This is a genomic window from Microbulbifer sp. CnH-101-G, from assembly GCF_052466775.1.
The window spans coordinates 1,840,249-1,897,919 of record NZ_CP174292.1 but is presented as its reverse complement, the minus strand read 5'-3'; the positions used below and the strand labels follow the sequence as shown (position 1 = coordinate 1,897,919).

At 52.4% G+C, this 57,671-nt stretch carries 47 protein-coding genes (2 of these 47 only partly in view); 26 read left to right on the top strand and 21 right to left on the bottom strand.

The genetic code is table 11. The annotated features are described in order from the left end of the window. Nucleotides 1–5 carry the 5' portion of a hypothetical protein gene (locus ACJJID_RS08355; protein WP_444922310.1) on the bottom strand. It extends 139 nt beyond the left edge of the window, so 5 of the gene's 144 nt are visible here — the first part of the coding sequence; its start codon is at nt 3–5; the stop codon falls past the left edge of the window. A 114-nt stretch (nt 6–119) separates the two neighbouring features. Between ACJJID_RS08355 and ACJJID_RS08350 the strand changes: the two genes are divergently transcribed. Further along, the gene (locus ACJJID_RS08350; RefSeq protein ID WP_444922309.1) at nt 120–2,237 is read left to right on the top strand and encodes a hypothetical protein; all 2,118 of its coding nucleotides are present in this window, start codon (nt 120–122) and stop codon (nt 2,235–2,237) included. Between the two features lie 428 nt (nt 2,238–2,665). Here ACJJID_RS08350 and ACJJID_RS08345 read toward each other — a convergent pair whose 3' ends face one another. The 4 genes from ACJJID_RS08345 to ACJJID_RS08330 all read right to left on the bottom strand — a co-directional run bounded on the left by ACJJID_RS08345 (nt 2,666) and on the right by ACJJID_RS08330 (nt 8,998). Beyond that, the gene (locus ACJJID_RS08345) at nt 2,666–4,051 is read right to left on the bottom strand and encodes an L-serine ammonia-lyase (RefSeq protein WP_444922308.1); all 1,386 of its coding nucleotides are present in this window, start codon (nt 4,049–4,051) and stop codon (nt 2,666–2,668) included. Nucleotides 4,052–4,238: 187 nt separating this feature from the next. Next, the gene (gene cmoB, locus ACJJID_RS08340) at nt 4,239–5,216 is read right to left on the bottom strand and encodes a tRNA 5-methoxyuridine(34)/uridine 5-oxyacetic acid(34) synthase CmoB (RefSeq protein ID WP_444922307.1); all 978 of its coding nucleotides are present in this window, start codon (nt 5,214–5,216) and stop codon (nt 4,239–4,241) included. 6 nt (nt 5,217–5,222) lie between these two features. After that, nucleotides 5,223–5,966 (bottom strand): carboxy-S-adenosyl-L-methionine synthase CmoA, encoded by a 744-nt coding sequence (gene cmoA, locus ACJJID_RS08335; RefSeq protein ID WP_152453749.1) that lies wholly within the window; start codon nt 5,964–5,966, stop codon nt 5,223–5,225. 122 nt (nt 5,967–6,088) lie between these two features. Further along, on the bottom strand, nt 6,089–8,998 hold the full coding sequence (locus ACJJID_RS08330; RefSeq protein WP_444922306.1) for an insulinase family protein: 2,910 nt from the start codon (nt 8,996–8,998) through the stop codon (nt 6,089–6,091). 175 nt (nt 8,999–9,173) lie between these two features. Between ACJJID_RS08330 and ACJJID_RS08325 the strand changes: the two genes are divergently transcribed. Genes ACJJID_RS08325 through ACJJID_RS08315 form a run of 3 tightly spaced genes read left to right on the top strand, consistent with a single transcriptional unit; the run spans nt 9,174 to nt 11,015 of the window. Continuing rightward, a complete protein-coding gene (locus tag ACJJID_RS08325; protein ID WP_444922305.1) occupies nt 9,174–9,905 on the top strand; it encodes a DUF599 domain-containing protein in 732 nt (243 codons plus the stop codon). Further along, nucleotides 9,892–10,221, top strand: coding sequence for a nucleotide pyrophosphohydrolase (locus ACJJID_RS08320; protein WP_444922304.1), 330 nt, complete (start codon nt 9,892–9,894; stop codon nt 10,219–10,221). The genes ACJJID_RS08325 and ACJJID_RS08320 overlap by 14 nt, the downstream gene beginning before the upstream one ends. Continuing rightward, nucleotides 10,218–11,015 carry a methyltransferase gene (locus ACJJID_RS08315; RefSeq protein ID WP_444922303.1) on the top strand — a complete coding sequence of 266 codons (798 nt, stop codon included), beginning with the start codon at nt 10,218–10,220 and terminating at the stop codon, nt 11,013–11,015. Before ACJJID_RS08320 ends, ACJJID_RS08315 begins: the two co-directional genes overlap by 4 nt. 22 nt (nt 11,016–11,037) lie before the next feature. Here the strand turns inward: ACJJID_RS08315 and ACJJID_RS08310 are convergent, their stop codons facing one another. After that, a complete protein-coding gene (locus tag ACJJID_RS08310; protein WP_444922302.1) occupies nt 11,038–11,565 on the bottom strand; it encodes a molecular chaperone DnaJ in 528 nt (175 codons plus the stop codon). Between the two features lie 174 nt (nt 11,566–11,739). Here ACJJID_RS08310 and msrA point away from each other — a divergent pair, with 174 nt between their 5' ends. After that, on the top strand, nt 11,740–12,363 hold the full coding sequence (gene msrA / locus ACJJID_RS08305) for a peptide-methionine (S)-S-oxide reductase MsrA (RefSeq protein WP_152453744.1): 624 nt from the start codon (nt 11,740–11,742) through the stop codon (nt 12,361–12,363). Nucleotides 12,364–12,435: 72 nt separating this feature from the next. Here msrA and ACJJID_RS08300 read toward each other — a convergent pair whose 3' ends face one another. Genes ACJJID_RS08300 through ACJJID_RS08290 form a run of 3 tightly spaced genes read right to left on the bottom strand, consistent with a single transcriptional unit; the run spans nt 12,436 to nt 15,620 of the window. After that, the gene (locus tag ACJJID_RS08300; RefSeq protein ID WP_444922301.1) at nt 12,436–13,275 is read right to left on the bottom strand and encodes a sulfurtransferase; all 840 of its coding nucleotides are present in this window, start codon (nt 13,273–13,275) and stop codon (nt 12,436–12,438) included. Between the two features lie 35 nt (nt 13,276–13,310). After that, on the bottom strand, nt 13,311–14,951 hold the full coding sequence (locus tag ACJJID_RS08295) for an alpha/beta fold hydrolase (RefSeq protein ID WP_444922300.1): 1,641 nt from the start codon (nt 14,949–14,951) through the stop codon (nt 13,311–13,313). A gap of 51 nt (nt 14,952–15,002) precedes the next feature. Beyond that, nucleotides 15,003–15,620, bottom strand: a complete 618-nt coding sequence (locus ACJJID_RS08290; protein WP_152453742.1) for a trimeric intracellular cation channel family protein — start codon at nt 15,618–15,620, stop codon at nt 15,003–15,005. A 395-nt stretch (nt 15,621–16,015) separates the two neighbouring features. Between ACJJID_RS08290 and ACJJID_RS08285 the strand changes: the two genes are divergently transcribed. Then, on the top strand, nt 16,016–16,897 hold the full coding sequence (locus tag ACJJID_RS08285; RefSeq protein WP_444922299.1) for a DMT family transporter: 882 nt from the start codon (nt 16,016–16,018) through the stop codon (nt 16,895–16,897). 99 nt (nt 16,898–16,996) lie between these two features. Here the strand turns inward: ACJJID_RS08285 and ACJJID_RS08280 are convergent, their stop codons facing one another. Beyond that, nucleotides 16,997–18,181: an acyl-CoA dehydrogenase gene (locus tag ACJJID_RS08280; protein ID WP_444922298.1), complete on the bottom strand. Its 1,185-nt coding sequence runs from the start codon at nt 18,179–18,181 to the stop codon at nt 16,997–16,999. 314 nt (nt 18,182–18,495) lie between these two features. On the opposite strand from ACJJID_RS08280, the gene ACJJID_RS08275 reads away from it, so the two are divergent. Genes ACJJID_RS08275 through ACJJID_RS08265 form a run of 3 tightly spaced genes read left to right on the top strand, consistent with a single transcriptional unit; the run spans nt 18,496 to nt 24,312 of the window. After that, complete coding sequence (locus ACJJID_RS08275) at nt 18,496–19,932, top strand: efflux transporter outer membrane subunit (protein WP_444922297.1); 1,437 nt, start codon at nt 18,496–18,498, stop codon at nt 19,930–19,932. Continuing rightward, entirely contained in the window at nt 19,932–21,170 is a 1,239-nt protein-coding gene (locus ACJJID_RS08270) for an efflux RND transporter periplasmic adaptor subunit (protein ID WP_444922296.1), read from the top strand. Before ACJJID_RS08275 ends, ACJJID_RS08270 begins: the two co-directional genes overlap by 1 nt. Beyond that, nucleotides 21,163–24,312 carry an efflux RND transporter permease subunit gene (locus ACJJID_RS08265; RefSeq protein WP_444922295.1) on the top strand — a complete coding sequence of 1,050 codons (3,150 nt, stop codon included), beginning with the start codon at nt 21,163–21,165 and terminating at the stop codon, nt 24,310–24,312. The genes ACJJID_RS08270 and ACJJID_RS08265 overlap by 8 nt, the downstream gene beginning before the upstream one ends. Here ACJJID_RS08265 and ACJJID_RS08260 read toward each other — a convergent pair. The 3 genes from ACJJID_RS08260 to phhA all read right to left on the bottom strand — a co-directional run bounded on the left by ACJJID_RS08260 (nt 24,309) and on the right by phhA (nt 27,250). After that, a complete protein-coding gene (locus tag ACJJID_RS08260) occupies nt 24,309–25,478 on the bottom strand; it encodes a cation:proton antiporter (RefSeq protein ID WP_444922294.1) in 1,170 nt (389 codons plus the stop codon). The two genes, ACJJID_RS08265 and ACJJID_RS08260, sit on opposite strands and share 4 nt — an antisense overlap. 66 nt (nt 25,479–25,544) lie before the next feature. After that, nucleotides 25,545–26,021 carry an Lrp/AsnC family transcriptional regulator gene (locus ACJJID_RS08255; protein WP_444922293.1) on the bottom strand — a complete coding sequence of 159 codons (477 nt, stop codon included), beginning with the start codon at nt 26,019–26,021 and terminating at the stop codon, nt 25,545–25,547. A gap of 311 nt (nt 26,022–26,332) precedes the next feature. Continuing rightward, nucleotides 26,333–27,250 (bottom strand): phenylalanine 4-monooxygenase, encoded by a 918-nt coding sequence (gene phhA / locus ACJJID_RS08250; protein ID WP_444922292.1) that lies wholly within the window; start codon nt 27,248–27,250, stop codon nt 26,333–26,335. An 84-nt stretch (nt 27,251–27,334) separates the two neighbouring features. Here phhA and ACJJID_RS08245 point away from each other — a divergent pair, with 84 nt between their 5' ends. Beyond that, nucleotides 27,335–28,759, top strand: a complete 1,425-nt coding sequence (locus tag ACJJID_RS08245) for a TyrR/PhhR family helix-turn-helix DNA-binding protein (protein WP_444922291.1) — start codon at nt 27,335–27,337, stop codon at nt 28,757–28,759. Between the two features lie 6 nt (nt 28,760–28,765). On the opposite strand, the gene ACJJID_RS08240 is transcribed toward ACJJID_RS08245, so the two are convergent. Next, entirely contained in the window at nt 28,766–29,083 is a 318-nt protein-coding gene (locus tag ACJJID_RS08240; RefSeq protein WP_226648707.1) for a DUF962 domain-containing protein, read from the bottom strand. A gap of 142 nt (nt 29,084–29,225) precedes the next feature. On the opposite strand from ACJJID_RS08240, the gene ACJJID_RS08235 reads away from it, so the two are divergent. After that, nucleotides 29,226–30,449, top strand: coding sequence for a CaiB/BaiF CoA transferase family protein (locus ACJJID_RS08235; RefSeq protein ID WP_444922290.1), 1,224 nt, complete (start codon nt 29,226–29,228; stop codon nt 30,447–30,449). A gap of 212 nt (nt 30,450–30,661) precedes the next feature. Then, the gene (locus ACJJID_RS08230) at nt 30,662–31,027 is read left to right on the top strand and encodes a VOC family protein (RefSeq protein ID WP_444922289.1); all 366 of its coding nucleotides are present in this window, start codon (nt 30,662–30,664) and stop codon (nt 31,025–31,027) included. 316 nt (nt 31,028–31,343) lie between these two features. Here ACJJID_RS08230 and ACJJID_RS08225 read toward each other — a convergent pair whose 3' ends face one another. Next, nucleotides 31,344–32,171: a hypothetical protein gene (locus ACJJID_RS08225; protein WP_444922288.1), complete on the bottom strand. Its 828-nt coding sequence runs from the start codon at nt 32,169–32,171 to the stop codon at nt 31,344–31,346. Between the two features lie 781 nt (nt 32,172–32,952). Here ACJJID_RS08225 and ACJJID_RS08220 point away from each other — a divergent pair. From ACJJID_RS08220 to ACJJID_RS08195, 6 genes are all read left to right on the top strand, one after another. After that, a complete protein-coding gene (locus tag ACJJID_RS08220) occupies nt 32,953–34,353 on the top strand; it encodes a tryptophanase (RefSeq protein WP_444922287.1) in 1,401 nt (466 codons plus the stop codon). Nucleotides 34,354–34,722: 369 nt separating this feature from the next. After that, nucleotides 34,723–35,397: a TetR/AcrR family transcriptional regulator gene (locus tag ACJJID_RS08215; protein ID WP_444922286.1), complete on the top strand. Its 675-nt coding sequence runs from the start codon at nt 34,723–34,725 to the stop codon at nt 35,395–35,397. Between the two features lie 27 nt (nt 35,398–35,424). Beyond that, nucleotides 35,425–36,783 (top strand): efflux RND transporter periplasmic adaptor subunit, encoded by a 1,359-nt coding sequence (locus tag ACJJID_RS08210; protein WP_444922285.1) that lies wholly within the window; start codon nt 35,425–35,427, stop codon nt 36,781–36,783. After that, the gene (locus ACJJID_RS08205; RefSeq protein ID WP_444922284.1) at nt 36,780–39,902 is read left to right on the top strand and encodes an efflux RND transporter permease subunit; all 3,123 of its coding nucleotides are present in this window, start codon (nt 36,780–36,782) and stop codon (nt 39,900–39,902) included. The genes ACJJID_RS08210 and ACJJID_RS08205 overlap by 4 nt, the downstream gene beginning before the upstream one ends. 981 nt (nt 39,903–40,883) lie before the next feature. Next, complete coding sequence (locus tag ACJJID_RS08200; RefSeq protein WP_444922283.1) at nt 40,884–41,756, top strand: alpha/beta hydrolase; 873 nt, start codon at nt 40,884–40,886, stop codon at nt 41,754–41,756. Between the two features lie 66 nt (nt 41,757–41,822). Further along, nucleotides 41,823–42,560 (top strand): carbon-nitrogen hydrolase family protein, encoded by a 738-nt coding sequence (locus ACJJID_RS08195; protein ID WP_444922282.1) that lies wholly within the window; start codon nt 41,823–41,825, stop codon nt 42,558–42,560. A gap of 120 nt (nt 42,561–42,680) precedes the next feature. Here ACJJID_RS08195 and ACJJID_RS08190 read toward each other — a convergent pair whose 3' ends face one another. The 3 genes from ACJJID_RS08190 to ACJJID_RS08180 all read right to left on the bottom strand — a co-directional run bounded on the left by ACJJID_RS08190 (nt 42,681) and on the right by ACJJID_RS08180 (nt 44,445). Further along, nucleotides 42,681–42,950, bottom strand: coding sequence for a hypothetical protein (locus tag ACJJID_RS08190; RefSeq protein ID WP_444922281.1), 270 nt, complete (start codon nt 42,948–42,950; stop codon nt 42,681–42,683). A gap of 181 nt (nt 42,951–43,131) precedes the next feature. Then, nucleotides 43,132–43,773, bottom strand: coding sequence for a hypothetical protein (locus ACJJID_RS08185; RefSeq protein ID WP_444922280.1), 642 nt, complete (start codon nt 43,771–43,773; stop codon nt 43,132–43,134). Nucleotides 43,774–44,067: 294 nt separating this feature from the next. Further along, a complete protein-coding gene (locus ACJJID_RS08180) occupies nt 44,068–44,445 on the bottom strand; it encodes a hypothetical protein (RefSeq protein WP_444922279.1) in 378 nt (125 codons plus the stop codon). 674 nt (nt 44,446–45,119) lie between these two features. Between ACJJID_RS08180 and ACJJID_RS08175 the strand changes: the two genes are divergently transcribed. Further along, the gene (locus ACJJID_RS08175; RefSeq protein ID WP_444922278.1) at nt 45,120–47,081 is read left to right on the top strand and encodes a GMC family oxidoreductase; all 1,962 of its coding nucleotides are present in this window, start codon (nt 45,120–45,122) and stop codon (nt 47,079–47,081) included. Nucleotides 47,082–47,139: 58 nt separating this feature from the next. Here the strand turns inward: ACJJID_RS08175 and asnS are convergent, their stop codons facing one another. Continuing rightward, on the bottom strand, nt 47,140–48,546 hold the full coding sequence (asnS, locus tag ACJJID_RS08170) for an asparagine--tRNA ligase (RefSeq protein WP_444922277.1): 1,407 nt from the start codon (nt 48,544–48,546) through the stop codon (nt 47,140–47,142). 217 nt (nt 48,547–48,763) lie between these two features. Beyond that, nucleotides 48,764–49,060: a hypothetical protein gene (locus ACJJID_RS08165; RefSeq protein WP_152453716.1), complete on the bottom strand. Its 297-nt coding sequence runs from the start codon at nt 49,058–49,060 to the stop codon at nt 48,764–48,766. Nucleotides 49,061–49,245: 185 nt separating this feature from the next. On the opposite strand from ACJJID_RS08165, the gene ACJJID_RS08160 reads away from it, so the two are divergent. The 6 genes from ACJJID_RS08160 to ACJJID_RS08135 all read left to right on the top strand — a co-directional run bounded on the left by ACJJID_RS08160 (nt 49,246) and on the right by ACJJID_RS08135 (nt 56,405). Next, entirely contained in the window at nt 49,246–50,880 is a 1,635-nt protein-coding gene (locus ACJJID_RS08160; RefSeq protein ID WP_444922276.1) for an alpha/beta hydrolase, read from the top strand. Between the two features lie 84 nt (nt 50,881–50,964). Continuing rightward, complete coding sequence (locus ACJJID_RS08155) at nt 50,965–52,599, top strand: alpha/beta hydrolase (protein WP_444922275.1); 1,635 nt, start codon at nt 50,965–50,967, stop codon at nt 52,597–52,599. A 51-nt stretch (nt 52,600–52,650) separates the two neighbouring features. Further along, nucleotides 52,651–53,892, top strand: coding sequence for a lipoprotein-releasing ABC transporter permease subunit (locus ACJJID_RS08150; RefSeq protein ID WP_444922274.1), 1,242 nt, complete (start codon nt 52,651–52,653; stop codon nt 53,890–53,892). 72 nt (nt 53,893–53,964) lie between these two features. Then, the gene (gene lolD, locus ACJJID_RS08145; protein WP_152453712.1) at nt 53,965–54,717 is read left to right on the top strand and encodes a lipoprotein-releasing ABC transporter ATP-binding protein LolD; all 753 of its coding nucleotides are present in this window, start codon (nt 53,965–53,967) and stop codon (nt 54,715–54,717) included. Beyond that, the gene (locus ACJJID_RS08140) at nt 54,710–55,969 is read left to right on the top strand and encodes a lipoprotein-releasing ABC transporter permease subunit (RefSeq protein WP_444922273.1); all 1,260 of its coding nucleotides are present in this window, start codon (nt 54,710–54,712) and stop codon (nt 55,967–55,969) included. The genes lolD and ACJJID_RS08140 overlap by 8 nt, the downstream gene beginning before the upstream one ends. 31 nt (nt 55,970–56,000) lie before the next feature. Continuing rightward, a complete protein-coding gene (locus ACJJID_RS08135; RefSeq protein WP_444922272.1) occupies nt 56,001–56,405 on the top strand; it encodes a hypothetical protein in 405 nt (134 codons plus the stop codon). On the opposite strand, the gene ACJJID_RS08130 is transcribed toward ACJJID_RS08135, so the two are convergent. Next, the gene (locus tag ACJJID_RS08130; RefSeq protein ID WP_152453710.1) at nt 56,395–56,922 is read right to left on the bottom strand and encodes a DUF2062 domain-containing protein; all 528 of its coding nucleotides are present in this window, start codon (nt 56,920–56,922) and stop codon (nt 56,395–56,397) included. The genes ACJJID_RS08135 and ACJJID_RS08130 overlap by 11 nt on opposite strands. Nucleotides 56,923–57,228: 306 nt before the next feature. Between ACJJID_RS08130 and ACJJID_RS08125 the strand changes: the two genes are divergently transcribed. Further along, nucleotides 57,229–57,671 carry the 5' portion of a GntR family transcriptional regulator gene (locus ACJJID_RS08125; protein ID WP_444922271.1) on the top strand. It continues 238 nt past the right edge of the window, so only the first 443 of its 681 coding nucleotides appear in the window; its start codon is at nt 57,229–57,231; its stop codon lies off the right edge, out of view.

The following is a 57,671-nucleotide window of genomic DNA, read 5'->3' as shown; positions in this document are numbered from 1 at the left end:
CTCATGCTGAATAATATCCCCCATTTTTAGTAAAGCTATATGGTGGTAGAGAGCACTTCTAACGCATTTTGTATATAGGTGACAAATATCGTCAGAAAGGCAGCGATATAGGCAGGCTTTTGTTTCTTCATTTTTTTAAATGCGACACAGAAAATTATTCACGAAAAAATAAAATTATTTTCGTATTTTCATTTCGCGACTTACTGGAACTTAACTCTCAATCCTTACCTAACACACAAATCAAAAAAATAATATTTCAGGCGTTTATGGACAAGTTATTTAGCAAGAATTTACTGGTTTTGGCATTAACTGCAGCTTTGGCTGCGTGCAGCGGCGGAGGGGGCGGTTCTTCAGACTCCGAACCTGAGACACCAGCTGTGAGCGATGGTGGTAGTAATAATGGTGGTGATCAGGGTGGCGACAACCAAGGAGATGATAGTGGTTCCGGTGATACTGGGAGCGATACGCCCCTTCCCGACAATGATCCCTCAACGGTAACGGTTGGAGGTGTTTCAAGCTCCGATCTGGGCTTTGCTACAATAACGGCCACCGATATTACCCTGCCTGATGCAATGGTAAATGCACAGGAAGTGTATCAGCTTGCACACTATATTGGCCGAACAGATAGTGAGCAAGATGAAGATAATATCGATATCCCCATTCGTAGTTACACTGCGACCTGCGCAACTGATACAGATAAGCCTCGGATGTTTGTATCCACGACCTTATCTGAAGGACAAAGTGCCTCAAATCCGACCTATGGCTCAGTCTATGAACTCCAATATAACCCTGAAACTTCAAGTTTTGATCAAACTGGAAATACCACGATTCTGAAACAGTGTTATGAGTCTCACGGTATAACAGCTAGCGCAGACTGCTCTAGGGTTGCTGTTTTGTGTAACACAGAATATAAGGCCAGTGAGCGCTACGACATTACGAAAGACATAGTGGAAGAGCATGGCACTAGCAAAATGAAGATTAACGAAGACAATCTTGCTAGTGTTGCCGGTACTGATAATCAGAAAAAGTACAATGATCAGATTTGGTTAATGGAGTGGGATGACAAACCCTTATCTGAAAAACCGGATACTTACGTCGTTAATAAAATGCATGGCGGTACCCACTTAGGCACCCAAGAGCTTATATATGTTGAGAACGACAGCAAAGGGCGTACAAATTATGCTTTTTCAGTCACTGCACGTGTACTCTCAAGTGGCTCTCATTATTCAGCGGGATTAACCGTGATTGATCGGGATGATTGGTCCTTAACAATGACGGGAGATGACCGTAGAGGTTGGGATTGGTTATGTGGACATGGTCATGTACTGAATATCCGGGCTTTCTATAACCCTGGAAATGAAATGTTTGGGGCGCTCTGCACCAGTGATGGAAATAAATATCACCCTTCACCTGGCTTGAATGCAATTGCGATCAAAATGGAAGATGATGGCTCATCTATCCTGGAAGGCACCTACAATCACGTGGTTCCTACAACAAGTGCAATGATTTCGAATGGGGGAGGGCACACAGTCGTTCCGGTTGATGCTAATACCAATTTATCTGTTATCGTCTCACCGAAGTACATCGAAGATGAGGATATGAATAGGTTCTTACAGGATACCCTCGGTATTGATACCAGTGGAGATGGCCCTTTTGATGATCAATGTGCTGCTAAGGCCAATAAAAATTGCTTCTTCTCGTACCTCGAAGAGATCGAATATGATGAGGGTGACTATTCACTGATACCAAGGCAAGCGCTCTATTCTGGCGGCGCCCTGGATAAATCTTCTTTAACTCGCGTAGGTATTGCCAAGGTTGATTGGGAAGGCAATATTGAGGGGGTTGGCATCAAGTGGCTGGCTGAAGATTCCGATTGCCAGATTAGTGATCCGCAGCTGGTAGACTTAAAGAACGGTCGTTACCTGTTTGGTTATGCACAGTTCCAATGTATTTCCGATAACCTTCCATATAATCGCAGTTACAATAAGAAAGGCGAGGCCATGCGTATGCTGGTTCCAAAAGCCTATTATGTGATGGAGATTGACGCAGATCTGAATGTACTTGAGGGGCCGGTAAAACTCACCGATTATGGATGGGGTGGGTTGGATGAGCCAATGTATCTCGGTAACGGCAAAGTGGCCTGGAATTATATTAAGAACCCTACCTTTGAGAATTATATCGGCGGTCAGCAAAATGTGTGGCAAGCGATTGTTTACCATTCTAAAAGTGTGAATTAACCCTTATCGACCGGGGCCTGTTTTTAATGGTCCCGGTCTTTCACTAAGACTGCCTATTGTTGTGTTTACTCTGGGTGCCCAGGTAACTACTGCTAGATTTGCGGCAGAATATTCAAGAAAGCCAATGAGGACTCTTAAAACATGCCTCTGGAGGCTTAAGGGGGCTTTTATACTTCCAAAGAGTGGCCCTAAGATTAAAATCTAATGCCCCTAGATAAAGATCAGGCCATAACAGTAGGCTATAGGTATTTTTCGAGATTGAAATTTGAAAGGACTAAGGCCTTTTGTGGCGAGCCGGACCTAACCTCTATAGCCTTCAAGGTTCACAGAGGTTTTATGGGGCTGTTCAGAGGCTTCTGTGAGAAATTGATTCGCCAGAAATAGCAAAATTACCGAGGCTAAATCCAGCCCCGGCATAAAAAAATCAATTAGCAGTTAACCGCGTTAACCGCCAGCCCACCCAGAGATGTTTCCTTATATTTACTCTGCATATCGATACCAGTCTGGCGCATGGTTTCGATCACGCTATCCAGCGGTACGATATGGGCGCCGTCGCCACGTAGGGCCAGGCGAGCGCCGTTGATGGCTTTTACTGCGCCCATGGTGTTGCGCTCGATACAGGGAACTTGCACCAAGCCACCTATAGGATCGCAGGTGAGGCCCAGGTTGTGTTCCATCCCGATCTCAGCGGCGTTCTCGATTTGCTGGTTGCTGCCGCCTTCCACGGCGGCCAGGCCCGCGGAGGCCATTGAGCAGGCAACGCCGATCTCGCCCTGGCAGCCCACTTCGGCAGCGGAGATAGAGGCATTTTTCTTAAATAGCATGCCGATGGCACCGGCGGTGAGCAGGAATTTCACTACCTGATCCTTGAGTTCGCCGTGTACTTCCGGGTCGTGTACAAATTCCACGTAATAGGCGATAACCGCGGGAATAACACCGGCGGCACCGTTGGTGGGGGCGGTAACAATGCGGCCGCGCGCGGCATTCTCTTCGTTAACGGCGAGGGCAAACAGGCTTACCCAGTCGAGGATGGCGAGGCCGCGATTGCGCTCCTCTGCGGTTTGTTTACTCAACTCGCAGTAGAGCTCGGCGGCACGGCGACGCACTTTCAGGCCGCCGGGCAGAATGCCTTTCTGCTGGCAGCCTCGCTCGATGGAGGCTTCCATCACTTTCCAAATATTCCACAGGCGGTCTTTGACTTCCTGCTCGCTGCGAAATGCTTTCTCATTTTCCATTGCCAATTCGGCGATGGTCCAGCCGTGTCGGTCGCAGATCTTCATCAGCTGTTCGGCGTTGCTGAAATCGTAGGGCAGCAGGGTGGCAATCACCTCCTTGTGGGCGAAGTCTTCTTCTGACAGAACAAAGCCACCGCCGATGGAGAAATAGCTGCGCTCGAACAACAGTTCATCGCCGCAATAGGCCTGGCAGGTCATGCCGTTGGAATGTTGAGGCAGAAACTCTTCCATATGGAAGAGCAGGTCCCGATCGCGAACAAACTCTATTTTGTGGTCACCATTGAGGGTCAACACTTGCTCGTTGTGGATGGCGTCCATCTTTTCGTCGATGCTATCGACGTCGATAGTATCGGGGGCTTGGCCCAGTAGTCCCATCAATACTGCCATATCGGTGCCGTGGCCGACGCCGGTCAGGGCCAGGGAGCCGTATAGGTGTACTTGAACACGGTCGGTTTTTGCGAGCTGGTCGCGGTCGCGCAGGTCCTGAACAAACTGGCGTGCGGCGACCATTGGGCCCACCGTATGGGAGCTTGAGGGGCCGACACCAATTTTGAACAGTTCAAATACGCTAATACTCATATAAATTCTCTGCGCTGGGCCGCACAGGGTTGCGGCCCTCCCTTAAGGATATAGTTGCACCATTTAGGGGCGCACTTTGCCTTACAAGGCGCAACAATCAAGATGGCAGCTGCTATTCCGTACAAAATTCTACTTGTTGCGGGTTTTGCGGAATTTATGAGTTCCCTATCACCGGCTGTGATACAAGCTACGGCACTTCCGCGACCAAAACAGCGCGTTTGGGCGCGGGGTGACCTTCTACGGTTCTGTCCGGCGATTGCGGATCGAGAAAGTCGGCCAGGGATTCAAAATGCATCCAGTCGGTGCGCCGCTGTTCCTCCAGGCTAGTGGTATTCAAGTCTACTGTCCTGGGGTTGTGAAACCCGCATTTGCGCAGCCAACTTTCCAAAGTGGCGCAGCTGGGGAAGAACCACACATTGCGCATTTTGGCGTAACGATCTTCCGGCACCAGGCAATCCCCGAGCCCGCCATCAATCACTAAGGTCTCCAGCACCAGCTGGCCACCGGGGCGCAGGGTCTCACGCAGCTCGCGCAGGTGATCCATTGGAGAGCGGCGGTGGTAGAGCACACCCATGGAGAAGGTGGTATCGAAGGCGCGTAGATTTGCGGGCAGGGCCTCGATGCCGAGTGGCAGTAGGTCCACCGGCTGGTCATCGCCGAGATATTTTTTTAGGGCGTAAAACTGCGCGACGAATTTTGCCGAGGGGTCGATGCCAATCACACGTCGGGCGCCGGCGCCATAGGAGCGCCAGCAGTGATAGCCGTTGCCGCAACCCACATCCAGCACCAACCTGTTTTCCATAGGTGCCAGGTGAGGCAGTACTCGGTCCCATTTCCAGTCGGAGCGCCATTCGGTATCGATTGGCAGGCCGAAAATCTCCCAGGGGCCTTTGCGCCAGGGATGCAGTTTTCTCAGTTCCTGCTCCAGTAGCTGCAACTGTTCCGGCGAGGCGTCACTGGCCTTGCCGATGCGCACACTATTGCTGAGCTCGATGCTGGAAGGGGCGATATCTGGCAGAGCTTCGACAGCGGCGCGCCAGTCGGGCAGGTCGCCCCAGCGATGCGGGCTCAGGTTTTCGGCTACCTGTTGAGGTAGCTGGGCCAGCCAGCCGCGCAGTTCCGGGATATGTTGCAGGCCTTGGTAGAGTTGGGTGTAATCAATCACGGGTACTTACTTATCGGGGGTGCCTTTGATGGCGATCAGGGAGGCAAAGTTAAAACACTGGAACCAGACATCCACGCTGGTAAAGCCGACACTTTTCAGGCGCGTGCGGTGGGTGTCCAGGGTCTCAGGAATCAATACGTTTTCTAACGCCGAACGCTTTTGTGCGATTTCCAGGGCGCTGTAGCCATTGGCGGCCTTAAAAGAGTGATGTAACTCAATCATCAGTTCGTTGTGGTCTTTATCGGCGAAGTCCACTTTCTCGGAAATAATCAGGATGCCGCCGGGGCGCAGTCCCTGCTGGATTTTACGCAGGATTTCCTCGCGCTCCTCAACCGGAATAAATTGCAGCGTGAAGTTCAGCACCACAACGGAGGCGTTTTCAATTGCCACGTTTTGCAGGTTGTCGCAGATGAGTTGCACGGGCACTTCGCCGCTGTCCGCTTCGAGTACCGTGCGCGCCTGGGACACCATCGCCTCGGAATTATCTACGGCAATGATTTCGCAATCTGCCGCGGGAATACGGTGGCGCATGGCCAGGGTGGCGGCACACAGTGAGCTGCCCAGGTCATAGCAACGGCTGCCGGCCTGGGCATAGCGTTCCGCGAGGGTGCCGATCATGGCCACGATGGTGGTGTAGCCGGGTACGGAGCGCTTGATCATGTCCGGGAATACTTGCACCACCTGCCGATCAAATTCAAAACCGGCCACCTGGCCCAGTGGGTTTGCGTAGATATTATCTTGTTTGCTCATCGGGACTTCGCTTAGGGATCACGGCAATGATCCGAGAGAAATGGTTACCGCCGAGTACATTTTGTCTGCAAGCGGGTAAAACCGGCGCCCCGGCAGATATTGCTGCCGGGGGCCTGGCGTAATTACAGTTTTTCTTCTTGCAGGTTCAGCTTCGCTGCCGCTTCGCTGCCTTGAGGGCCAGTGACAATAGCGGTGCTGGCTTTGGACGGTTCCAGGTAAGTGGCACCAACGCGCTGCAGGTCTTGCAAAGTAACTTCTGTCACCCGCTTGCGGAACTGCTGGCGTACTTCATGGGTGCGTCCATATAGGCCGGAGTGGAAATTCTTTTTGGCCTCGCCGGCGGGGGAGCCGGGTTTGTCCAGTCCGCCAATCACGCCGAGGATCGATTCTTCCACTTGCTCCTCCTTGTGCTTGCCTTCGGCCAGCCACTGCAGAGAGGCATCGAAATCCTCTAGGGTTTCTCCCATGCGCGGGTCGCGATAGGAGTAAAAGCGGAATACCCCGATATTGCTGTCGTGTCCGGCACCACCGCCGTAGGCGCCGCCCTGTTCGCGAATCGTGCGGTGCAGGAAGCCGTTGCGCAGGAAACCGCTCAATACAGAAAGCGGTGCGGCATCCGGGTTCGACATGGGCACAGTGGCGTAAGCCTTGGAGCAGAAATTTACCTGGCTGTTGGCTACCCAGAGTTCTTGCACCTGTTTGCGCTCAAAAGGTGCATCCGGGTTGGCCGCAGTTGCGCTGGGCGTAGAGACAAGCGGGGCCAATGCCTGGCTGAAATCTCCCAGTTTCTCCTCTTCCCCAATCAACAGGAATTGGCGTGGGGCGGCGAGGATCTTGTCGTGGATCGCCTGGAAATGCGCGGAAAGTTGCTGCAGGCCGTCTCTTTCATCGAGCCCTTTGACCAGGGCTCTCAAGTTGCGCAGGCCCAGCAGGCCACCGCTGGCGTGGCTCTCCCAGGCTGCGCGATTGTAGCCGGCACTGGCCGCTGCCATGGCGAGGGCGTGGCCGTTGCCAACAACACCTTGCTCTCGGCGCGCCAGGGTTTGTTGCAGCAGTTCTTTAATGCGGGCATGCTCATCGAAGCGCACTTGCGCCATGGTGGCCTGCATCAGTTCGGTGAGTTCGCCCTGGTTTCGAGAGAGCGCCTTGCCGGAAAGAATAAAGTGGCCGGACAGGTGATCGAGGTTGTCGATGGCGGTGCGGCTGCTGGTAAAGCCATGCAGGGCACCGGCGACACGGGTCTGCCATTGCTGAACTTCCAGGTAGTCTTTATCGGCGAGGCCAACCTCGCTCAATACTTGGCAGTAGTAAGGCAGTAGAGCTTTTTCTTCCTCGCTGAATTCCGGCAGGGCGCAAACCATCTGCTGGTAAACCAGACCATTGGTACCGGCGCTGTAGCGGGTGAGTTTTTGCTCGCCGATTTCAGTGGTTTCACCCTCGACATCGGGCATTTCCGCGGGAATATCCTCTACACCCACTTTGGGCAGGATGGAGGCATCGTCCTCGCGATTTTGGCGATCCGCTAGGGCCTTGGCGGTTTCGACAATCTGCGCTTTTTCCTTCTCGCTGAGGTGCGCCTTAATCTGCGCTAGCTGTTCCTTCTCTGCCTGCTCTTTGCGCTCGGCCAGTTTGTCGTCCGGGCTCATCACTAGGCGCACGCGGTGTTGGTTTTCCAATAATAGTTTGCGGGCTTTATTGGCGATAAACATCGGATCTTTGATCTGTTCGCGCAATTTTTCCAGGGTGGCGTCGATATTCAGCAGGCCAACCGCATCGCCACGGTGGGTGGCGCCAGTAAGCGCGGTAAGGATCAGCTGCAGGCCGAAGGGGTAGCCGTCACCACCGATTTCGCGCTGTTGCAGTTCCAGCTGGTGTAAACTGGCGGCTACCTGCTCGTAGGGAATGCCTTTCTCGGCGACTTCTTCCAATACGGCGAGTACTTGTTTTTCCAGCTCGTCGGCACGCTCGCGCTCGCTGCCTTCAATACCGCACACAAACACCAGTTCCCGCTGGGAATCGTCCAGCCCGATAAGTGGGGAAGGGGAGGTGCCGAGGTCGGTGGTCTCTAACAGTTTCATCAGCGGGGAGGCACTGTTATCCAGCAGTACACCGGCGAGCAGGTGTGCGGTGAGGGCCTCTTCCAGATCGGTTACGTCGCCGAGTAACCAGCTCAAAACAATATGGGTTTTTCCTTCCAGAGGCTCGCCGGTAAGCGGGTAGTGCTCTTCCACCTTGAGTGGAGCGTAGTAGCGATCTTCGCGGCCCACCTCGATTGTCTTGTCCAGCTTCTCAAATTTGTGCAGCGCTTTTTCTTCAAAAGCAGCCTGGTGTTCTGCGGCGGGAATATCGCCGAAGGTCATAAAGATGGCGTTGCTGGGGTGGTAGTGACTGCGGTAGAAATCCACTAACTCTTGGTAGCTGAGTTTGGGAATATCTGTGGGTTCGCCACCGGAGTTGAAGTGGTAAGTCGTGGTGGGGAACAGGTATTTGCTCAGGGTGTGCCAAAGCTGCGAGCTGACCGAGCTCATGGCGCCCTTCATCTCATTGAACACCACGCCTTTGTATACCAGCTCACTGCTGGTATTTTCGGTTTCGGCAAATTCCAGGCGGTGTCCTTCCTGGGCAAAATCCAGCGGGTCCAATGTGGCGAAAAATACCGCATCCAGGTAAACATCGAGAAGGTTATTGAAATCCTTGCGGTTCTGGCTGGCAAAGGGGTAGGCGGTCCAGTCCGAACTGGTGAAGGCATTCATAAAGGTGTTGAGTGAACGCCGAATCATCATAAAGAAAGGGTCGCGCACCGGGTATTTGTTACTGCCGCACAGTGCGGTGTGCTCAAGAATATGGGCCACACCGGTGGAATCGTGGGGCACAGTGCGCAATGCCACCAGGAAAACATTTTCCGCGTTGTCTGCGGCAATGTGCAGGTGTTGGGCACCGGTGGTGGTGTGGCGGTATTCCTCGACGCGCACGCCGAGGGAATCGATTTCTGCGCTGGTAACCAGTTCAAATGCAGGATGTGAGTTGTTCAAAAGACAGCTCCCTGGAGTTATAGAAAATTTTCTGGCCGGCCTCTGCCGCCGGCGAAAGGGCGCTATTCTACCGCTTGCACACACCGGAAAGACAGTGTTGACAAGGATGTCAGCAAGGCGAAGACTTCACCTACTGAAGCCCCGGCATAAATGTAGACGAATAGGGAGATAGAGGTTGTCCTGGTTGGATATTGCCAGCGTCACTGGCTTTTTTATCACATGGGTGGGTTACACCGTATTTGCACGTAAGAAAGCCAAAGAGACTTGGTGTCTCACATCTTCATTGCAATGGTATCGAGTGGAGTGGATGCTGCGCATGCTCGACCGGGATATGCGCATGGCGGATACCGCTATCCTCAGTAACCTGGAGCGGGTGATTGGTTTTTTTGCCTCCACCAGTATCCTGATTCTGGCGGGCTTGGTGACGGCCCTAACGGCGAACAAGGCCGCCATTGAAGTACTCACCAGCCTGCCCTTTGCCGAGCCCACCACGGTTGAGCAGTTTGAGCTTAAGGTGATGTTGCTTATCCTGATTTTTATTTTCGCCTTTTTCAATTTCACCTGGTCCCTGCGCCAGTACTCCTTTGCCAATGTGCTGATCGGCGCTGCGCCTCCGCCAGAAGCGGGGGAGTTGTCCGAGGCCGAGCGCCGCCGTTTTGCCATCAGCACCGCCAAAGTAATCGACCATGCCGGGCACAGTTACAACTACGGTTTGCGCTCCTATTACTTTTCCATGTCGGTACTGGGTTGGTTTATCCACCCTCTGCTGTTTATTGCCGGTTACGTTTTTGTGGTTTGTGTATTGTACCGGCGCGAGTTTATGTCCCGCGCGCTCAATTCGATTTTGGCGGCGCGGGAGGGTGGCCTCGAGCGTCAGCAGAGGAAGAAGTTCAGTGGAGAATCGTGAAATTGTGGCGGCCTTTGACAAGGTGGCAAAACTGCGGGGCTGGCAGCAGCTGCATACCGCAAAGAACCTGGCGATGGCGCTCTCGGTAGAAGTGGCCGAATTGAATCGGCATTTTCAGTGGCGTGATAACGGTGACATCCACGCACTGATGCAGAGTGAGAATGCTGAAGAGGTTGCCGCAGAGCTGGCAGATATCCAAATGTACCTGTGTAAGTTGGCGGAGGTGCTCGGAGTGGATATGGATGTGGCGCTGCGCAGTAAAATCGCGGAAAACGAGCGCCGGGCTACTGAAGTTGTGGTTGGTGGGGCCCCATGAGCGATACACGTTACAGCGACAGAAACTTTGACGACCTGGCGCATCGATTTCGCGATCGAATTTACGGTGGTCTCAAGGGTGATATTCGCCTGGCCGTATTGAACCGTGATTTGGCGTCGATTGTCAGCCGGGAATCGCGCACTCTGAAAATTGTGGATGCCGGTGGTGGCCAGGGGCACTTTGCCATGGACTTGGCTGCTGCAGGGCATCGGGTGTACTTGGCAGATATTTCGGCGCAAATGCTGGAGCATGCTGCGGCAGAGGTGCAGGCGAGACATTTACAAAAGCGGGTAACCCTTTTGCATAAACCCTTACAGGCGCTGGCGCAGATGAAAATGCTGCAGGGCGCGGACCTGGTAATCTGCCATGCGGTGCTTGAGTGGCTGGAGGAACCACGGCTGGCCTTGCAGCAACTGCACCGTTTGCTGAAACCGGGTGGCTACTTGTCTCTGACGTTTTACAACCGACGCGCGCTGGAGTTTCGCCTGTTGCAGCGCGGCAGCTTTCGTCAGTTGGAGCGCAATATCGATGAGGATTACTGGGGCGGGCACCCCGGCAGCCTGACACCACAAAACCCGCTGCTAATGGAGAGGGTGAGTGATTGGCTGCAAGAGGCGGGCTTTGAAGTGACTTGTCATAGTGGCATCCGCTGTTTTCACGACTTTATGACGCCAGCTATTCGCGACAAACTGCCCGCCGCGGCAATCGTACAAAAGGAACTGGAGTACTCGCAGACCGACCCCTATCGTCAGCTGGCGCGTTATATCCACCTCCTCTGTCGAGTGCCCGAATAAAGCTCTGATAAAGGGCTGAAGATTAGAGCGTGCGCAGCAGCAGTTCCTTGGCGGCATTTACCCGCGACGCCAGGTAGTCGTTACCACCGCGATCCGGGTGCAATTTTTGGATAAGTTTGCGGTGCGCACCGATAATTTCGTCCCGCCCGGCCTTGGCGCCGACGCCCAAAATCCGCCGCGCTTCATGTTCACTTAATGGCGGCCCCTGATCGGTCTGTGTGGTTTTATGTTCCTGCTGAGTCTCCTGTTCTTGCTGTGGATTCGGGTTTTGCCGCTTGCGTGCGTAACGCTCAAATAGGGGGGCCAGCCAGGGCATCAGGCGCGTGAGTTGATTGAGCAGGCGCCCCAATACCGGCAAAATTAGCAATACTGTGGCGCCGACCCAATGTAGCCGTCCACTAATCGCCAACAGTACGACAACCGCCGCCGCCCCCATTAGCGTGATAAAGAAAATCTGTTTGCGTTTATCGCCCTTTGAACTGGCTTTGATTTTCTGCCAGGCATACCAGACGCCGATAACAATCAGTAGTAGAAGAATTAAACGTGCCAATGGCGGCTCCTTAGATTCTGAACTTGCCAAGTTTGTGTCCAGGGCTTAAATATCTTTCCGATCCCATGGATTGTCAGGTTACCATGGCTCGCCTCAAGCCCTTCCAAACTCTGGGCGGAATGATGGCTTGTAGCTATCCTGTTTGAAGAAAATTTCAGCACTTGAGATAACAGTATGCAATACGACAAATTCCAGATTCCGGATGCGGATCAGATTTTGCCCGGCCGACCACAGCCGATGGAAATCACTGGCGTCCATTATGTCAACGGCAATCCCATTCAGGAGCCATTCCCCGAGGGCATGGAGGTCGCATTATTTGGCATGGGTTGCTTCTGGGGTGCGGAGCGACTGTTCTGGGAAATTAATGGCGTCTATGCCACTGCAGTGGGCTATACGGATGGTGCCACCGAGAACCCAAATTACGATGAAGTGTGTAGTGGCCGCACGGGGCATGCCGAGGTGGTTAAGGTGGTGTTTGACCCGAAGAAGGTCAGCTATGCAGAGTTACTGAAAACTTTTTGGGACATGCATGATCCCACCCAAGGCATGCGCCAGGGCAATGATATCGGCTCCCAGTACCGCTCCTGTATTTTCTGTACCCACGAAGGGCAGAAGAAAGAAGCGGAAGCAAGCAGGGAAGCCATACAAGCGGCCCTTAATGAAAAGCAGCGCGGTGAGGTGACCACCGAAATTAGCATGGCCCAGCCATTTTATTACGCCGAGGAATACCACCAGCAGTATATGGCGAAAAACAAAGAAGCCGTTTGTCCGATACTGCGTAATCCCATGCACGATTAAGGCGCTCGGCTGATCTGTGGGGGCGGAAATCACTGCCCCCTTAATCCCCCTGACTAGATTCTTCCTAGCCTCTTATTTGCTTTGCCGCTGATGTGCGCACCAATCGCTCCAGCTCCCAGGGTAAAGCAGGGAGTCCCGGCGTCCGGCCAGCTGTTGAGCAAAGTAGTTTACACAGGCCGTCACCCCTGAACCGCAGTAATTCAGAATGGGCCGTCCATCTGAGTGGGAATCCCAAATAGCTTGGAGCGCCGCAGGCGACTTCACTTTGCCTTTCTCGTCGGTCATTTCTCGCCAGGGTTGGTTGATGGCGCTGGGGATATGGCCCGCGATGGGATCTATGGGTTCGTGTTTGCCGGCAAAGCGATCTTCATCTCGGGCGTCTACCAGCTGCCAAGGCGCATCGCCCAGAGAGGTTTTAAGGGTCTCGTAGTGCACCAGTAGATTGTCTTTTGGCTTTGCACTGAAATTACCTTTCGGTGCGGCTTCCGGTTCACCGCTCTCTAAAGTCAGACCGGCATCAAGCCATGCTCGCAGGCCTCCATTGAGAACTCGGATATCTGTGTGGCCGAAAAAGAAAAACAGGAACCAGGCACGCGCAGCAAAGCCCAGGCGGTTATCGTCGTAGACAACCACTGGCGTATCGGTGTTGATACCCAACTTGCGGGCGAATTGCTGGAACTGTGCGCTGTTGGGCATGGGATGACGCCCGCCAAACTGGTGTATGGGGGCGGACAGATCCCGGTGCAGGCTGGCGTAGTGGGCTCCGGGAATATGCCCCGCTGCATAGGCTTGGGCTCCGCTTTCCTTGTCGGCGAGATCATAGCGGCAGTCCAGGATGACCACTGTCTCGTCGGCAATCCGTTTTTGGAGATCCTCTACTTCAATGAGCGAAGCGCTGTGCATTCGGTCCATGTTGATTCCTGCTGTCGTCCAATGACGCCAATCGTTTAGGGTTCGCTTTCCGGGGCTGGCACGCCCGTGGAAGGGGCCTCTGTTTCACCGCCTTGGCTCTGTTCCTCTTGCTCCTCCTGGATCTGGTCTGCCAGTTCCTGCTTGCGGCAGTCTTTGGTGGGTTCTGTCTGGTCGTTTTCTGGGTTGTCGAGAAAGCGCGCCGCCGCTTTTTCTGCGCAGCTACTGGCAGAAATAATATCGTGAGCCAATTGAGGGAATAGCAGCCATTGGTGATTGGGCAGCGCTTTGCGCGCTATATCTACATCCTCCGCGGATAAAACCGGATCCAGTCCACCGTGTAACACCATCACTGGAGCGGGAGTGGCAATGGGTTGGGACTCCAGCAGTGGTGCAGCGGGGATCGCCCAGATACGGCATTGCAGTTGCAGCAACTTCAGGTCTGAGCGCACAGCGCCGCCGAGTATGCCGGTGCCCTCGGCGCTCTCGCGGGCTTGGTCGAAATCGACAAAGGGGGCTTCCTCATAACAGAAATGGCTGACCCCGGCGGCGTCGCCAAAGTAGGGGTCCAGTACGATTTCCATAAAGTGTCCAATCGCTTTTTGCGCGGGCTTCAGGCCCTCGTCGCTACTGTTCTCCAGCCCCTCAATTAGCTTTGGCAGTTCACTGTAAAAATTCTCGTTGTACAAAGCCTGGAACAGCACCCTCAGCAGGCGTTGCCCCGTGAGCACAAACGGGTAGGGCTGATTCGAATAGCGGTGCTTGATAGAAACCGTGCGCGGTTTCTCATCGAGGGTTTGCACCAGGTTCTCCAGGCGCCGGCGCAGATCCGGGTAGCGGCTGTTACATTTTTCATCCTCAATACAGTGCTTGAGGCCGCGCTCGTAAGCCGCCAGTGAATCCTGAGCAAGTTGTTGGGTATAGGCGATATTCGGGAAGACCGCGCTGTTGAGCACCAGGGCGCGAGTTGAATCGGGGAAATCCCGCGCATAAGTGAGGGCGTAGCGGGAAGAGTAGGAAACGCCATAGAGGTCGAGCTTGTCGATTTTCAACAGCTTGCGCAGCTCTTCCACATCCCGAGCAATCACAGAACTGTTGTACTGCGCCATATCCGCGCCCTTGCTCAGACGGCTGTAGCAGCGCTCCATACTGAAAGCGAAAACACGCGCTTCCTCTTCTGGGGAGAGGTTGCGCTGGAAAGCCGTCTGCGCGTCCTCGATAAACTCGCTGCAGGTGAGGCGCGGCCGCGCCATGCCGGTGCCGCGCGGATCGATCACGATTAAATCGCGACCGTCTTCAACAGTCATTGCGGCGTAGTTCAACCACAACCAGTCGCTGGCGTTTTCCGGCTCCAACCCCATGCTGGCGCCGGGGCCACCGGCCCCGAGATGTAGCAGCGGTGCCTTATTGGGGGCTGGATGATTGGCGCGAAAGCGAATCACCGGGAAGCGAATTTTTCGCCTGGTGGGGTGGGCGTAATCCTCCGGCACTTCCATCATGTAGCACTGGGTAGCGGGCCAACTGTCATCAGTTTTAAACCAGCAGGACCTGGGGTATAGGTGGGTATAGCTCCTGGGCTTTTTCACCGTGGGGGTTGCCCCCTGCTCAGACCGATCACAGGCGTTCACCAGTAAGCCGATGAATATGATGCAGGCGGTCAGTGGGCGGAGATTTCGCACTAAGTGTCTTCCTGTGGGCAGAAAAGTTCTAGGTTCTATGGGCTGTGCCGCTCAATGGTTACCGAATCGCGCAATGGGTGCGGAGAGGTTCCACTTCAGAGCTGCCAGGCGGATTGCCAAGGTAACCAGCACGGCTATAGCCACCACCAAGTCCCCCGGCAATTTGCCACTGGCATCGAGAGCAACCAGCACGGCGGCGCCGGTGAGAGCCGCAGTGGCATAGATCTCCCGGCGCAGAAGCAGTGGAATATCCCCGGAGAGTACATCGCGAATTACACCGCCGAAAGTACCGGTCATCATTCCCATTACGATGGCAATAGTGGCGGAGTAACCCAGCTCTAAACCCTTCTGTGTGCCGATCACGACAAATACTGCGAGGCCAATGGCGTCCGCTATCATCAGTAGGCGCATGGGCACTTGTAAATAGCGTATCAGGTAAAAACTGACTACACCGGTGGTGACAGCGATCCACAAATAGTAGGTGTCTTGCAGCCAAAACACGGGAATATTGAGGATGATGTCCCGAATGGTTCCCCCTCCCGTGGAGGTGACACAGGCGAGCACTACTGCGCCAAACAAATCCATTTGCTTGTGGCCTGCAGCGAGTACACCACTAAAGGCAAAGACTGCAATACCGATCAAGTCGAACCAATGCAGCAGCTCATCCATATCATTGTTACATCCAGAGATTGGCGGGCAGGGGAGAATAGCACTTCTATTTACGCAAAGGGAGTCGGCTACTTGGCCGCCAGTAAGAAGTGTGAGGCGGTGCAACCGGCAGCCTATTTATGGCTGCTGGCCATAGGAGAAAGTCCCTTTAGCACTCTGTGATTTTGGCAGAGCATGGGGCCAGCTTCTGTCTGATTAACCTTGGCAGGTTTGCCCAGCGAATCTTATACGCGCCGTAAAAAGTAAAAAAAGGATTTTAAGGGATTTGATGGAAAAATTGACCCTGCCGACAGGTGTTATTGAATGCTGCCACATCCAAGGGGTAAAACCCTGGAGGTTGATGGGGGTTGGGGTAGAAACAGTGAGTGATAAATATCTGAAGCCAAGTATCCACTATGCCAATTTATAGCATCCTAAAAGCGCTAGCTTGTGTATTTATCATTGGCATGGCTTACCCAATTGTTAAATTTGCGATCAATGATATCCCCCCATTGTTGCTGACCGCCCTGAGATTTTCGCTGGTGGGTGTGCCACTTATCATTTTTTTCCCGTTTCCGAAAACCTCTGTGATGAATGTATTTTTGACGGGCATTTTTCTTCAGTTCCTCAATACCGGTTTGGTTTATTTTGCTCTGCGTAGCGATGCACAATCTGGGGTTGCCAGTTTGTTGGCACAGTCACAGGTGCTTTTTACTCTACTTTTTAGCGTTTATTTTTTTGGGGATAAAATTAGCCGACAGCAGTTGTTAGGGTTGTTAGTTGCAGCTGTGGGTTTCACGATATTTTTTCTACACGCCGATGAGAATGGAGCGACAACCACAATGGGGCTCGTGCTTCTGATTGCTTCGGGAATGGCCTGGGCTATTGGAAATATGTTGCTGAAGAGCATGAAGGGGGTAAACCTGCTGCATCTGATGATTTGGGCATCACTGGTGCCGCCAATCCCGCTATTCGTATTATCTTATTTTATGGAAACGCAAAGACCACTCAAGGTTTTACTTGAAGCTTCGCCATTGGCATGGGGTGCGGTTCTCTATCAGTGTTTGTTTATCACTCTGCTTGGATTTATGTGGTGGGGGGAATTGATGCGGCGTTATTCAGCTGCTTTTGTTGCACCCTTTGGGCTATTGGTTCCGGTATTTGGCTTGATGGGCTCCTGGGTACTTTTAGGTGAGTCGATGGATACTATCGAGTGGTGGGCATCCCTGTTGGTTTTCGTAGGTATTGCCTTTTGCGTGATCAATGTGCAGGAGATAAAGGCGCAAGCCAAAGGGTAGTAATTTACAAAAAATTTAGGAGGCTCAGGGAAAGCCGCCGGTTTAATGGGGCAGGGCGCATACCCGAGGGTGTTGCCGCGAGTAGCGCCCAATGAGGCGTTAAACGAACGCCTGCAGGCCGGTCTGTGCGCGGCCCAAGATCAGGGCGTGTACGTCATGGGTGCCCTCGTAGGTATTTACCGCTTCCAGGTTCATCACGTGGCGAATCACGTGGAACTCGTCGGAGATGCCGTTGCCGCCGTGCATATCGCGGGAAACGCGGGCGATATCCAGGGCCTTGCCGCAGTTGTTGCGCTTCACCAGGGAGATCATGGTGGGGTCGAACTGCTTGTTCTCATCCATGATGCGGCCAACGCGCAGGGAGGCCTGCAGACCCAGGGTAATTTCGGTTTGCATATCGGCCAGCTTCTTCTGGAACAGCTGGGTTTGTGCCAGTGGGCGGTTGAACTGTTTGCGGTCCAGGCCGTACTGGCGGGCCGCGTGCCAGCAGAATTCACCGGCACCCATGGCGCCCCAGGAAATGCCGTAGCGGGCGCGGTTCAAGCAGCCGAATGGGCCGCGCAGTCCGCCGATTTCCGGGAACTTGTTCTCTTCGGGAACGAAGACATTGTCCATCACGATCTCACCGGTGATGGAGGCACGCAGGGAGAACTTGCCCTCGATCTTCGGTGCGGTCAGGCCTTCCATACCCTTCTCGAGTACGAAGCCGCGAATGATGTCGTCATCGTCTTTGGCCCAAACCACGAAGACATCGGCGATGGGGCTGTTGGTAATCCACATTTTGGCGCCGCTGATGCGGTAGCCGCCGTCCACTTTCTTGGCGCGGGTTTTCATACCGCCAGGATCAGAGCCTGCATCCGGCTCGGTCAGGCCGAAACAGCCAACCCACTCACCGCTGGCCAGCTTGGGAAGGTATTTCTGCTTCTGCTCTTCGCTGCCGTAGGCGTAGATGGGGTGCATCACCAGGCTGGATTGCACGCTCATGGCGGAGCGGTAGCCGGAGTCAACGCGCTCAACTTCACGCGCCACCAGACCGTAGGAAACGTAGTTGAGACCGGCACAGCCATAGCCTTCGATGGTGGAACCCAGCAGGCCCAGCTCACCCATTTCGCTCATGATTTCACGGTCGAAGACCTCGTGGCGGTTGGCCTCCAAGACCCTTGGCATCAGCTTGTTCTGGCAGTATTCGCGCGCGGCATCGCGCACCATGCGCTCTTCGTCTGTCAACTGCTGGTCCAGCAGCAGGATATCGTCCCAGTGGGCGAGTGGCTGATGTTTACTCATGGCTAGTCTCTTCTACTTCTTCCGTTATTAATCGGCACCAAAGTTTGTCGCCAGTCCGGCAAAAAGCTGACGGATTCTGACTGGAGCATTGGCAATTGCCCCGCGGCAAATCCCGGTGACCATTCAGTTTATTGTGGCGCATCATACCTAAGTAGCCGCGCCGGGGCACTCCTATCGACAGCAAAATTTAGGCTATTTGGAGTGTGTCTGTGTAAACAAGGGTAAAACGCCTTGCGAGCTATTTTTGTCGGAAGATAATGGGCGCAATAATTCTCTGTTTTTCCTGTTTTTAAATACTTTTCCGGTGATTTTCCTTGGGCTTTTACCGTGTTTTGGCAATTTGTGTTCCACTGCTGGCCAGCTGTTCCTCTCAGCCGATCGAGACTGCCGAGCCGCAGGATATTTTGTCCCTGCCGCAGGCATTTAGTGACTCGGGCGCAGTGGCAGCCGATATCCGCTGGTGGCGTGGGTTTGAAGACCCCCAGCTCGACCAGCTGGTTGAGCTGGCCCTGCAGGACAATCCGGATCTACAGGCCAGTTACTGGCGTTTGCGCCAGGCCTCAGCAGTAGCCCGCGGGGCGCGCTCGGGTCTGTGGCCTAGATTGACGGCCCAGATTGAAAATACCGAGCAGCGTTACTCCTCCGGGGAATTTACCGACCCTTCCAACGAGGGCAATAGCTGGAGCACTCGGATTGCCGCCAGTTATGAACTGGATCTCTGGGGGCGCGTGCGTGCCGGAGCCAGTGCGGCCGAGGCGGGACTTCAGGCCCAACAACAGAATCTGCAAACTGCCTCCCTGAGTCTCGCCGCGGAGGTATCCTCAACCTGGTTGCAGTTGCGTGAACAGTGGGGCCAGCGCGACTTGCTGCAGGAGCAGCTGGAAACCAACCGCAAATCTCTGCAGGTACTGGAGTCGCGCTTTGCTCGCGGTGTCAGCGTTGCTGCCGATGTGCTGCAGCAACGCCAGCTGGTACAGCGCTCTGAACAGGAGTTGGAGCAAGCCGGTGCAGACATTGAGATTCTCGAGGTGCAACTGGCGACTTTGCTGGGCATCAACCCAGGCCAGCTGGATGGATACATTCACAAAGTTGCGAGTCTACCCATTCTGCCAGCCCTGCCTGATACCGGCATTCCCTCACAACTGTTGCTGCGGCGCCCAGATGTGCGGGAAGTCCAGCGCAAGCTGGTGCAGGACTACCACTTGGCCGATCAAGCTTGGGCGGATCGCTTGCCGGTACTGAGTCTCTCTGCAGTGGCGAGTAACGGTACCAGTTTGATCAGCGATATTACCGAGAATTGGCTGCTCGCTATCGCCACTTCCCTGGAAGGGGTGATCTTCGATGGCGGTGCGCTCAGTTCGGCACGGCAACAGCAGGATGCGGCCCTGCAGGAGCGCTGGGCGCTGTATCGCGAAACGGTGAATCAGGCGCTGTCAGAAGTTGAGCAGGCCCTGATCCGTGAGCGCGCTTTAAGCCTGGAGCTTCAACACCTGCGTGAGCGGGAGCGTTTGTCCGACTTGATCGTCCAGCGGCGCAACCGGGCCTATACCCGCGGTGCCGTCGATTTTCTCAATCTGCTGACGGCCACCACCGAACAGCAGAGCTTGGCTCGTGAGGTGTTGTCCGCCGAGCGTCAGTTGCTGCAGAACCGAGTCACTTTATATCGTGCACTTTCCGGGGGGCTGCCCCTGGAAGATCTGCCTGCACCTGAGCCCGCAGACCTGGAGCTGTACCTGGAGGGAAATAGTTGATGTTGAAGAAGTTCAATCCGCGCTTGCTCATACCAGTAGCCCTGTTGGCTTTGGCCGTTGTGATTGCCGCCTGGATGCTGCGGGAAAAACCCACAGTCTCCCGTGGAGAGCGCAAGGTGCCCCCGCCGGCCGTGGATGTGGCCGTGGCGGAACAGGGAAATTTCCCCATTACCCTGAGTGCCCTGGGGAAAGTGACTGCGCGTGAATTAGCGGAGGTAGAGCCCCTGGTCGATGGGCAGGTGGAGTGGCTCGACTACGACCTGGGGCCCGGTGCAGTTTTGCCCAAGGGCAAGGTGTTGTTACGCATTGATGCCGAACCCTACCAATTGGCTCTGAAGTCTGCCCAGAGCACCCTGGCTGGGCGCCGTGCGGAATTGCAGCAGGAGTTGGGCCAACAGCAGGTGGCCCGGGAAGAATATGAACTGCTCGGTACTGCCCTGGGCGATGCCGATCGTGCACTGGTGTTGCGTGAACCCCAGAAAGCAGCGGCCGAGGCCGCGGTGCAGTCGGCAGAAGCTGAGGTGGCTTTGGCACAGCGCAATCTGCGCCTTACAGAAGTGCGAGCCCCCTTTGATGCTCTCGTAGTGGCGCGCAATGTGGATGTGGGGGATCGCGTCTCCCCCGGCGTCAATCTCTACAGTTTGGCCAGCGCCAGCCGCTTCCAGATAGCCGTAGAGGTTCCCGCTAGCCAGTTACATCGGTTAAACAGCGCTGACGTGGAAGTGCGCATATACGGCAGCCAGTGGCCCGCCGGTAGTTACCGCCAGGGTGAGTTTGTGCGGGTGATACCGGTATTGGAGGAGCAGGGGCGCCTGGCACGGGTGCTGGTCGAGCTGGATGACCCTCTCTCCGTGATGGACCCTTCCCAACCACAGCTTTTGCTCAACGACTTGGCGCGGGTGGAAATCATCTCCCAGGGTAAAGAGGCGCTGGTGCGGATTCCGCTCACCGCCTTACAAGATGACAACCAAGTCTGGGTAGTACGTGACAACCGCACCAGTATCCAGCCTGTTGAAGTCGCTTATACCAGCGGCGACTTCGCCGTGCTCGACAGGGGCCTTAGCGGTGGGGAAACCTTGGTAACGACCCGCCTGATCACCGTCACCGAAGGCATGCCGGTAAGGATTGCCGGAGGGCCCCGCCCGGGTAAAAGCTTGCCCGCCGATGCAGCCGCCTCAGCAAATGAGGGTGCAATGCCTGGACTCCGGCCCCAGGACGCTGGGGGTGCCAATGACTGAACGCAAAAGAGCTGATGCGGACATAGATACCCGCAGAGGTGCCATCGCCTGGATGGCGCGCAACCATGTAACCGCCAACCTGTTGATGCTGGTCCTGATTGTGGGCGGACTCATTTTTTCCCTGGTGGTGAAGAAAGAGGTCTTTCCGGAATTCAGCTTGGATATGGTGACCGTTTCCATCTCTTACCCCGGCGCCAGTCCGGAAGAGGTGGAGCGCGGCGTGCTGGTGGCTGCCGAGCAGGCGGTTCAGGGCATTGTGGGAATCAAGGAAATGCGTGGTGCGGCCAATGAGGGCAGCGCTTCCCTGATTCTGGAGTTGGAGGGCGATGCGGATGCCAATCTGGTCTTTCAAAACATTCAGCAAGCCATCGATTCGGTGACCACCTTCCCCGGTGATATCGAACGTCCGCAGGTAAGTCTGGCCGAGCGCAAGCGCGATGTACTGGATCTTGTTCTGCACGGTAATCTGGACGATCGCAGTTTGCGCGCCCTGGCCATGCAGGTTTACGACAAGCTGGAGGCGCACAGCGGTATCACCCAGCTGGAGGCCCAGGGGGTTCGCGATCTGGAGGTGGCCGTTGAGATACGCCGCGATGATTTGCGGCGTTATGGTCTTACCCTGTCGGAAGTGGCCCAGGTGGTAAAAAATGCGGCGGTGGATATTCCCTCCGGCAGTGTTAAATCCAATGCTGGTGAAATCCTGGTGCGGGTTACCGAGCGGCGTGATTGGGCGCGCGAGTTTGGCAGTGTGGTGGTAACCCGCGGCAGTGGCGGTGGCCCGGTCTATCTGCGTGATATCGCCAATATCAGCGATGCCCTCGAAGACGAGGCGCGCAATATGGTGTTTAACGGGGAGCCCGCCGTCAGCATTAAAATTTATCGCGTGGGCGAGCAGACGCCCATGAGTGTCAGTGAGGCGGCGCGGGAAGTAATCGATGAAGTTAGAACCAGCCTGCCACCGGGGGTGACCCTCACAATTCGAGATGACGACTCGGAAATATTTAAAGAGCGTCTCTCTCTGTTGTTGAAAAACGGATTTATCGGCCTGCTGCTGGTGTTTGTGGTGCTTGGCGCCTTCCTGGAATTGCGCCTGGCATTTTGGGTGACTCTGGGAATTCCCACCAGTTTTCTGGGTTCGCTGCTGTTCCTGCCCGGGTTGGATATCTCTATCAGCATGGTGAGCATGTTCGCCTTTATCATCGCCCTGGGCATAGTGGTGGATGATGCGATTATCGCCGGGGAAAATATTCATGAGTGGCGCCAGAAGGGTTATAGCAATTTAGAGGCCGCTATTGCCGGTGCGCGCCAAGTGGCGGTGCCGCTCACCTTTGCCATCCTCACCAATATCGTCGCCTTTATTCCCCTGATGGAATTGCCCGGCTTTATGGGTAAGATCTTCGGTGTTATTCCTTTTGTAGTGGGTTCGGTATTTATTATTTCCTGGGTCGAGGCGCTGTTTATTTTACCGGCGCACCTGGCTCATTCCCGCCGGGGTTACAAGAGCCGACGGGCCCGCCAATTTGCCGCCCGGCAAAAATTGTTGGCACGTGGCCTGGACCGCTTCGTACAACGACGCTTCCGGCCCTTTTTGGATTTCTGTGTGGCGCACCGCTACAGCACGATTGCCGTCGCCATTGCTGTTTTGCTGGTGATGGGGGGCTATGCGGCCAGTGGGCGCATGGGCTTTACCCTGATGCCGCGAGTGGAGCGGGATTCAGGCCGTTTTGCGGTGACTTTCCCCACCGGTACTCCTCAACAACAGTTGGAGAAAGCCAGGGCGCAGATTATTGATGCGGCCGATAGAGTGCTCGAACAATACGACCGCGATCGGGTTTTCCTCGGCAGTCGAGGGATGATTGGGGACGATGCAATTCAGGTGGATGCCTATTTTGTTGCGGCGGATCAGCGCAGCTTTTCCACCGGAGAGTTTGTGCGTGAGTGGCGAAAAGAGGTTGGGCCTATAGCCGGTTCTCTCAGTGCTATTACGGCGTCTGATCGCGGCGGGCCCGGCGCCGGTTCCTCCTTGACGGTGGAGCTGCGTCATACCGATACGGACACACTGGAGCAGGCCGCGTTGCGCCTGGCCAGTGAGTTGGAGAAATTCCCCAATGTGAGCGATATCGACGCGGGTATTTCGCTCGGCAAAACCCAGCTCGATTTAACCCTCACAGAAACCGCCAAAAGCCTGGGCGTTTCCGCCGAGGACATCGGTCGTCAACTGCGGGCTTCTCTCTACGGTGCCGAAGCGCTGCGCCAACAGCGCGGGCGTGACCAGGTGAAGGTGATGGTGCGCCTGCCGGAGGGTGAGCGAGTGACGATGGACGATGTACACAATATGATGATTCGCGCCGGCAACGGCCAGTGGCTGCCGCTCCTCGACCTTGTTGAGATCGACCAGGGGCGCGCCTATGCCAAGATCAATCGCCGCGAGGGACGCCGAGTGACCACGGTTACCGCAAATGTGGAACCCAGCGATCAGGCCGCCCTGGTGATCAACGAGCTCAATCTCAGTGTGATGCCGCAATTAAAAGCCGAGTTCCCCGGTCTCGGGGTTTCCTATGAAGGGCGTCAGGCGGATGAAAGGGAGGGGCTCGCCTCACTGGGTATGACTTTTATGCTGGCTATGGCGGTGCTCTATCTGCTGCTGGCGATTCCGCTGAAGAGTTATATACAGCCGCTGATCGTGATGATTGCCATTCCCTTCGGCGTGATCGGTGCATTGCTCGGCCACCTGGGTATGGGTTACGGCCTCAGCATGGTCAGCCTGCTGGGCATGGTGGCCCTCGCGGGGGTGGTTATTAACGATACTCTGGTGATGATCGAATACAGTAACCGCTTGCGTAACGAGGGTGTCGACCTGGAGGCTGCGATCAAGCGCGCGGCGGCGCGCCGCTTCCGCCCGATTGTGCTGACCACGGTCACCACTTTCTGTGGCCTGATGCCGATGATTTTTGAAACCTCGGTACAGGCGCGCTTTATGATCCCGATGGCGATTTCCCTCGGCTACGGCATCCTCGCGGCCACGGCTATCTCGCTGTTGTTGGTGCCTTGCCTGTACCTGATGCTTGGCAAAGATATTCCCGATTTGCTGGAGCGGGCGAAAGCTGCGGTGAAATCTCTTCTCAGGCCTGCGCAGGTTTAATCCCTGCGCAGTTCGTCCTTGGTGGCGATGGGGTTGGGGAAATTCATCACCACGATATACGAGGACACCAGGAAGGTCAGAATGGCTGTGGCCTGTATCAGGTGTGAGGCTTCGCTGCCGATGAGATTCTGGCTAAAGGCGAGTAGGGCGATCAGCAGGGAGAATTCACTAATTTGCCCCAGGCGAAAGCCGATATCCCAGGCCAATATCTTGAGTTCGCTGTGGCTACCGAGCAGGTAGCGAAATACCACCGGCTTAGCCAGCAATACTACGGCAGCGGTTACCAGTGCCGGGACCAGGATTTCCGGCAGCATCGATAGTTTGAACTGGGCGCCCAGGCTGAAGAAAAACAAAATCAAAAAGAAATCCCGCAGGGGTTTCAGATTAAGGGCTATGTATTGGGAAATTCGGCTGGCGGCGAGGGTGATACCGGCGATAAAGGCGCCGATCTCCCGCGACAGTCCCAGCGTCTCAGCCAATTCCGCCATACCCATACACCAGCCCAGCGCCATCAAAAACACATATTCGTGGAAGCGATCGAAGCGGCTGAACAACGGCAGCAGCAGGTATTTCACTACTACCCAGGCAAACGCCACTAATAAGGGCAGGGCTCCGAAAGACAGAGCCACTTGCCCCAGGTGCATATCCCCACTGCTGTCACTGAGCAAAATCATCAGGCACACGATGGCGACAAAATCCTGAAACAGCAACAGCCCCACCATCAACTCCCCCAGCTTTTTGTGGTGTAGCACCGTGGTGGGTAACAGCTTGATGCCGATAATGGTACTGGAGAACATCAGGGCCATGCCGATCACCCAGCTTTCCATGGTGGTAAAGCCAAACAGCTGGCCAATGGAAAATCCGATGCCCAGGAATATGGCGCAACTGATAATGCCGACAAAAGTGGCCTTGCGCAGAACCGAGACCAGAGCCTGGGGCTGCATATCGAGCCCTAACAGGAACAGCAGGAAGATGATACCCACGTTGGACATATCGGAGAGCAGGCGCAGGTTGTCGATGACCGCAAACCCGGATGGCCCCAGCAGCACGCCTAGAGCGATATAGGCAACCAATAAGGGTTGGCGGCCGAAGAGCGCCAGAGTGGCGACTATCGCGGCGCCACTAAAAATAAGAAAGAAAGATTGGAAGAGAGAGCTGTCCGCCACAGGTCATCCTTGAAAGTGAGCGAGATCTCATCATTATCCACAGATGGACGGACAGCTAAACCTTTATCACTCCGGGTTCTCTGAGGGGATGGGCAGTTCAGTGGTGCTTTTGATCTGCTCCAGGGCGAAATTCGAAATAATATCGCTAATGCCTACGTGCCTAATCAATTCCTTGTAAAAGCGGTCGTAGGCAGAAATATCGCTCACCACCACCCGTAGCAAGTAGTCGTAGTCCCCGGCCATGCGGTAGCAGTCCACCACTTCCGGCAGCTGTGCCACATGTTTGGAGAAGGCTTCAGCCCATTCTGGGGTGTGCTGATCCGTTTTTACCTGGGCGAAAACCGAAACCGGCAGCCCCAGAATTTCCGCATTGAGCAGGGCGACTTTGCGGCGAATGATGCCGCTTTTTTCCAGCTTCTGCACCCGGCGCCAGCAGGGGGTTTTAGTGAGTCCCACACGCTCCGCCAGCTCCTCAATAGAAAGGCTGACGTCCGATTGCAGAATAGCGAGCAGGTGTCTATCAATCGCGTCAAGTGAGGACATAGTGCTACAGCGCTCCCCGTAACCTAGGGCCTTGTTTCCCTTCGTTGAAATTCATGCCCTCACTGGCTTTGCCCTGGCGGTGGTTGGATGTTCTGGGTGGCTGGAAGGCTGGCAGGTAGTTTGCCTCTTCCTTTTCCACCTGACGTAACGATAGGCTCAGGGGAATTGCGCCGGTAGTGGAATTTTCCCCAAGTGCAACGTCGATGAGAGCAGTTTGTGCAAATGGGTGGGGTCGGGCGGGCGCTCGGCTGGGATTTAAAAGTGGACAGGTGAGAGAGCCGGGTGCTGCGGCAGCACCCGGCAGTTAACGTTTAAGCGGCGTTCTTCGGTGGGAAGCGGGGCTCGAAAAGGCCCAGTTTGATAGCCTCACGTACCTTGGCCATCAGGTCAATTTCGGTGAGCTCCTGCAGCTGCTGCAAATCGCTCAACACATAGTAAATAGGCTGCACGATATCAATTCGATAGGGCGTACGCAGTGCGTCGATGGCGCTGAAGTCGTAGCGCTCAGGTTCATGACTGAGTGCGTAGAGGGTTTCCTTCGGGGAGGAAAGAATACCGCCGCCGTAAATACGCAGGCCGTCCCCGGTATTGAGCAGGCCAAACTCCACGGTGAACCAATAGAGTCTCGCCAAATAAGCGCGCTCTTTAGGGGAGGCTTTTAGGCCCAATTGGCCGTATTTCTCGGTAAAATTGGCGAAGGCCGGGTTGGTCAGCATGGCACAGTGACCAAAAATTTCGTGGAAGATATCCGGCTCCTGCAGGTAATCGAACTCCTCCGGGGTGCGAATAAAGGTGGCAACCGGGAATTTGCGATCGGCGAGCAGGCCAAAAAAGGTTTCAAAGCCGATTAACGCCGGCACTCGCGCCACTTCCCAGCCGGTTTCCTTACGCAGTACCGAGGAGATTTCTTCAAGCTGTGGGATGCGATCGCGGGGCAGGTCTAGCAGCTCGAGGCCATGCATATACTCATCACAGGCACGGCCGGGCAACACGTCCAGCTGGCGCTCAATCAGGCGCTGCCAGGTTTGGTGTTCCAGCTCTGTGTACTCGATAAAGCCCTCAGCATTGGGCTCACGGGCGACGTACTGGGTGCTCTTCTTGGCTGCTTCTTTTTTCATGGTTTTGTCTCCTGCGGCCCGCCAACCCCCCGGTATATCGGAGGCTTTCGGCCCTGCCGCTGAATCCTTGTTGTTATGTGTCTCCCTTATTTTTAGCCAGGGGCCCGCCATTAGGGGAGTCTTAACAGGGAAGTATTGCGTCCTTCGCTACAAACCTCTTACACTTTTTGTAAAGAAAACTTTACAGGTGTGCCGGTGAGAGTCGAGATAACCTGCGCTAATCGTGTCGGCATTCTGCATGAAATTATGCAGATATTCGGCGAATATCGGATTAACGTTACCTCCGGGGAGCTGGGGGGTGACAGCGGGGACAAAGTCTACCTGTTGGCGCCGGGTATGCTCACCGCCCAGTACCAGGCTATTGAGAAGTCACTCTATCGTGTTCCCGGTGTGCAAAGGGTCAGGCGTATCTCCCTGTTACCTTTGGAGCGGAGATATTTTGAATTGGACACCCTGTTGCAGCATGTTACCGACCCGGTGCTCAGTGTGGACCGCGCGGGCCGGGTTATTGCCGCTAATGTCGCCGCCGCGCGCGCCTTTGGGGTCAGTCTGGACCGGGTACCGGGGTTGCAGTTACAGCGTTTCCTGCCCCTGATGCAAGTGGCCGAGTTACTGAGAGATTTTGCGGTGCCGCGTTTTGGGCTTCCAGTTGTGGTGCGAGGGCAAAATTTTCGTGTGGACTGGTCACCCATCGCCCTGGATAACACCGGCGATGTGGACTCTTTGGCCGGTGCCGTGCTGCGAATGCAGCCATCAGAGAAAAGTGAGTTTGCTGCGGGTCTCCCGCGCCCGGTGGCTCTATGGGATTTTGATTTGCGCCGCGAAAGTTGCCTGCAACTGCAGGATCTTTCTGAGTTGGATTCTCCATTGCTTGTTTATGGCGAGGCGGGAACGGGCAAAACGACCTTTGCCTGTGCGGTACATTATTTATCTCCCGCAGCCGCTCGTGCGGACTGCCACCGCTTTGTGCCTCAAGACGGCAGAATGGAATTCCCCAGGCATTTGCGTTCAACCGGAACCCTGATTCTTGAAGATCTGCACCAGTTGGACGATGAAGCCCAGCTGACTCTTGCCCGCCGCTTGCGCAGTCTGCCCCCTTCAATTCGCTTGGTAGCCACCTGCATCGAGCCCCAATCATTGGTGCCGGCCCTAGCCCAGCGCTTTAGTGCGCTCTCCTTAATGTTACCGCCCCTGCGCAATATGCGCCCGGCGCTGCCACGTTTTGCTGAAACACTCTTGCGACAGGAGTTTCACGGTAAAGAAGTTCCCACTTTGGAAGCGGGGGTGCTCGACCTGATTCGAAGGCACGACTGGCCGCATAACTTTAATGGTTTGCGAGACTACCTGACCGCTGCTGCGGGCGGTTGCAAACGCCGAGGAGTCTGCACTATCGCGATTGAGGATCTTCCGGATTTAACCGTGCGGACGAGCTTACCCTGGCGAGAATGGGGCAGGGGGTTGAGCTACAAGGAGATGATGGAGCAGCTGGAGCGATCATTGCTCAGTGAATTGCTGGTGGGAAGATCCTCCACCAGGGAGCTGGCCAAGGAGCTGGGTATTTCCCATACTGCAGTGGCCAACAAGCTGCGAAAATACGGCTTGTCGGCGCATAAAAAATAGACTGACTCAGCGCTCAATGCGGCCCAGTAGCATATCCTTAAACATCACAAAGTCCCCGATAAAGCTATAAAAGGGGTACTTAAAAGTGGCCGGGCGATTGTTCTCAAAAAAGAAATGCCCGATCCAGGCAAAACCATAACCAGCGAGAGGCGTAGCGGCAAACCATAACATATTGCCTGTGCTGATCGCGGCGATCACAGTAGCAAACACCAGGCTGGTACCAATAAAGTGCAGTCGTCGACAGGTGAGGTTGCTGTGTTCTTGCAGATAGAAAGGATAAAAGTCACGGAATGATTCAAATTTTTGGGCTTCTATAGCGGCCATGCTATGCCTCCTTATTTTTATTGCTAACGCAGTTTAAGGCCTATTCGCTGGTCTTCCAAGCTGGGCGTCTCCAGGCAATATCTGTTAGTCTGCCGCAAAAATTTATCGGGGATGCACCCCGTATTAGCGAAACGAGGAAGTTATGGCAGGACCGCTCGCGCATCTCAAGGTACTCGATCTCAGTCGTATTCTCGCAGGCCCCTGGGCCGGACAGGTTTTCGCCGATTTTGGCGCCGAGGTGATCAAAGTGGAGCGCCCTGAGCGGGGCGATGATACCCGCCACTGGGGCCCTCCCTACCTCAAAGACGCCGAGGGTAATGACACCGCCGATGCCGCCTATTACCTGAGTGCCAACCGCGGCAAGAAATCGGTCACCATCGATATCACCACCGAAGCCGGCCAGGACCTGATCAAACAGATGGCTGCCCGCTGCGATATTCTTCTGGAAAACTACAAGGTAGGTGGCCTGAAAAAATACGACCTGGATTATGATTCCATCAAGGCCATCAATCCCGGAGTTATTTATTGCTCTATTACCGGCTTCGGTCAAACCGGCCCCTATAAAAACCGTGCCGGCTACGATGCCATGATCCAGGGTATGGGTGGGTTGATGAGCATCACTGGTGTGCCCGAGGGGCAGCCAGGTGCCGGCCCACAAAAAGTGGGGGTGGCCGTTGCCGACCTGATGACGGGCATGTATGCGGTTTCCTCAGTGCTTGCCGCCGTAGTGCATCGCCAGCAGACGGGAGTGGGGCAGCATATCGATCTGGCACTGCTGGATACCCAGGTGTCCTGGCTTGCCAACCAGGCCCAGAACTACCTCACCTCTGGCAAAAGCCCTGAACGCCAGGGCACAGGCCACCCCAATATCGTGCCTTACCAGGCTGTGCCCTCACAAGACGGCTATTTTATGTTGGCCGTGGGTAATGATGACCAGTTCAAGCGTTTCTGTAAGATCGCGGGTATAGAACAGCTTGCAGACAATCCTGCTTATGTCAGCAATTCCTCACGGGTAATGGCTCGCGAAGAGCTGATTCCTCAAATTGAAAACGCTACCCGTCAGCAGAACTCCGCCTGGTGGCTAGAAAAACTCAGCGAAGCCCATGTCCCCTGTGGACCAATCAATACCCTCGAAGAGGTTTTTGCCGATCCACAGGTGCAAGCGCGAGGCATGGTGGTAGAGCAGGATCACCCACAAGCCGGCAAAGTTAAAACCGTACGCAACCCGGTACTCTTCTCCGAATCCGCCCTCGTCTACCAACAGGCCCCACCGGTATTGGGGGAGCACACTGAAGAAGTCCTGCGCGAGTTACTGGGGAAAGATGGGGAGCAAATTAACCAACTGCGCCGAAGCGGCGTTGTGTAGCCCTATCACGGGCCCGGCAGAATATTTTGCCGGGCTTAGCTCACAATACTGAGCCAGATATTACGGGGGAGAAGCAAAGAGCCTCCACTCTTAGGGCAAGCTGTGAATGCATCACTGTGGGCCCGTAATCGGCTTCATATTTTTTCATACGACCCAAGAAGCAGGATGTTCTTCGCCTATACCTTATAAAGCCAATAACACAGGGAAGCGTTATGCAACTGGATCACTTCAATATCACCGCACCTCAAGATCAACTACTGCGCGTGCGAGATTTCTATATAAAAGTCCTTGGTCTCATCGAAGGCGAGCGACCGAATTTTAAGAACAATGGTTTTTGGCTCTACGGCAACGGCAAACCAATCGTTCACCTGATGGAAGGCGAGGTTTCTGAAAAGCAACCTGCTAAGCCCTACTTAGATCATGTAGCTTTCCATACGGATGATCTTCAGCCGATAAAAGAACAATTGGATTCAATGGGTATTGCCTGCGAGCAGATGGATGTACCTGGCCGTAACCTCAGGCAGCTGGTGTTTTTTGATCCGGTGGGGATTAAGGTTGAGGTGAATGCGCTGGTTTAGCTACTAAAAGTTCTATCAAAGGCCATTAATACTGGGATACATTGCCGGATGGCTCGGAAATTGAATAGCGCTTAAATAAATTTTTCATTCGTGGCAATTCATTGCTGCAGATGAAGGTACCGGTGAGCTTTGTTGTGATTTTACCTCTTCAGACAAGGATAATGGGTATTGAGAGGTACCATAGATCTGTTTATTTTTTGTTCCTCCATTTTGGGTAAGGGGTGTAAATGTGGAAGTGACTTTGCAGAAATACTGTAAGATAAATCCAGCAAAGCCACTTTTCCCCACTTTTTAGAGCCGTAGGGTTTTACTAAATTTATTGGTGATTGCGATAAGCTTCTTCGAGCAGGTGTTGCAGCGGAAATTCTGCAGTGGGTAATTCATTGCCATGCTCATCTCTTGCTAAGACATGAATGGAGTGTTCATCCCCTTCGGGGCCAGAATGGGTTGATATATTTAGTTTGTATGGCTCTGCAAATTTGGCTTCATTACTGGACATGGAGATCGGGATATACAATTTTGCTTCCCCGTTTCCAAACCATAATGAATCAATAACAACTGCATTATCATGCCCGCTGTTAGAGTTTGAAGTTATTTTGCTGTTTAGTGATAGTCTGAGTCTGCTTCCATCGATGGTAAGCGTTTTGACATCGGTTACTTTGCTTGGGGTTACATCAACCAGGCGGCCTCCCACATGAAATAACGGCTGCCCTTGGTTTCCTGGTTGCTCTACACCGATAAAGCTGTCAGCTTCAGATACAAAGCCGTCAATATTGATCATTTGATCATTCGAATTTTGAATATCTAGCCCATGTATTTCGATGTTGAGTTGGCGGTATACCCAAGTGTTACCAACAGTGGCCTGATGGAAGCCGCCAAAAGAGTTAAAGTTCCTTACAGATAGCTTGGATGCATAAGGAAAATTCACATCTAGTGAAGTTATTACAGCTGGGGATGAAGAATTTGCTTGATCAACCGTTAAGGTTGCAGAGTTGGCTCCATTTAAGTCGAGGCCCGGGTATTGTAAGCTGGCATTAGATGAATTGATGTCTTGGATTTCGTATTTGAAAGTTTTTGCTTGCGCTTCAAAGGCAATAAAGGCTGCGGAAATGGCTGCTGTTGCTAAGGCGTATTTAGGGAGCATATAAATCTACTGCTTAATAATCGAGTTTTTACTAGGTGATAAAGGCAGTCTAAATAGAATACTACTGGCCTGCCTAATTAGTGTGTCTAGTGTCACACGAAAAAAAGATGTCTCAAGAGATTGAGGCTTAAATTTTGATGTGTGAAGTAAGTCGTAAAAAATTCCAGTTTCCTCAAGTAGTGATTCACCTAAGTGATATCTCTGAATTGAGTTTATCCCTCCTTGGTTAAAATCTTCCGATAATTTACGGGGAGCTTACAGTACGATTTTAACCAAGTAAATATTATTTGCTTTAAAGGTGTGTATTAGATTTGGTACCATAATTCCAGGTATGTTGAGCTTCCGTCCTCTAAAGTTTAATAATGGTTAGTTAAGTAGGTTTGGGGGAAGCGGTTCGTTATTTTTGGGGGGTTGAAGTTTGTATGAATATTTAAGTGCATAGGTTAACTTTTACAGTAAGTAGGTTATTGTATTGGCACGGTAAACAGCTATTTTTTTCGTTTCCTACTGTTATTTCACTAGCTATCTTTCTCGTATTTGGCACACTTGAAATTAAAAATTATCTATACCGATTGCCTTTCGGTAGGCATTACTGGTAGGCCATGCTAAAAGTATCTTGTTACCCACCTTGTCCCTGAGAGGCAGGGTATCTGGTGTACTTGTCACCTCTTCAATTCGCCTATTCCCCCCTTCATCTGTACTATATCCGCGTTAAAAACAGCATGCAGTGTGACTGAACTCAATATTTCAGTTCCCGCTGTCAGGATTGATAAGGAAAATAATGATGAAGCGTATTCCTGAGCCATTCCGCATCAAGATGGTTGAGCCGATCAAAATGACCACTCTGGCCGATAGAGAAAAGGCTCTGGCGGAAGCTGGTTTGAACCCTTTCTTGCTGCGTAGCGATGATGTCTATATCGATCTGTTGACGGATTCAGGCACTGGGGCGATGAGCGATAACCAGTGGGCCGGTTTGATGTTGGGGGATGAGTCTTACGCAGGTAGCCGCAACTATTACAATTTGTGCCAAGCGGTCGAGCACTTTTTTGGATACAAATTAACCGTTCCCGCCCACCAGGGTCGTGGTGCAGAGCAGATCCTGTTTCCCGCCCTGATTGAGCGCATGCGCCAGGTGCGTGGCGGTACCACGCCGGTCTTTATCTCCAACTATCACTTCGATACCACCGCGGGCCATATTGAGTTGAATGGCGGCAAGGCGGTTAATGTGTTGGACAAGCGAGCCTTTGATACCTTAACGGCTTATGACTGGAAAGGTAATTTCGATTTAGAGAGGCTGGTCGAGACCATTGAGGAGCACGGGGCGAATAATATTTGTGCAATTATCACCACGATAACTTGCAACAGCTCTGGCGGTCAGCCGGTTTCCATGGCGAATATGCGCGCTGTGTATGAGATAGCCACGAAATACGATATCCCAGTGGTGATAGACTCTGCGCGCTATTGTGAGAATGCCTACTTTATCAAGCAGCGCGAAGAGGGATATCAGGATAAGTCGATCCTGGAGATTATTCGCGAGATGTATCAATACGGCGATATGCTGACCATGTCTGCCAAGAAAGATCCCATGGTGAACATTGGTGGCCTCTGTTGTATCCGTGATCACGAGGAGCTTTTCCAGGCGGTACGAACCCGTTGTGTGCCTATGGAGGGCTTCGTCACTTATGGGGGCATGGCGGGGCGAGATATGGAGGCATTGGCGCGAGGTCTTTATGAGGCAGCCGATGAGAATTTCCTGCATTACCGCATCAGCCAGGTGGCCTACTTGGGTGAGCGCTTGCGCGAGGGTGGGGTGCCTATCCAGTATCCGACAGGTGGCCATGCAGTGTTTGTTGATGCGGCTAAGATTCTACCCCATATCCCACCGGAGCAGTTCCCTGCACAAGTTTTAACTAATGCACTGTACTTGGAGGCGGGTATCCGTGCGGTGGAGATTGGTTCCTTATTGCTGGGGCGTGATCCTGAATCCGGTGAGCAGAAGAAGGCGGATCTGGAGTTAATGCGCCTGACGATTCCACGGCGTGTCTATACCAATGATCATATGGATTATATTGCCGATGCGATCATAGAATTGCAGAACCGAGCACACGAATTGAAAGGTCTCGCTTTTGAATACGAGCCGCCAGTGTTACGACACTTTACGGCCAGATTTAAATCCCTGTAGTGAGCGGGAAGCTCAACAGGCATTTATCAGGTGATTTCTGTTGAGTCTCTTCTTTCGATAAAGGCCCCTAGCGGGCCTTTTTTTGTTTCTCGTTTGAAGTTCAGATTTGCAACTGCACGGTGATTCTCCCTTATCGCAACAGTCAGCCATGAAAGCTCTCCCGCCACCCATATGATGTTGAGCAGGGTATCCCCAGTCTTCAGCCGACATTAAGAGAGGCTCCAGGTTTTGACTGGTTAGTCGTTAACTGGGCGTTTATAGGTTGTACACCGGGGTGTACCAATCAGTTTTGACTTTTAAGTCCCTTTTCTAGCTTGTTTTCCTTTAAGCACTACTATTTAATTAATCACGTGATTAATTAAGTGGGATATGAAGTTGACGAAAACCACACCTACCCGTGGCCGCGGGCGTCCAAGGGACCCGGAGCGCGAGAAAGAGGTGCGTGAGGCCCTGATGCAATCCGCCCATAGGCTGCTTCGAGAGAAGCCGTTTCGTGATATCTCTATTCGAGAAATTGCTCAGGGTGCTGGAGTAAATTCCGCCATGATCAGCTATCACTTTGACGGTAAAGAGGGGCTGATTATCGAGGTTATCCGCGGCCAGTTTATGCAGTTCGGCCCGGCATTCCTCAATATGAGCTTGGAAGTAAAAGGGCCCACTTTAGAGACATTGAAGGAAGCGATGGCCTATATTATTCGCCTTTATATACGCGAACCCTGGATACCCCGTTTGATTGTGGGGGAGGTGGCCTCCAAACCCGGCCGAATGCGCGAATTATTTACCGACAGACTGGCTTCTGCACTGGGCCCAAAGTTGCGAGAACTTTTGCACGCACTTCAGTGTGCCGGCCATCTACGCCTAGATCTAGATATCAACCTGATGCCTATTTCATTTATCAGTCTGATCGCTTTTCCGTTTATTGCTGGGGACCCCTTTAAAGAAATTTTCGCTTTTATGTTGGATGAGGAAAACAGCGAAAAGTGGATTGATCACACAGTAAAGCTGCTGCTCCATGGAGTTGCCAATAACTCTGCAGCCGAGTAATAGTTGAACATTTGGAGATTGGTGGTGATGAATAAGGTCCAGCTAAAGAAACTGATGAATCGCCGCCTGGCGCTTCCTACTCTGGTAGCCGTGGGGGTTTTTATTTCCATGGCATTGGTCATGAGCAAGAATCCACCCATACACGATGTGCAGGATACATTGATTACCCCGGTACATGCGGTGCTGGTTCAAGAGCAACCATTGCGTGCGCGAGCCGTTGCTTATGGTGAAGTGAAACCCAGCACTTTTCTTGAAGCCAATGCCGAGGTGAGTGGTCGGGTGGTTTACACAGCGCCGGAATTGGAACGCGGCAATATGATCCCTGCCGGCACTTTGGTTCTGAAAATTGATGACACTAGCTACCAGTTGGCTTTGGCCAAGGCTGAGAGCGATTTGGCAGCCAATCGGGCAAATCTACAGGAGCTCAAAGTGGAAGAGGCCAACAGCCGGCGCTCTCAGGAAATTGCCGAACGCACGCTGAAGCTGGGTGAAAAGGAGCTGGAACGAAAACAAAAACTGGTGGCTAAGGGCACGGTTTCCCGCTCCAGTGTGGATGTTGAAGAGCAAAATGTGTTGCGCCTGCGCCAGGAAGTACAAAACCAAACCAGCCAACTCTCCCTGTTCCCAACACGCCGAAAAGTAATTGAGGCCCAGATCGCGCGGGCTGGGGCTCAAGTACGCGATAGTAAATACAACCTGGAGCGCACTCAGGTGATTTTACCCTTTGATGCGCGCATTGGTGACGTCTATGTAGAGGAGAACCAATACGTGGCCGGCAACGCGCGCTTGTTCGATGCCAGTGGCTTGGACCAGGTGGAAATTGCAGCGGAACTCCCCATGGTCCATGTGGCACCACTGTTGCGTAATCTCAGGCCAAGCAATGATCGTGTACCGGCCCCAGAGGATCTGCCCAAAATGCTGGTGGGTTTGGAGGCTCGAATCACCCTGGTCGGAGGTCCTGGAAACAATGAGTGGCAGGGCCGGGTGGTGCGCTTGGGCGGCACCCTGGATAGCACCAGCCGCACGCTTTCCGTTGTTGTTGCTGTAGATGATCCGTATGGCAAAGCCCTTGCCGGCAATAAACCGCCGCTATTTCGCGGTATGTATGCCCGCGTGGAGTTATTCGCGCCCGCCGCTTCGGCGCTGGCCATTCCCCGCCGCGCCCTGCACGAGGGAAGGGTATATCTCGTGGAAGATGGCCAATTGCGCCTGCGTTCGGTGCAGGTTGATTACCACCAGGGTGATACCACGGTGATTCGTGAAGGTTTGAGTCCTGGTGAGCAGGTTATTGTTACCGATGTGATCCCGGCTATTGACGGCATGGCGGTATCAGTGTCCGAAGGCCAACAAGCCGTATTCGTGAATACTGGAGGGACGCAGCAGTGATTCGTTTTTTTGCCGCCCACCCCACTGCGGCCAATCTATTAATGGTCGCACTGATGCTGAGTGGACTGTTTGTCCTGCCCAGTATGAAGCGTGAAACCATGCCGGAGATCGATAAATTCGAAGTGCAGGTCTCCGTTCCTTACGCCGGTGCCGCAGCTGCAGAGGTGGAAGACAGCATCTGTCTTCCCCTGGAAGAGGCCACTGATGGCATCAGTTTTATTGATGAGCGCTTGTGTGAGGCTAATGATAATCTCGGGCTAATATCCTTGAAGATGCAGGAAACTGGAGATATGAACCAGTTTGTTGCCGATGTGGAATCTGCGGTAGATAGCATTGATTCTCTGCCCGCAGAGAGCGAGCGCCCAATCGTCAAAGAGATGGGGCGGACTCAGGGTGTTGTTAGTATTGCTATCAGTGCTGATTTGCCGTTGCCGCAACTGAACCAATTGGCAGAGCACTACCGTCGCGAATTATTGCGTGATCCTGCTATCCCTATAGTGCGCATTTCGGGTTTCTCTGATCATCAGCTGCAGATCGAAATTTCCGATTACAACCTGCGCCAGTATGGGCTCAGCGTGATGGAACTGGCCAATATTATCGATCAACAGGCCATTGATATGCCTGCCGGTAAGGTGTCCACTCCAGACCGGGAATACCAGCTGCGTTTTACCGAAGAGCGCCGCACCGTAGAAGAACTGGAAAATCTCGTCGTTATTAAAGGCGAGGACGGTGCCGAAGTACGCCTTGGCGATATCGCAAAAATTTATGATGGCTTCGAGTTGGCGGAAGATAAGATTACTTTCGATGGCCATCGCGCAGCGCTTCTCAATGTTGAAAAGAATAGTGTGGATGACAGTCTGCGCGTGCTGGAAGCTGTGCGTGCTTTTGTCGATCGTGAAAATGAAAAGTTACCCGAGGGTATAAAACTGACCCTTACCCAGGATAGTGCTTCCATTGTTGCTGATCGACTGCAAATGATCATCTCTAATGCCTGGCAGGGCCTGATCCTGGTAGCTCTGGCGCTGTACCTATTCTTTGGTGGCCGCTATGTATTTTGGGTGGTGATGGGGCTTCCTGTCTCCTTTCTTGGCTCCTTTGCCTTGATCACCGCCATGGGTGTATCCATCAATATGATCAGTTTGGTGGGTTTACTTATTGCTATCGGCATTTTGATGGACGATGCCATAGTACTTTCGGAAAGTATTGCTAGTGAACACCGTGAGGGCGGTTCTCCGTTAGAGGCGGTAGTAAATGGTACCAAGCGCGTTGCCCGCGGAGTCCTGTCTTCCTTCGCGACCACTGTGATGGTGTTTGGTGGGCTGATTTTTATTAAGGGTGATATGGGGCAGGTGCTTAAAGTTCTGCCAATTGTCCTTATTTCAGTGTTGATCGTCAGCTTGATAGAAGCTTTCTTGATTCTGCCGGCACACCTGCGCCATGCGCTTGAGCATAAAAGCCGTACGCCCGCCTGGAAGCAGGCTTTTGCTAAACGCTTTGAAAGCTGGCGTGAAAGTGTAGGGCGCGCGGCAGACTGGGCTGTTAAATATCGCTACGCCTTTGTTGGTGGTGTGCTCGGTCTGTTCTTCTTGACCGTAAGTTTGTTGCCAGCGGGGATCGTGAAATTTCAGGGATTCCCCACTTTAGAGGGCGATCTGTTACAAGCTCGTATTCTAATGCCCCAGGGTACCTCCCTGCAGGATATGGAAAAACTGGTTGATAAACAGCTGGATGCACTTGAGCGGATTGCTGCAGAGCTTTCTGAAAAGGAAAGTGCCCCTCTCGTCAATCACACCAGTGTTACTTTTGGGGTTAATGGTGACGCCTTTGAAACTGGCCCCCATGTGGCAACGATCAATGTTGATTTACTGGCAGCCGAAGGGCGCAATACCAGTATGGATACATTGCGTCACGCTTGGCGAGAGGCTGCCGGTGAAATACCCGGAGCGATCGCCATTCTTTACAAAGAGCCCGTCCTCGGTCCCGCAGGCCGTGCAATCCACTTGCGCCTTGCCGGGCTAGAGCTGGACCAGCTGAAAGCGGTTTCTATCCGCCTGCAAAATTGGCTGCGAGGATACGATGGTGTAGTGAATGTGGTGGATGATCTACGCCCTGGAAAACCACAGCTAACCATTAAAATGCGTGAAGGTGCCTACGCTTCCGGCCTGGATGCCAGCAATGTCGCCAACCAGTTGCGCGCCGCTTATCAAGGAATGGAAATTGATGAGATCCAATACCGGGGAGAAACCTATGAGATCCAAGTGCGCATGGATGCGGATTCCCGCGGAGCCCTGAGCCGCTTCGATGAACTGGTAATTATCCACCCAGTGACCAAGCAGCTTGTCCCCTTGATTGCCATTGCCGATATTGAAATGAACCGCGACTATGCGCGGATTCAGCGGATAGATGGTGAACGGGTCGTGAGTGTTTTCGCGGATGTCTTCACAGAGAAAGCTAACGCAGGGCAAGTACTTGGAGATACCCAGGAAAAGTTTCTGGCTGAGTTAATGAAAGAATTTCCTGAGTTGCGTGTGGATATGGAGGGGGAGATAAAAAACAGTAAGGTCACCGGTGAATCCATCGGCCGCGCTCTGTTAATCGGTGCTATTGGCATCTACCTGTTATTGTCATTGCAATTTCGCAGCTATGTAGAACCTTTAATCGTGTTGGTTGCCATTCCGCTAGCGCTGATCGGCGTTATCTGGGGGCACCTGATTATGGGGCAGAATATGTCCATGCCCAGCATGATGGGCTTTGTCTCCCTAGCAGGTATTGTAGTGAATGACTCTATCTTGCTGGTGGAGTTTGTGAAGCGGCGTGTGCGAGAAGGCATGGATGTTCATAGCGCCGCTAGCCAAGCCAGCCGCGATCGCTTCCGCGCAATTGTCTTGACCTCGCTCACAACTGTCGCAGGACTTTTGCCTTTACTGTTTGAAACAAGTCTGCAAGCTCAGGTGTTGGTACCGCTGGTAACCAGTATTGTCTTCGGCATCAGTAGCTCAACCGTGTTGATTCTTTTGGTGCTGCCGGCGCTCTATGGGATCTTGGAGGACTTTGGGTTTACTGAGGCTCAGGAGGATGAAGAAGAAGTATTGTCTTGGGAAGGGGTATCCAAGACTTAACAATCTTACCAAGCCAAAAGCGGCGTAGATCCTTGTGTGGTGGCTTTTGGCTAGAAAGGCCATTGTGAATAAACTTCTAGGAGTTTTGAGTACATAGAAAGTAGATATGTAAAGCCTTACAGAGATAATGGCTCTTAGTATCAATTTTTAATTACGACATATTTAACTAAATGCTATAGGAAGCTTTCATACATGGCCCTATGAGATTGTATAATCGTGTTGGGCTCTAAGCTTCCTTAAAGTAACGCACCTTTGCTTCTTGTGATCTTTGGTGATTCAATTAACATCCGCAGAATTGGTTTGAAATTCCCATATATATTAACCCGACACCACCGCCTATAACACAAAGCAATTCCAGGTAATAGTTTATAGGAAAATCTTCTTTTCCCCTCCATTTGCGACCCGGGCCATAAAAAATTCCTGTGTCATGCATCTTTATGCCAACAGCTAACATCGATAGGCCGATGATGATTGGCCAGATTCTACCAATTGAGCCTGCCCCAATGAAATAGTAGATAAAAAATATAATTAATAGCGTTGTGAGGATACGATATGTCGGTTTTAGGGTGGTAGCATTGATTCTAACTTCTGTTTTTATTGCGTCAGCATTGGCAGCTTCTTCTTGACTTTTGTGCTTAATTGTTTTCCATTTTTGATAAGCAATCCCACAAGAGGGACATTACCAAGTGGGAGTGTTTTCAAAACCATTGCGTTCATAGTTACATTTTGGACAATTAATGTTGTCATAGGGTTTAATCATAGGGTGACAGGTATCGTATCATTTTTAATGGAAGGCAGTAAAAATGGTAATGCTACAAGTTGATGAGGTGTAGCTGGTGTGAATTGGTTATGGAAGGGGATGAGTTGTGATAATTTTCATAAGCTCTTAGCAGCTGAGTAGTTGTTTTGTAGTAAATGATCCTGTGGTGAGAGTGCCTTTTTCATTTATAAGATATTGATGGTTTGAAAAGTAAAAGTTGCATGAATAGATTTATATTTTTAGTGATAGCACTATTTTATATTGGTAGTTTAAATGCGGAAAGTCGCATAACGAGATCTTCTGATACGTTTGAACTAAATGATTCTGAAGTGTTTACCATTGATACTGCATTGTTGGGCCGGAAATACGATCTGTATATAAAAACACCTTCAGGGTATCTTGAAAAAGAAAATAAGGGTAAAAGGTATCCCGCGCTCTATCTAAATGATGGTCCCTATACATTCAAAGTTGCCTCAGGTGTAACACACTTGAAAAGCATGAATAAGGCGATTGTGATCGGTATCTCTTTTGCAAAAGGGGAGAAAGGGCAGTTTAGTCGAGTGCGGGATCTTACCCCTGTGCCTGATGATAGCTGGAAGCGCTATAAAACCGGCGGTGCTCCGGAGTACCTGAGATTTATCGAGAGTGAGGTAATTCCGTTTGTTGAGGAAAATTATCGAGCTAACCCCAAAAGAAGAATCTTGGCTGGCCAATCTTTAGGCGGCTCTTTTGGAGCCTGGGTATTGTTAAACAAGCCTGAGCTTTTCTCCAGTTATATCCTGACAAGCCCATCGCTTTGGTATAAAAATGAGATAATTTTTGACATTGAAGAAGAGTATTCGAAAAGGCATAAGTCATTAATTGCAAATATCTACCTTGCAACTGGCGCCCTGGAAACTAAAGAAGGCTCTGGAATGAATCATGACATGGTGGAAGGCCACAGGAAGTTTGTTGAGCTTTTACGCTCGCGAAAATATCAGGGTATGTACCTCAATGATGAGGTGGTAAGTGGAGCTGATCACTATTCAACCTTTCCTATTGGCTTGGCAAAAGGGCTTCGTTGGATTTATCAGGAGCGATGGAAAGATCTATAGTAATTTTAATTCAATGAGAAGTAAGGGTTAGCTCACATTTTAACTAAGGCTTTGTCGGGGTGTGAAATGAAAATTGCTATGGCTCAAGTTTATTCTATTAAGGGTGATTTTCCAAGAAATATAGATATTCATCTTGAGGCTATAAAGGTGGCTGGAGATATTGGTGTTTCTCTGATTGTATTTCCGGAGTTGTCTTTAACTGGTTATGAACCAGAAATAGCTAATGAGCTTGCTTTTTCATTAAATGACGAGAGGTTTGAGGTTCTTAAAGAGGCTGCTGCTCATTATGGCCTATATATTATGGTGGGAGCGCCATTGAAAGGTGATTGTTTGCCAAAGATTGGTGCAGTCATATTTATTCCTGATGGAACCGTCTTAACTTATGAGAAGAACTATTTGCACGAGGGAGAGGAAACTTATTTTTCTGCAGGTAATGACATAAGGTTCTTAGATATTAAAAATCACAGGATTGGGTTAGGCATATGTGCTGATATCAATAACCCTAAGCATCTTGAACAGTATATAAATGAGGGAGTTTCAGTCTATGTTGCTGGAGTACTGATTACTGCCGATGGGTATATTAATGATACAGCAAAGTTGTGCAACTACTCCTACGCACATAGGATACTAGTGGCTATGGCAAACCACACGCGGCCTACTGGAGGATGGCAGCCTTGCGGTAAGAGTGCTGCCTGGTACGCAGGGCATGAGGTAGCAGTTGCGGATTCAAGAAATGATTCATTGGTGATATCTGAGGAAGTTAATGGTAAGTGGTTATCCTGGGTGGTGTTATTAGATGTTTAGGGTGGTTTAGGTAGTCGGTCGAGCTGTTCCTATTCGTTTGGAAAAAGGCACAGGTGGTGTTATCAGGACCAATGAATGGTGTCTTTATATAAAGGCCTTTTGCTATACAAAATAGTCTTTTTATAGCTTTTCTGTATACCAAATCCTAGGAGTGCCAATGACTTCAGCCTCTTTGCGAGACTCATGTAGCTCAACGCTATTAACGAAAGCTTCAGCTTTTTCCTTGGAGGGGAATTCGTGGATAACAGTTAAATTACAGGGATTACCCACCTCTTGATACACTGATGTGTTTGTACTGCCCATCTGGTTCAATATTGGCATGAAATCTGTAAGAACCTTCTGCCATTTATCGAAATCTTTTACTGAAGCCTGCATAAATAGGTAAACCATCAGATACTTCTCTAGTATTGGTTGCTAGGGCGGTGATATCGTCTGATCTAACTATAGCATCGAATAATTCCCGCTCGATGTGGTCGATAGCAACCCGGCAAAAGAAAAATAGGCTCATTAAATTCTCCGCCGGGCTACAGCTGTAGGTTTCCTGATAGAGGATTTATCTCATAGGAAGAAATCAGTTCATCACTCCAAGCTTACAACCTTTGTTTTTGATCTTAACCCATTGACTCATAAAGTTGACCGGAGACGTGTAGGCTTCATAGATAACGGCCTGTCCCCAGGGAGTGACTGCGCCCTGCATGGGCTTTGAATAAGAAAAGGCTCCCATTACCCATGCGCTCTTGGTAACGCAGTCCCCGGAGGTTGGGAAGCTGGATGTCAGAGTTGGATTATGGTTGTAGACGAGGCTGGTGGAATTTAATAGCTGTTGGGCTCTGTTGACAACAGTTGCAACTTCAGTATCAGAGGCGGGGTGCACGTAAATAGTGACATCATTTGCCGAGCTAGGATAAAACATAACATCATTTACAATGCCATGGGTTTCACCAGAGGCAGAGTTTTGAGCCCAGACCTGCCAGCTGTTACCACAGATCTCATCCCAACTTTGCAGTCCGTTGGCATTCACCACAAATGGAGAAACGTGCCCGCCGCCTATAGTCTTTTTAATATTGCTAAATGAAGTTAGTGTTTTACCTGCCTGTATCATTACACCTATACAGCGCATGTTTGCTTGGGTGACGCCAAGGGCAGTGCTTAGATCACCTAACATATCGTTGCAGCTAGTTGCATTTGTGCGGCTGCGGACAAGGTTGGGCATTTCTATTCTCCTTTCTTGCAGATAGAGGGATATACAGTTTTTTATGTTTTTTTAGTGTTAACTTTTAATGCCAGCAGTAAATTCTTATTGGTGTTTGGGCGCACCAAAATTTTTATAATTATGTGGTTATGCTTATTTCGATGCTCTGTAAATAGAAATCTATTTTCGAGCGCCTTTAAGTGGAATGTGAAATGCTCCTTATTGGGTACATGTTTTTTAAAAAAATGCTATGTGATACTAAATATATCTTTGCCCCATTGAGGGAGATAGAATGATGTCTGCTTATGTGTGGATTTAAACTGCTTTATCAGAATGCTTAAATAATGTTATTGCGCTGAGAGACATTTCCTTGAGGAGTTCTATAAAGCGCTCAGTAGTCATGTTCCTTTCAGGGGAAATAAAATATTGACCAGAGGTGTGTTCAGTAATTTTAAGGCCGTTAGGGAGTTTTGTGCTCGCTGGAAAGCGACAGACCCAACCATTCAGGGTTGATTGGTTGATGCTTTTTTGGTCAAAGACTCGTATTCCTTTGCCGTTTGCAATAATAATAGTTCTGTTATTCAGGAAGGTTGTATCCAGTTTGGATATGAGAAATCCGAAGTTTTCTTTTTGCTCGAAGCGGCCAAATTTAGGCAAACAATTTGAATCGATATACATTTCTCTGAGGGACATCTTGCTCTTCCTATAAAAAACTGTCGGGGTTGGTATTTTTGTTGTTATTGACGTTTTTTCAGCTAAACATCTTGTTTTTGCTTCTTCCTGATTCTAAAAGCAAAAATATTTCTTTTATTTTTTATGCTTGTTGATCTTAATCATAACTGCGCCTCAGCGTTTGGCGCAACAAGTACGGTCGTTTTGTAGTAATATTGTATAAAATTTGAAAATTTTCGTGTGTTTTTTTCTCACCGATTGATTGTTTGTCGCTATTTGTAACCAAGGGATGATTGGGTGCAAAAAATAATCAAATAAAACCGCCTAATAACAGGCTGGCTTTTTGTCCGCCGATTTGTATTTTGGACTGTTGGTAATGTTAGTGATTGATAACTTTCTGAGAAGAATTTTTTGATGAGTCAAGTTTTTTCTATTTATGGGTTGCAGTTTCTTGAGTGGAAGCTGTGATGGTTTGGGTATAGGGAGGTGCCCGTTTTATTTTGAGTCTTGTTATTTGTCTTTTTTTGAGATGCCCGTTTTAAAACAGTGCTTCCATGATTGCTTAAAGGGCTGCTGTAGATAGGCTTGAGGAGCTTTAGTGGTGGTTTTCCAGTGGTTGGTTTTATCAGGTTGTACCGTTTTCACACTCCCAAGCACTCAATGCAATCTTAAAAACGTTAGAGCGAATAACCAGTATGGATAGAAAAAAAACACCCGACAAAAGAAAGGGTACGGAAGGCGTTAGCCGAAGAACTTTTACCAAGCGCGCTATTCAAGCGGGTTTGGCGGCTGGGGCTGTTACTTCCGGATTGGGCTCAGCATTTTCAGGCAGTTCCAACCAGTTTTATGATACTTACGATTATGTGATAGTTGGTTCAGGCGCAGGTGGCGGACCGCTGGCAGCAAACCTCGCAAGAGCCGGTTTTTCGGTATTGGTACTTGAAGCCGGTGCTAATGACCCTAGTGATGACACTCATAATATTCCCGCCTGGCACCCATTTGCATCCGAGGACCGCAAGCTGAGCTGGGACTTTTTCGTTAAACACTATGGGGATATCAATCAACAGCAGTTGGATGACAAATATATCCCGGGTAAAGGTATTTTATACCCTCGGGCCAGTACCATAGGTGGCTGCACCACACATCATGCGCTGATTACAGTTTATCCTCATAATAATGACTTTGATCGCATCGCCCAGGCCACCGGGGATAGTAGTTGGGCAAGCGGCAATATGCGGCGATATTTTGAGCGGCTTGAACGTTGCCAATATATTCCCCGTCCCATTTTTTCGAACCCCTCTCGCCATGGCTTTGATGGATGGTTGCCTACCAATAGAGGTAACCCTGCTTTATTGCTGGAAGACCCGGCGATATTAAAAATTGTCAAGGCGGCGTTGGCGAAATATGGGTTAGAGGGCGCTCTCGAACAGATTATTTCAGGCAACCTGCGCTTGGATATAAATCACTGGGATGTAGCCTCAGGGCAGGAAGGTCCTTTTATTGCCCCGATGGCTGCAGATAGTAGAAGTCGTCGCAAGAGTGTCCGCGAGCACCTTTTGGACACCCAAAGTATCTATCCGAGCCTGTTGCATATACGTACAAATGCATTGGCAACCCGGGTGATGTTTGATGGAAAAACAGCTGTTGGTGTGGAGTTTATGGAAGGGGCGAGCCTCTATAAGGCGGACCCCTATCACGATGGTTCGGGCTCGGCTGGCGTAATGCGCCAGGTAAGGGCCAGTAGGGAAGTGATTCTGTCTGGAGGTGCATTTAACAGTCCTCAACTATTGAAGTTATCTGGAGTTGGCCCAAGCCAGGAGCTGCTACAGCACGGTATTGATCAGGTGGTAAATTTGCCTGGTGTCGGTGAAAACCTGCAGGATCGCTACGAAGTGGGTGTCGTGAGTGAGATGGCTGAGGATCTGGCTCTTCTCAAAGATTGTACCTGGGGCGAGCAGGGTGACCCCTGTTTGAACCGATATCGCTACGGCTGGCTGAATAAAGGTCCATATAGTGGCAATGGCCCTGTACTGTCTCTAGTGAAGCGTTCCCGCCCCGATTTACCAGATCCCGATTTGTTTATTTTTGGTGCACCCTCTGACTTTCACGGTTACTTCCCAGGTTATTCCCAAGCGTTGAGGGAGTACAAAGATCGTTTCTCCTGGATTGTACTTAAAGGTCACACCAATAATACCGCTGGTCGGGTAACCTTACGCTCAGCAAATCCGCAAGATACTCCGGAGATTAATTTTCACTATTTTGATGAGGGAAATGGGGCCTTTGAGGAGGATCTGCAGGCGGTGGTCGAGGGAGTTAAAATTTCCCGGGATATTATGTCCGGGCCGATTGTTAGCAAGCGTGTATCCAAAGAGCTATTGCCCGGTAGTGAGGTACAGACCGATCAACAGGTTGGTCAGTTTGTTAAAAATCAGGCGTGGGGCCATCACGCTTCCTGCTCCAACAAAATGGGGCCTTCCAGCGACCCTATGGCTGTGGTCGATAGTAAATTCCGTGTGCATGGCACCAATAATTTGCGAGTGGTAGACGCTTCGGTATTTCCGCGTATTCCCGGCTTCTTTATCGTAGTGCCGGTCTATATGATCAGTGAGAAGGCCAGTGATGACATTATTGCATCGGCGATAGGTCTATCGACCTGATTGGGAGTGAGGTTTTTGCCAGTGCAAGAAAAAAGCCCCGCAGAGCGGGGCTTTTTCATCAGAACGAGATGTTCTTGGGTGTGCGGGGGAAGGGAATAACATCGCGGATGTTACCCATACCGGTCACGTAGGAGACGATGCGGTCGAAGCCCAGGCCAAAGCCCGCGTGAGGCACTGTGCCATAGCGGCGCAGGTCGCGGTACCAATCGAGGTGCTCTTTGGGGATGTTCATTTCGTCCATGCGCTCGTCGAGCTTTTCCAGTCGTTCTTCACGCTGGGCACCACCGATAATTTCACCGATACCGGGAGCCAGTACATCCATGGCGGCCACGGTTTTGCCGTCGTCGTTCATGCGCATATAGAAGGCTTTGATGTCCTTCGGATAGTTCAGAACAATAACCGGCTTCTTAAAGTGCTTCTCGGCCAGGTAGCGCTCGTGCTCGGAGGCCAGGTCGATACCCCAGGAAACGGGGAACTCGAACTTCTCGTTGCAGTTTTCCAGAATTTCGATGGCATCGGAGTAGTTGATGCGGGCGAAATCATTTCCGATGATATTCTCCAGGCGGCTAATGGCCTCTTTATCGATACGCTGGGCGAAGAAGGCCATATCGTCGGCGCGCTCTTCGAGCACCGCCTTGAATACATATTTCAGCATTTGCTCAGACAGATCGGCGATATCGGCCAAATCGGCAAAGGCAACTTCCGGCTCAACCATCCAGAATTCGGCCAAGTGGCGGGTAGTGTTGGAGTTTTCCGCACGGAAAGTGGGGCCAAAGGTGTAAACCTTGGACAGAGCCAGGCAGTAGCTCTCCACATTCAACTGGCCGGATACGGTAAGGTAGCTCTCTTCGCCGAAAAAGTCCTTGCTGTAATCAATGGCACCCTGCTCGTTGCGCGGCAGGTTTTCCATGTCCAGGGTACTGACCCGGAACATTTCACCGGCACCTTCACAGTCTGAGGCGGTGAGAATGGGCGTGTGTACGTAGTTAAAGCCGTTCTCGTGGTAGAAGCGGTGAATTGCCTGGGCAATACAGTTGCGCACACGGGCCACCGCGCCGCTGACATTAGTGCGAACCCGCAGGTGCGCATGCTCGCGCAGGTGCTCCATGGTGTGGCGCTTGGGGGACATGGGGTAGGTGTCCGGGTCTTCCACCCAGCCGACCACTTGAACTTCGGAAGCTAACAACTCAATCGATTGGCCCTTGCCCTCTGAAGGCTTGATGGTGCCAACAATATCCACCGCGCAGCCGGTGGTCAGGCGCTGTACTTCAGACTGGTAATTGTGCAGGTGATTCTCTGCAACTACTTGAATAGGGTCAAAGCAGCTGCCGTCGTGCACCGCCAGGAAAGAAAGGCCGGCTTTGGAGTCGCGACGGGTTCTGATCCAGCCTTGCACGCGAACTTCTTCGCCCTCGCGGCCGCTGGATTTCAATAGGCTATCTACGGATTCGACTTTTACTGTCATTTTCTATCGGTTTCTCGCTGGTCCTGAAGGTGGTGTTCTGTCAACTTGCCTAAAAGCTGACCACTCCACCAAGGTGAAGTTACGGCGGGCATATTGACCTTTTGCCGAGGGGAAATCCAGTCCCTTAGGTAGCGGGGAGGGGGAACAGGGCTGTTCGCCAAAGAAAGGGAGGAGGGGCCAGGTAAGAATTTGACGCCTAGCCCGATGCAATACAATCTCAGCCGCGCGGCTTTTTCACCGTGTGGAGCACAGTATCCCGTTCGAAAAAGACATAGAAGTCGCTGTATTCCCAGCGGGTAATAGCGGGCTCACCAATTGGGCCCTTGATACTGAGGGGCTCACCCAGGCGCGTGCTGATATCGTTTTTCTTCATTCCGCGAGCCTCACCAAAGGAAAGCTCACTGCCCTGGGAGCCCACAGGAATCTCCAGGGGTTTTGCCTGAGCGCCAAATGCCAAAAGAAGTGCCACGGTACCAGCAATTCGGGCCACTCCGTTGCGATTTCTGCTGAACATTTATTGTTCTCCGATTTAAGTGTTCGAATACGCCAGGCCATTAGAACAGAAAAAATGCCAAAACACTTGGACTTCTTCACGTTTTTATACCGATGAAGGCGCCTTGAAGAGGGAAAAAGGTTCGCGAGGGCTGTGAATGTGTGTGCTAGGCTGACAACTGGGCTTGGTCCTGCGGGCGAGCATGGATGCGACTCTCAAAAACCTTCTCAGTTCTGGGGCTATTGCTAGGCGCCATTCTCTTTGCTCTATCCCTCACTCCCTCACTGACTCCACGCAGTACCTTAATACAGGGAGCTCTGGCAGGAACATCCTTCACTTTCGGCTATGTCATCGGTGTGTTTTTGCACTGGCTGTGGAACTACCTTGAGCTTCCCGACATTCCTCTGAACCACGGGCAGCGCAAAGTGCTCAAGCGCTTGGCGCTGGTTGCCTGCATTTATCTGATCGTTATTTTCCTCTGGCAGGGTGCTCACTGGCAGAACTCGGTGCGCGCCCTGATGGGCATGCAACCGGTTTCCGGGATTGGTCCCTTTACCGTAGGGTCGGTGGCCCTGCTTATCTTCTTAACTTTCTGGCTATTGGGGAGGGGGTTTCGGCATATTATTCTCGCTGTCTCCCAGCACCTCGCCAGGCATATCCCCGAGAGGGTGGCTTTGCTCACGGGGCTAGTCGTAGCGCTAGCGCTGTACTGGAGTATTTTGAATGGGGTACTTCTAAAAGCGACGCTACATACCATCTCAATCATTTGGGAAAGGCACGACCAGGTTATTGCGGAGGGGCTAAAGGCACCTGAGGCCCCATATAAAGTGGGGGGAGCCAATTCTCTTTTATCCTGGAAGTCGGTTGGGCATCAGGGGCGGCGGTTTCTGACACTTGGGCCCAGCGTTGAAGACATTCGTGAAGTTGCCGGGTTGGGCAAAGAACCGATCAGAGTTTTTGTTGGGCTGCGTGCGGCAGAGACCCCCTTACAGCGGGCCTTTTTGGCCCTGGCCGAACTGAAGCGCCTCAATGCTTTTGAGAGAGAGATTTTACTGATCGCGACCCCCACCGGTGAAGGCTGGCTGGACCCTGGGGCGGTGAATTCTTTGGAGTACCTATATCGGGGGGATGTGGCTAGTGTCGCCACACAATACTCCTACCTGCCAAGCCCTTTTGCATTTTTAACCGATAACCGATACGGCGTGGAATCGGCTAGGGCACTATTTAAGGTGATCTACGAATATTGGGAAGATTTGCCGGTCGAAACACGCCCCAGGTTATATCTTTTTGGCTTGAGCCTTGGCGCTCAATTGTCTGAAGCCTCCTTTGATTTCTATGACATCATCGATGACCCTATTGATGGCGTACTCTGGGCTGGGCCGCCATTTGGTTCCGGTATCTGGCGCACAATAACGGACAACCGTGATCCCGGTACTCCCGCCTGGCTGCCGCAATTTAAAGGGGGGGAGGTTGTGCGCTTTGGCAATCAGTATGGCGGCTATTTGGGGCAGGAGCCTTGGGGGCGTTTCCGCATTGCCTTCTTACAACATGCCAGTGACCCCATTGTTTTCTTCGATTTTCGCTGGATGTTACGAAAGCCCGACTGGCTGGAGCGCCCCCGGGGGCCGGATGTCTCGCCCGATCTTCACTGGTTTCCAATCGTCACCATGCTGCAGCTGCTGGCAGACCTGAATCTGGGGATTGCGCCACTGGCGTTTGGTCATCGCTATTCTCCCGATGGATATCTCCTCGCATGGATGGCGCTAACGGAGCCACCTGACTGGAGCGATGAGGAGCTAAAGCGTCTGCGGGAAAAGCTCAGAACCTACCCGGTGCGTTGAAAATATGGAAATGCCGGGGCTGATTCAGGTGGGGTGGGTGCTGTGCTAGTTTGACGAATATCTTGGTCGCGCGGGCAGGCATGGATGCGAACAACGGTTGCTTTTTCATTTGCTGGCCTGTTGCTTGGTGCAATTTTTTTCGCACTAAGCCTAACTCCTTCGCTAATTCCCCGCAGTTCCTTAGTTCAGGGCATCCTTTCCGGCGTCGCCTTCACCATCGGCTATTCTTTGGGCGTGCTTTTCCGCTGGATTTGGAAGTATTTAGGGATTCCTGATCCCCCGATAACCAATCAGCAACAACTTAGATTGAGGATCTTGGTGATTCTCATTGGCGCCAGCCTGATTTTTGGGTTTCTCTGGCAAGGGACAGACTGGCAGAACTCGGTGCGCTCGTTAATGGGGATGCCATCGGTTACCGGCGTTGGCCCTGCTACGATCGGAGCTGTTGCGTTCTGTGTGTTTCTACTCTTCAGGATGATCGGTAAAGGTTTCCGTAAGATAGTTCTCGCGGTGTCTGCTCGGTTGGAAGAGGTTATTCCAGAGCGAGTGGCAATGCTCACGGGGTTACTTATCGCGCTATTGATTTATTGGAGCGTGTTGAGTGGGGTGCTGCTTCAAGCGGGTCTATATACGATTTCAATCATCTCTGAAAAGCTGGATTTGATTATTGCTGAGAACCTGCCGCCCCCAGAGAACCCCAGTGAGACAGGTGGGGCGGACTCGTTTCTGTCCTGGGGCAGTGTCGGGCATGAAGGGCGCCGATTTCTGACGCTTGGACCCACTGTCGAGGATATTCGGGAGGTTGCTGGAGAAGGAATCGACCCTATCAGAGTTTATGTGGGCATACACTCTGCGGATACTCCACAACAACGTGCACTCTTGGCGCTTGAGGAGCTAAAGCGGCTCGGGGCATTTGAGCGGGAAATTTTGTTGATCGCAACTCCCGTGGGAGATGGCTGGATAGACCCGGGTGCCGTGAATTCACTTGAGTTCTTATACCGGGGTGATGTGGCTACAGTCGCAGTTCAGTATTCATATTTACCAGGTCCGAGCGCGCTATTTACCGACAATAAATATATCAGAACCTCAGCACGCTCACTGTTCAAGGTGATTTACGATTACTGGAAAGAGTTGCCTGTGAGCAAGCGCCCCAGGCTTTATCTATATGGACTGAGTTTGGGGGCAAAGCTGTCTGAAGACGCATTTGAGTTCTACGATATTATCGATAACCCCATTGATGGTGCGCTCTGGGCCGGGCCGCCTTTTAGTATGAAAGCTTGGAGGGTGATTACTGATAACCGCGATCCAGGCTCGCTGGCCTGGCTTCCCCAGTTTAGGGGAGGGAAGGTGGTGCGCTTCGGCAACCAATACGGTGGTTATTTGGGGCAAGAGCCCTGGGGTAAATTCCGTATCGCTTTTCTCCAGCACGCCAGTGATCCAATCGTCTTTTTTGATTGGCGTTCGGCGCTTCGCAGGCCCGACTGGCTGGAGCACCCGAGGGGGCCCGATGTCTCTCCGGATCTGCGCTGGTTTCCTGTTGTCACTATGTTGCAGTTGCTGGCGGACTTTAATGTTGGGGTGACACCGAAGGATTTTGGGCACCGCTATTCTGCAGAGGGATATACCCTCGCTTGGATAGCCCTGACCGAGCCCCCAGGCTGGAATGAGACAGAACTGCAAAATCTGCGAGCGAAGTTAAAAACGTTCTCTAAGCGTTGATGTTGCTTAAATCCTTGGATTTCTTGACTATTTTCCGTTTAAATCGGCTCTATGTTAAAACCTGTCCCCCTTTTTATTGGCCTGAGATATGTCGCTGCCCGCCGCAGGCAGCAGTTTATTTCCTTTATCAACGGCTTCTCCCTGGTTGGCATGGCGCTGGGTGTTTTTGCCTTGATCGTCGTGACTTCAGTCATGAACGGCTTCGATCGTGAGCTAAAAACACGGATATTGAGCGTGGTGCCCCATGGCTTTGTCGAGCGTGAAGGCGGCCTGCAGGAGTGGCAGGGCGTGGCCGAAAAGCTAGTGCAGCAGCCCCATGTGGAGGCGGTGAGTCCCTTTGTGAAAGGATTTGCCCTGTTGAGCGCCTACGGCGACAGCCACGGAGTTGAGTTCCAGGGTGTTGATCCCGAGGCACTGCGCAACGTCTCCAAAGTGGGTGAGAACATGGTGATGGGCAGCCTGGATGAGCTGCAGCCGCGCAGTTACCGCATCGTGCTCGGCCGTATCCTCGCCCAGCAGCTCAATGTGATGCCCGGTGAATCCGTCATTCTGACCCTGCCTGAAGTCGTGGTTACTCCCGCTGGCATCTTCCCGCGTACCAAACGCTTTACCGTCGCCGGTGTTTTCTCAGTAGGTGCCCAGGTAGACCAGAATGTGGCACTGATGCATGTTGAGGACGCGGCCCGGCTGATGCGCATGTCCGGCAAGGTGCAGGGGCTGCAGCTGCGTTTTGACGATATGGACAATGCCCTGGGCAGGGTCGAGCCCTATGCCGCGAATCTCGGTGAGGGGTTCAGTGGGGAGGACTGGAGTCATTCCCAGGGGAGCTTGTTCCAGGCGGTGAAGATGGAAAAGACGGTGGTCACTTTGATGTTGATGATCATCGTGGCCGTGGCAGCCTTCAATATTGTCTCAGCCCTGGTGCTGATGGTGGCGGACAAGCGCTCCGATATCGCCGTACTCAGGACACTTGGGCTCACATCCCGCCAGATTATGGTGGTGTTCGTCGTGCAGGGGAGTGCTATTGGGTTGATCGGTGCCTTCAGTGGCGCCTTGCTGGGAATCCTGGTTGCGCTCAATCTCACCGAAATGGTGAGCTGGGTCGAGAATCTACTGGGTGCCAAGATATTTGATCCGCGGGTATTTTTCGTGAGCTATCTGCCGTCGGAGTTTCGTTTGGGCGATGCGGTAGTGGTGTTATCCGCCGCTGTCTGTATGAGCTTGCTAGCGACACTGTTCCCCGCGTGGCGGGCGGCGCAAATCGAGCCGGCTGAAGCTTTACGGTATGAATAAAGTTTTTGTAAATCAAATAGATATGATTGGTTTGCAAAGTAATTTCTTAGAATTTGGAAGCGGCAAATATTGATGAATAGTCGAGTGGAAATAGACGCCGAGCAAGCGAGACCGGCGCAGGCTCCCGGTGATGCCGTTCTGGCCTGTCGCCAGTTGCGCAAGAGTTATCGCCAGGGGGGCAGGGACCTTGAGGTTCTGCGTGGAGTAGAGCTTCAGGTAGAGCGGGGCGAGAAGCTCGCCATCGTGGGGGCCTCTGGCTCTGGCAAGTCTACCCTGCTCAATTTACTCGGCGGGCTGGATACGCCGAGTACGGGAGAGGTTTGGGTGGCTGGCCAGAACCTGGCGACACTCAATGCCAATGAGCGCGGTTGGCTGCGCAATAGCAGTCTCGGTTTTGTCTACCAGTTTCACCATCTGCTCAACGAATTTACCGCATTGGAAAACGTGGCTATGCCATTGCTGATAGGCAAGCACAGTGTGGCGAATGCCCGAGCCGAGGCCAAATCCATGCTTGAAGCGGTGGGTCTCGGGGAAAGAATTGGCCATAAACCCTCACAGCTATCCGGTGGTGAGCGCCAGCGCGTGGCGATTGCACGGGCACTGGTGACTCGCCCGGCCTGTGTGCTGATGGATGAGCCCACCGGAAACCTGGATAGAGCGACGGCAGGGGAGATTCACAAGTTGATGGACCGGCTCAATCGCGAGATGGGGATCAGTTTTGTGATTGTCACCCACGACCCGGATCTTGCTGCGGCCTTGGACCGCTGCCTGCACTTGGTGGATGGTGAGCTTCTCAGTGACTGGCACCAGGGTGATCATGTTTAAGCCGCTCCCCGCCTTTATCGGCCTGCGTTACGCGGGAGCCCAGCGCCGCAGCGATGACTCCGCCGGCCTGGTCTCTTTTATCTCTGGTCTGTCGATGATTGGCCTGGTGCTTGGCGTTGCCCTGATGATCGTGGTGATGTCAGTCATGAATGGTTTCGATCGCGAGCTGCGTGAGCGCATTCTCGGCATTATGCCCCATGCTACTCTCTATAACGCCACTGCGGAGGTGGATTGGCCCGCTTTGCGCGATCAGCTGGCGGCGGATGCCCAGGTGGAGTCTGCAGCGGAAGTTTGGCAGGTGAACGCGCTAGCCCGTCGTGGCAGTGAGGTAACACCACTGTTGGTACAGGGAGTCAACCCGGACACCATCGTTAATGTGTCAAACATCAGTGATTTCCTCAGCCCGAATGCCTTTCCTGCGATACTCGATGATTCCGAGCCGGGGGTGATTCTTGGGCGTGGTATTGCGGAAAAACTGGGAGTGGAGCAGGGCGATTACCTGTCTTTGATAGTACCGAACAACGATGCCGCCTCAGGTGGCCGTCGTGCCGCTCACGTGGCCGGCTTCAAGGTGGCGGAAGTCTTTCACTCGGGAACGGTTCTGGATCAGTCTCTAGCGCTGGTTTCCTGGGAGCAGGCCCAGGGGCTGGCCGGCAAAAAAGGTGGCGCTGGCATACAACTGCGTGTGACCGAGATGCTGGAAGCCAATTGGATTATGCGGAGATTGCTGAAAGAACTGCCCCGCGATGGCTACTACGGCACGGATTGGAGTCGCACTCACGGTAATCTCTACCAAGCGATTCAGATGTCTCGCAATCTGGTGGGACTACTGGTGCTGTTGATCATCGCCATTGCCGCATTCAACGTGGTCTCGACCCTGGTGATGGTGGTAATCGACAAGCATACGGATATCGCCATTCTGCGCACTATGGGTGCCAGCACCCGGCAGATTCTTCTCACCTTCGTCAGTCAGGGAGCGTTAGTGGGATTGGTTGGTGCGCTCGTTGGTGGTGCACTGGGAATTTTGGCGTCGCTGACGGTAACTGACCTGGTGGCGGGTCTTGAATCCACGTTCGGCATCCAGTTTCTAAAGTCTGATGTCTATCCGGTAGATTATCTGCCATCGGAGCTTTCCTGGGCTGATGTGGCTCTGGTGGTTGGCGCGGGTTTCCTGCTTAGCCTGCTGGCCACGCTCTATCCCGCTCTCCAGGCCAGTCGCGTGCAGCCCGCTGCGGCATTGCGCAACGAATAAACGGCTGGTGCTGATCAGGGCTCAACAGATATTGCGCAAGTTACTGCCGCTGCCAGCGGCAGTCATCTCTTGGATTCTTGTTCTTTATAGTAAGTTAGTAAGTCTGAAATTTGAAAGCTGGCGGATAAAGACCTTTTGCCCGGATGGCATGCGCGAGGGAACGGTTTGCTATGCCGAGGGTTGGCAGATTTTTCCGTTGTGGTTGGTATGCCTTGGCGCCATGACCTCAGCCCTGGTAGTGGTCTGGATGGTAGCCTTAACCGCCTCGGGAGATAGGGGCAAGGCAGCTGCCATTTCCTTTCAGGTCGGTACATTTACAGCTCTAGGACTGGGAAGCCTTACGGATCAAGCCCTACCGGCACTGCTGTCGATTGCCGCGGAAGCCGCGGCTTTGTTTTGTGTTGGCAGGTATTGCAACAGTAAGATCAGCTGCTGACCGCAGAGCGGCGCTCTATACGCAGCTTCCAGCGTTTTACCACGTGCCAGCGCCATAGGGCGCGCATGGAAAAATAGGCGACAGTGGCAAAGAAAACCCCCGCCAATACCGAGCCAAAAAACAGCGGCATCCAGATTTTACCAACCTCGTCCGTAAGCCACTCCCAAGAGAGCTCAATATCAAAGTCCACCGGGGGGGTGCCCAGAATCCAGGCGCCCAGCTTGTAAGTGCTGTAGAAAATCGCGGGCATGGTGATCGGATTACTAATCCATACCAGGATGATGGACAGCGGCAGATTACAGCGCAGCCAGAGGGCCAGTAGTGCGGCAATAACCATTTGACCGGGTAGCGGCAGGAAGCTGGTGAAAACGCCAACGGCAAAAGCGACTGAAACCGAGTGACGGTTCAGGTGAAATAGATTGGGATCGTGAAGAAGAGTCCCCAGAAACTTGAGCCCATTCTTGGCTCGGATTTCTTCGGGGCTTGGCAGCCATCGCCTGATAATACTCTTAGGCATAACTCTGTCTGAAACCTGGGTGCTGGCAGCCTTTGTTAATGAGCGCTGTACCGGGGTTTGGAAAATTCATTCGTCGGGATTTTTTCCCTACCCCAAATAAGCATAGAGCGCCCAGGGTGGTAGGGCATGCCGTATCTGGCGCGGGCGCTATTATGCCCACTTAAGGGAGGCAAGACTACTACTGTGATAGAAGTCATTTTGCGCCATAAATTGTCAACAATTGTTCACAATGATTCGAGTTGACGCTCAGGTCTGAGTGATTTAAGGTCTGCCATCCTAAAAAATTGTCGACAATATTGAAACCTTATGGGTTCGACTGGAGTAAATAGCTCCCTGCGGGAGCCTCATCAAAGCCTTGCTGAGCGCCTGTTTTTAACCCTGCGCGGCGAAATTGTGGAGGGTCGTATTCCCGCGGGCAGCAAAATCAGCGAGCCGGAATTGGCCCGCCGCTTCAATGCCAGTCGCGGCAGTTTGCGTGAAGCCCTGATGCGTTTGGAGTCACTGGGTTTGCTGGAGCGCCGGGTCAATGTGGGTGCTCGCGTGGTAGAGCTGAGTGAACGCGGTCTGTTAGATCTCTACGAAGTGCGAGAAGCACTTGAGGGAATGGCCTGCCGCCTTGCCGCCGAGCAGCGCAGCGAGGAAGACCTGTTGGAACTGCGCCAGATGTTGTCCCGTCATGAGCAGCAGGAAGAGCTGCAAGCCGGTAAGGCGTACTTCCAGCCGGAGGGGGACTTCGACTTCCATTTTCG

What these genes read in the sequence shown, in the direction of transcription:
- ACJJID_RS08345 (WP_444922308.1), bottom strand. Translation starts at nt 4,051, where the DNA reads ATGAGTATTAGCGTATTTGAACTGTTCAAAATTGGTGTCGGCCCCTCA.
- cmoA (WP_152453749.1), bottom strand. Translation starts at nt 5,966, where the DNA reads ATGAGCAAACAAGATAATATCTACGCAAACCCACTGGGCCAGGTGGCC.
- ACJJID_RS08315 (WP_444922303.1), top strand. Translation starts at nt 10,218, where the DNA reads ATGAGCGATACACGTTACAGCGACAGAAACTTTGACGACCTGGCGCAT.
- msrA (WP_152453744.1), top strand. Translation starts at nt 11,740, where the DNA reads ATGCAATACGACAAATTCCAGATTCCGGATGCGGATCAGATTTTGCCC.
- ACJJID_RS08300 (WP_444922301.1), bottom strand. Translation starts at nt 13,275, where the DNA reads ATGGACCGAATGCACAGCGCTTCGCTCATTGAAGTAGAGGATCTCCAA.
- ACJJID_RS08290 (WP_152453742.1), bottom strand. Translation starts at nt 15,620, where the DNA reads ATGGATGAGCTGCTGCATTGGTTCGACTTGATCGGTATTGCAGTCTTT.
- ACJJID_RS08285 (WP_444922299.1), top strand. Translation starts at nt 16,016, where the DNA reads ATGCCAATTTATAGCATCCTAAAAGCGCTAGCTTGTGTATTTATCATT.
- ACJJID_RS08280 (WP_444922298.1), bottom strand. Translation starts at nt 18,181, where the DNA reads ATGAGTAAACATCAGCCACTCGCCCACTGGGACGATATCCTGCTGCTG.
- ACJJID_RS08270 (WP_444922296.1), top strand. Translation starts at nt 19,932, where the DNA reads ATGTTGAAGAAGTTCAATCCGCGCTTGCTCATACCAGTAGCCCTGTTG.
- ACJJID_RS08265 (WP_444922295.1), top strand. Translation starts at nt 21,163, where the DNA reads ATGACTGAACGCAAAAGAGCTGATGCGGACATAGATACCCGCAGAGGT.
- ACJJID_RS08255 (WP_444922293.1), bottom strand. Translation starts at nt 26,021, where the DNA reads ATGTCCTCACTTGACGCGATTGATAGACACCTGCTCGCTATTCTGCAA.
- phhA (WP_444922292.1), bottom strand. Translation starts at nt 27,250, where the DNA reads ATGGCGGGCCCCTGGCTAAAAATAAGGGAGACACATAACAACAAGGAT.
- ACJJID_RS08240 (WP_226648707.1), bottom strand. Translation starts at nt 29,083, where the DNA reads ATGGCCGCTATAGAAGCCCAAAAATTTGAATCATTCCGTGACTTTTAT.
- ACJJID_RS08235 (WP_444922290.1), top strand. Translation starts at nt 29,226, where the DNA reads ATGGCAGGACCGCTCGCGCATCTCAAGGTACTCGATCTCAGTCGTATT.
- ACJJID_RS08230 (WP_444922289.1), top strand. Translation starts at nt 30,662, where the DNA reads ATGCAACTGGATCACTTCAATATCACCGCACCTCAAGATCAACTACTG.
- ACJJID_RS08225 (WP_444922288.1), bottom strand. Translation starts at nt 32,171, where the DNA reads ATGCTCCCTAAATACGCCTTAGCAACAGCAGCCATTTCCGCAGCCTTT.
- ACJJID_RS08220 (WP_444922287.1), top strand. Translation starts at nt 32,953, where the DNA reads ATGATGAAGCGTATTCCTGAGCCATTCCGCATCAAGATGGTTGAGCCG.
- ACJJID_RS08215 (WP_444922286.1), top strand. Translation starts at nt 34,723, where the DNA reads ATGAAGTTGACGAAAACCACACCTACCCGTGGCCGCGGGCGTCCAAGG.
- ACJJID_RS08210 (WP_444922285.1), top strand. Translation starts at nt 35,425, where the DNA reads ATGAATAAGGTCCAGCTAAAGAAACTGATGAATCGCCGCCTGGCGCTT.
- ACJJID_RS08200 (WP_444922283.1), top strand. Translation starts at nt 40,884, where the DNA reads ATGAATAGATTTATATTTTTAGTGATAGCACTATTTTATATTGGTAGT.
- ACJJID_RS08195 (WP_444922282.1), top strand. Translation starts at nt 41,823, where the DNA reads ATGAAAATTGCTATGGCTCAAGTTTATTCTATTAAGGGTGATTTTCCA.
- ACJJID_RS08190 (WP_444922281.1), bottom strand. Translation starts at nt 42,950, where the DNA reads ATGGTTTACCTATTTATGCAGGCTTCAGTAAAAGATTTCGATAAATGG.
- ACJJID_RS08185 (WP_444922280.1), bottom strand. Translation starts at nt 43,773, where the DNA reads ATGCCCAACCTTGTCCGCAGCCGCACAAATGCAACTAGCTGCAACGAT.
- ACJJID_RS08180 (WP_444922279.1), bottom strand. Translation starts at nt 44,445, where the DNA reads ATGTCCCTCAGAGAAATGTATATCGATTCAAATTGTTTGCCTAAATTT.
- ACJJID_RS08175 (WP_444922278.1), top strand. Translation starts at nt 45,120, where the DNA reads ATGGATAGAAAAAAAACACCCGACAAAAGAAAGGGTACGGAAGGCGTT.
- asnS (WP_444922277.1), bottom strand. Translation starts at nt 48,546, where the DNA reads ATGACAGTAAAAGTCGAATCCGTAGATAGCCTATTGAAATCCAGCGGC.
- ACJJID_RS08165 (WP_152453716.1), bottom strand. Translation starts at nt 49,060, where the DNA reads ATGTTCAGCAGAAATCGCAACGGAGTGGCCCGAATTGCTGGTACCGTG.
- ACJJID_RS08160 (WP_444922276.1), top strand. Translation starts at nt 49,246, where the DNA reads ATGCGACTCTCAAAAACCTTCTCAGTTCTGGGGCTATTGCTAGGCGCC.
- ACJJID_RS08155 (WP_444922275.1), top strand. Translation starts at nt 50,965, where the DNA reads ATGCGAACAACGGTTGCTTTTTCATTTGCTGGCCTGTTGCTTGGTGCA.
- ACJJID_RS08150 (WP_444922274.1), top strand. Translation starts at nt 52,651, where the DNA reads ATGTTAAAACCTGTCCCCCTTTTTATTGGCCTGAGATATGTCGCTGCC.
- lolD (WP_152453712.1), top strand. Translation starts at nt 53,965, where the DNA reads ATGAATAGTCGAGTGGAAATAGACGCCGAGCAAGCGAGACCGGCGCAG.
- ACJJID_RS08140 (WP_444922273.1), top strand. Translation starts at nt 54,710, where the DNA reads ATGTTTAAGCCGCTCCCCGCCTTTATCGGCCTGCGTTACGCGGGAGCC.
- ACJJID_RS08130 (WP_152453710.1), bottom strand. Translation starts at nt 56,922, where the DNA reads ATGCCTAAGAGTATTATCAGGCGATGGCTGCCAAGCCCCGAAGAAATC.